This window comes from Deinococcus humi (assembly GCF_014201875.1).
Lineage (GTDB): Bacteria > Deinococcota > Deinococci > Deinococcales > Deinococcaceae > Deinococcus > Deinococcus humi.
This window is the reverse complement of sequence record NZ_JACHFL010000011.1, coordinates 1-57,671: the sequence shown is the minus strand read 5'-3', so window position 1 is coordinate 57,671 and position 57,671 is coordinate 1. Positions and strand designations below refer to the sequence as shown.

Here is a 57,671-nt window from a genome sequence, read left to right as displayed (position 1 = left end):
GTTGCATCACTCCTTCAGACCGCAGTTTCTCGAACAGGTCCTCCCGGCTCAGGTTGGCTTGCTCCAGTGCGGCCACGCTGAATACACCGTCGCGGACCAGCTCCACCGGCTGGCCTTCCATGAAGGTTTCCACCCGCTCGGAACGGACCACCAGCCCGGCCAGCACCCGTTGAAAGCCCACCACCAGCGCCAGTGCCAGCATGGCGTGCAGCAGCGGGACCTCGGGATAGAACAGCGGGTCGCCCGCTGCCGAACCCAGCGCGATGACAATCACCAGTTCCAGCGCGCTGAGCTGGGCCAGCCCGCGCTTGCCGGTCAACTGCAGCAGCAGCAGCAACCAGACGAAGATCACGGCGGTGCGGAAGACGATTTCCAGCAGGAACAGCGGCGGCGCGTCACCCAGCCAGATGCGCTGCCAGTCGAAAGGGATGATTTCCGGGCCGCTCAAAAAGAGTCGCCCAGCGTTAAAGTGTCATTCAGGTCCAGGGCCGCCTGCACGTGGTCTCGGATGGACAGGCCAAGCAAGGCCGTCTCGAACGCGGCCCGCCGCTGGCGGCGGACCTCCAGCAGCAGTTCCAATTGGTTCATGCCCCACTGTACGCGTGGCGCTGTCTGGGGCCATGGTGTGACAACGGATAAGAGAGTCGGATTGCGAGACTGGGGGGCTGAGGGTCACCATCGGATCTGTGGATCGGAGACAATCTAGGGGGGCGCATCGCGCAACTGGAGGCGAGATCCCAAGCCCTCCTGCGACGATGTGCTGAGTTCGCCTGGCGCGACCGCGAGGTTGAGGCCCGACGGGCACAGCGGAGGCAGTTCCTCCACCAGGTCTGATTCCTGGAACATCAGCCACCGTGGGAAGACGACGACGAGGGCACTGACGCCAATGACGGGGGTCCGGCTTAACATTCAGCTAGACCCTGACCGGCTGAGCGGTGGGGTGGCCCTCATTTCAGCCTGAACCTCCTGACAAGGCTAGCGGACGATGAGCACGTCGACCGGTGACGCATGGCTGACCATGTCGGAGACGCTCCCCGCCAGAGCGGCGCTCCAGGCGGTCTTGTGACGACGCCCGAGCAGGATCAGGTCGACGCCCACCTCGGCCGCCACTGCGAGGATGGCGTCGGCGGGCCGGAGGGCCCTCAGGAGATGTTCTTCCACCTGCAGGCCGCGCGTACGCAGGGCACTGGCGGTCTCACGCAGGTGCGATTCGAAGCGCTCGTGGTTCTCCTGGAGGGCCAGGCCGCCGCTGCCCCCGAAGGCCACTGTGACGTTCTCCAGACCCTGGTTGCCCTGTGGGATGACGGTCACGACATGCAGGGTGGCGCCGAAGTGTTCGGCGAGCGTGGCCGCGCGCTCGATGGCCACCAGCGAGTGAGGAGCGCCGCCGGTGGCGACCAGCAGGCGTTGGTAGAGAGCGGGCGCAGGCTCGGTCATCTGCTGATCTTGCGATCATAGGTATCGGAAAGCAACCGTGGGGCAAATCAGGCGTTCAAGGTCCCCGGTTGGAATTCCATCTGCATGGCATCACAACTCTCCGACAGAACGTTGGGCAAAAGCGGTGCAGAAGCGAATGCTTGCTATGCCCAGACTCCCCGCTTTACACGGTTTTAACACGGTGGCCCCACGCTGAAGCCATGAAACGCTGTGCCCTGCTGCTGACCCTCAGCCTCACCCCCCTGGCCCACGCCCAGATGACCATGCCTGGCATGAACCACGGCACCCCCATGAACGGCAGCCTGGAGACCCTAAAGGGCAGGGCCTTTGACCGCGCCTTTCTCTCCATGATGATCGTTCACCACCAGGGCGCGGTGGACATGAGCAAAACGGTGCTGAACAACGTCAAGGACACCCAGGTCAAGCGCTGGACGGCAGACATCCTCAGCGTGCAGCAAAAAGAGATCGGCCAGATGAATACCTGGCTGAAGGCCCTCGGCGGCATGGACAAGAGCGCGCAGAACGGGATGATGAGCGAGATGACCGGCATGATCACCACGCTTAAGGCCAACAAGGACAGTGACCGTGGCCTGGTAGAGGGCATGCTGCCGCACCACGCCAGCGCCATTGACATGGCGAGCCTGGCCCTACAAAAGAGCAGCGACGCGCGCGTGCTGGGCCTGGCCCGCGACATCATCCGCACCCAGGCCAACGAGATGTACGTTTACCGCCAGTGGCTGATCAAACGAGGGTTGTGACCCAGGGATTGGGCGGAAGGCGGGCATGGCCCGCGTTCTGATCGTCGATGATGATCCGGCCATCCTGGAAATCCTGCACGCCTACCTGAGCGGCGCGGGGTACGAGGTCTTGCAGGCGGCCGGCGGTCATCAGGCCCGCGAGTTGCTGCCACGCGTCGATCTGGCGATCCTGGACTGGATGTTGCCAGGGATCAGTGGCCTGGACCTGGCCCGCGAGGCGAGGGCCCTGGGGCTTGAGCTGCCTCTTCTGATGTTGACTGCACGTGGTGAGGAGGAGGACAAGCTGCGTGGGCTGGATCTGGGCGTGGACGATTACGTGGTCAAGCCGTTCAGTCCACGTGAGGTGGTGGCCCGTGTCCGCGCCCTGCTCCGACGGGCAGGAGTCCGTCATGAAATTCGCAGCGGCGACCTGGAGCTGGACCTGCGAACCCGCCGCGCCACACTGTCGGGGCAGATCCTGGAGCTGTCCAAGCTGGAGTATGACCTGCTGGCCACTTTCGCGCAGCATCCCGGGCTGGTCTGGAGCCGCGAACGCCTGCTGGAGCGGGTCTGGGGTCATGACTTCCCCAGCACCACGCGGGTAGTAGACGTGCATGTCACAGGGCTGCGCCGCAAGTTGGGCGACGACGCCGACGCTCCCCGCTTCATCGAGACGGTGCGCGGGGTGGGCTACCGCTTCATGGAAGCCCAGGAAGGGGGTGAGGGCAGCTGAAACTCTACCCCCGGCTGTTCCTGTCTCACCTGCTGGTGATCTGCATCGCGCTGGGCGCGGTCCTTCTGATCAGTGAGGTGTTGGCTCCCGCCTTTATTCGCCACCACGTCGAGCAGATGATCACGCTGATCGGCCCCGACGGCGCTTCCCTGCGCCCGGATCTGGAGCGCGGCGTGCGGCGCACCCTGAACGCGGCCCTGCTGGCCTCGTTGCCATTAGCGCTGGTGGTGGCGGCCCTCACGGCGCTGTTCTCGGCGCGGCGGGTGGTGCGGTCCGTGGAACTGCTGCGGGACGGTAGCCACGCTATCGCCACAGGCGATTACAGGCGGAGGTTGCCGGAAGAAGGCCGGGATGAACTGACCGACGTGGCACGTCACTTCAACCGCATGGCCGCTGCGCTGCAACAGGTGGAACAGGGGCGGGTGGAACTGATCTCCAACGTGGCGCACGAACTGCGGACGCCCCTCTCGGCGCTGCGCGGGTACGCCGAGGCCATGAAAGACGGGGTGATGACCCCAGAGGCTGTTTCCGAGGCCATTCTGCGCGAGACGGCCGCGATGGAGAGGTTGGCCCAGGACCTGAGCGTGGTCTCACGGGTGGAGGCAGGAGCGGTGGAGTTGCATCCCAGCGACTTTGCTCCCGCCGCGTTGATCGCCGACGCTTTCGAGCGCTTCGCAGGCGTGTACGAGGAACGTGGCGTGGCACTGGTCCGGGCTGAGGCTGCAGATCTTCCATCCATCACGGCAGACTTCGAGCGGGCCGCGCAGATCCTCGCCAACCTGCTGAGCAACGCCCTGCGCCACACACCACGCGGGGGCCAGGTGACGCTGGGAGCGACCCATAGCGGCGGTGACGTGCTGTTCACGGTGGCGGATACCGGGAACGGCATCCCGGCCGAACATCTGGAGCGCATTTTCGAGCGCTTTTACCGTGTTGACCCGGCGCGCACACGGGGAGACGGCAGCGGGGTGGGGCTGACCATCGCGCGCGGTCTGGCGACCCGTATGGGCGGCAGCCTGGCGGTGTGTTCAAGTCCGCAAGGCAGCATCTTCACCCTGAAATTGCTGGCGGCCCATCCCCACTAGGGGCTGCCAGCCTTCCTCTTTATTTCTTGCTCTCCAGGTCGCGGACCAGCGCCTCCATCTCGGCAATCTCGCGGACCTGGGTCTCGATAATGCCGTCGGCCAGTTCACGCACGCGGGGATCCTTGATCCGGGCCCGCTTGCTGGTCAGGATGGCGATCGAGTGGTGCGGGATCATGGCTTTCATGTATGCCACGTCGCCCACCGTGGCCTGGGACCGAAGCAGCCACAGCGACCCCGCGAAGACAGCGATGGCCCCGAGCAGAATGCCAAGGTTGGCGCGGCTGTTCTTGTACATGTTCAGCATGTACCCGAGCATGATCACCGCCATCACGGCCCCCATGTAGATCGCCATGAACACGCGCGTCTCGCTGAAGTAGACGTGATCGAGCTGGTAGGTGTTCAGGTACATCAGGCCGTACATGATCACGGTGGAGGTGGCGATCATGGCCGCGAAGCGGCCATAGCTGCCCCCCATCTTGCCCATCGGCTTTTCGTCTGAGCCCTGAGCTGCCCCCTGGCGGTTCATGGATTTGTTCATCGTTGACTCCTTGGCAGGGAAAACCGCCTGCAGCGTAAGTCCTGTGGCAGACGGCGGCAAACTGCACAGGACTTTAGGCGTTCAGGCCATCGAGCATCTTCTGGCACGCCTGCTTGCAGCGGCGGCACGACTCGGCGCAGACAGCACAGTGCTTCATGTCCATTTTCTCGGCATGCTCCTGGCACTCGTCGCCGCAGGCTTTACAAGCCGCCAGGCAGGCCTGGAGCTGCGCGCGGATCACGGCCATCTCCGGCTGGGTCTGGCGGATCAGCACGCGCCCGGTGGTGGTGCAGATGTCGGCGCAGTCGAGGTTGAGCCGGATGCAGTGGGTCAGGTGTCCGGCGTGTTCGGTCTCGCCTAGGCAAGCGTCGGCGCACGAAGTGCAGACCTGCGCGCACTCGAAACAGGCGTCGATGCATTCGGTCAGGGCGTTCAGATCGAATGGGGACTGGCCGATCTGTGGATGAGTCTGCAGCATGTGGGTGATGGTCGAGCTGGCGTTCTGGGTCATGGAAAACCTCCGGGAAATAGGACGGAAATAGGTATACGCGGACGTTCGCTTCCCATCGTGCAAGGGGGCGTGTTAAGCCCGTGTAACGCGCCATCTTCCCTCAACATCGGCTTAAGACGGTACAAGGCTCCCACCGACCGGCGGGCGGGCGACCATGAACAGGCCCCCTCTCTTGCGAGGGGCCTGTTCATATCGTCTGGTTTAGGCGCCTGAGCCCTTGGGCTCCAGCCTGTCACGGAGCCGCATCAGGAGTTCCTCGCCGCTCTGGTAGCCGGGGCGCACGAAGACCATCGCCGCTGATGAGCGCTAGCACCGTGATCGTCACTGTGAACGCGCTGATGCTTAACCGCGTGCGTCTTCCTTCCACGCGCGCCTGAAGAGCACTGAAGGCGGGGCGGGCCTTCTGGAGGCCTCCCCCGCGCGTTATTCAGACGTCGGGCATGCTTTGCTCGCCTGTAGAGCGCAAAATTCGGTGGCTCACGCTTCGCCGGGTAACAAAGGGAAGGCCAGGATCATCTGGCGGCGAGGCCAGGAGCTGTTCGAGCCTGGAACTCTGACACTCGCCCTGGCTGCGCCCTCCACAGCAGAACAGGTCCATAGCACAAAGGAGCCAGGGCAGTCCATTCAACTGTTGCAGAAACGAACGTTTAAGCGGTGCTTCGAGACATGGGACGAAGTGCAGCTTCGAGCGTTGCGAAATCCTGTTGTCCAAGACCGTGAAGGGGCGATCCGTTTTTGCAACCTTGCGGGCCGGATTTTTGGCCCTTGTCCGATTCATTTCATGGGGCGTAAATAAGAAAGCGACCCAGACGCAGGAGGCACATGCAGGATCGTTACTGCTCCAAGCCCCAGCTCCTCTCCACCACAAGATCACGCTCCACCGTAGTGTCGCGGCCTTTACTTGACACCTTGATCTCTTTAATCGAAGAGGGAGGGCAAGGCCGCTGGTGCAGGCGCCTCTGGCCACGCGCCGATCTCGCGGAATTCCAATCCCCTGGCGCGCAATTCTTTCAAGGCCGGCGCCGTGATGGACGGCGCCGCCAGGATGCCCCGCACCGTATGAACACCGGACTTCTGCACCGTCGCAACGTAGCGTCCCAGCTGACTGACTGCATCCTGCGTGGCCCGGCCCCGCTTGAGTTCCACCACCACAGACCGCCCTTGCGCGTCACGCGCGTATAGGTCAATACCGCCAGAATCAATCAGTAACTCACGGTCCAGCACGGTCAGGCCGGGCTCGATCAGCTCTGGATGACGGGCCAGCGCGTCCTGCATCTGCTTCTCCGAGCCAGACAAGGTAAACGATGCTTCCTCGTACAAATCGAGCGCCAGCGCGAGATGAGGGTGCAAGAAGGTGACGCGCACAAGTTCTTCTGGACTCCGACGAGAAGCGTGCAGCACGCAGTGACCATGTTCAACACAAGCGGAGAGCTCATCTGTCCGGGGTTGCCAGTTCATGGGCTTGATGCCGGTGGGGGCATGGATCTGGAGGCTACCATCACGTTTGATCATGACGAGGTACGCGCCGACTTCGGCCGTGCTGGCGGCACGGCCGTGGTAGGTGACTTCAGCGAGTCCGGCAACCTGGATCAGGCAATCGCGGGTGCGCGTGTGGGTGGTGAGGAAGGTGCTCAGACTGCCTGCGTCCGGGGTGAGGAGTTGAGCGCGGATCATGTCCGCATGGTGTCATGGTGCAGCGTTCAGCGCCGCAGATACTGTTGGGACACGTAACCGATGCCCTGTGCCGCGCTCACCTTGCACCAGCCGGACGCGCAGAACTGCACGCGCACCCGCGTATCCTTGACCAGTGTCGCCACTTTCGTGGTCTCCGCTCCCGGTCCAGCCCGCAGATTGAGGTTAGTGGTGGTGTAGCGGATCGCGTCGTCCGTTGGCGGCGCGGCTGCCGGGATAGAGACTGGCCTGACCTGCTGGGTGGTGGGACACCCCGAGGTATAGCCCAGATCGCCGCAAACGTAAGAGCCGCTGTCGCTGGGGCAAGAATGCCAGCGGTGACACCCGCTGCGGTGGGCCTGGGCGGGAGCCAGGAAGAGAAAGAACACGGCCGTCGCGCCCAACGTCAATTGTCTTCTCATAGCGCAATCTCGCACGGGAGCTTGGCGTGCATGCGCTACTTTGCGGCATGACGGAAAAGCGTGGGGAGTTGGGCATCAGTTACGTCACCATCGACGGCATCGAAGGTCACCTCGCCCGCGTCGAGCTACCGGATGGCACCACCGAGGACTGGCAATTGGCCAGCCTACCCAAAGGGGTCAGAGAAGGCGACGTCATCCGCATCGACGTGCAGGGCGGCGACGTAGAGATGGAAATCGATCACCAGGAAACAGACCGACGCCACGCCCTGGGCCAGCGACAGCTCGATCAACTGAATGCCCAGGCACCCGAAGGAGATCTGGACCTGTGAGGCGCGTCCTCGTTCTAGCCGCGCTGCTGGGTGGGATGACGGTGGCCCAGCCCGCCCCTGCTGGGGTGCTGACCATCCGTTTCCTGGACGTCGGGCAGGGCGACGCCGTCTTGATCACCGCCCCTGAAGGACAGAGCCTGCTGTACGACGGTGGACGGTCTGAAAAACGAATGACCGAATTGTTGGGCCAGTACAGTGTCAAAAGTCTCGCGATCGTGGCGGCCAGTCACGGCGACGCAGACCACATCACTGGCCTGACCCCAGCCGTTCAGGAGTTCAAACCAAAGTTTTTCCTCAACAACGGCATCGCGGCGAACACCCAAACCTTCAGCAAATTGACGGCGGCGGTGGGGACCGCCGGCACCCAGGGCCTGCTGGCCAGTGACCGGGTGATCAATCTCGGCAGCGTGAAGGTGACCATCCTGCCCCCACCACCCGGGATGCCGAAGACCGATCAGAACCTCAACAGCGTCGGCCTGCTGATCGAGTACGGCACCTTCCGCGCCCTGATGACCGGAGATAGCGAGACCGCGGAAACAGCAGGCTGGCTGAAGAAGTACCCGGCCAGCAAACTCGGTCCCATCAACGTCTATAAATCCATTCATCACGGGGCCAGAAATGGCGACAACCCGGCCTGGCTCAAGGCAGTACGGCCCAGCAATGTGGTGATCGGCGTCGGTCCCAACAACTACGGGCATCCCACCTCGGAAGCGCTGGCGCTGTACAAGAGCGTGGGTGCCTCGATCTACCGCACCGATCTCAATGGCACGGTAACAGTCACCGTGCAACCCGGTGGGAAGTACGCCCTCGTGACGGAAAAGGGGACCGGGACGGTGCCTCAGACTCGGCCGACTCCACCGGCACCGTCCCCTGCTCGGCCGCCCAGTTCCGTGACGTATCCGAGCTGTGCGGCGGTGCGAGCCGCGGGCAAAGCACCGCTCCTGGCCGGGCAGCCGGGCTACAGCCGCAAACTAGACCGCGATGGCGACGGGCGGGCCTGCGAATGAGCCCGCTCGATCGGTTGCTCGGAGATTGGGATTAGGTGTTCACGATGCACCATTCCGGCGTCGCCGAACCGATCACTGGTCACCAGCGGTATGAACGGGTGCTCGGAGGTGCGTTCGTCCTCCAGCACTGGACCTATCACCACCCCACGTTCCTGTGGTACACAACGGCAGATATGGTCGTGCCTTCGCAGGATGCCCTGCGTTTCGCGCTGGCCTTGGCCGATCAGCGCGCACCGTATGAGCTGCATGTGTTTGAATGCGGCGCGCATGGCCTCTCCCTCGCCGATGAAACCAGCGCCGACGACCCTCGACTGATCAATCCAGAGGCACAAGTCTGGATCGACCTGGCCTTCAAGTGGCTCACCCAGCAGCAAAAGCATGTACAGCGCCGCTCAGAAGTGGCCCTGAGCGCCAGCAGGTGAATTCTATATTGCCTAACAGACGATGCCTCCCCTGGACCAATTCTGATGCCAGGAATCGACTAAGCCTCCATTTGGGCTTTGGTGTTGAGTCCTGAACGACAGTCACGGTCCACGAGGGACACCAGAGCGAGCCGCCGGGGAGCTGAGCGGAGTAAAGTTTTAAGATCGTGTCTTTGTGCCTGCAGCGGCAGTTCTAGCCCCTAATGTCCCAATCACGCACGGCAACTGGCGGCGCTCTGCCGCAGGCACGCCCCAGGGAGGGTCACTTGGATTTCCTACTCAACCACGAAGAACGCCAGCTTCAGCAACTTGCCCGCACATTTGCCGGACGCGAGATCATCCCACAGGCCTCGGAACTGGACCGGACCAAGACGTTTCCACAGGCCATCTACGATCAGGCTCTATCCCTGGGGCTGCTCAACCTGACGGTGCCGGAAGAGTACGGGGGCGCAGGACTGGGCTGTCTGGCCCTGACCCTGGTGACCGAGGAACTGTGCCGGGGCTGCGTGGGCGTCGGCGCGGCGCTGAGCATCAACTCGCTGGCCGCCGACGCCGTCATCCACCATGGCAGCGAGGAGCAAAAACAGTGGGTGCTGCCTCGTCTGGTGGCCGGCGAACTGGCGTCCTACGCCGCGACGGAACCGGGGGCGGGCAGCGATGTGGCCGGACTGCAGACCCGCGCGGTGCGTGACGGTGACGATTACGTGCTGTCGGGCAGCAAAACCTGGATCAGCAATGCCAACCTCGCCTCGTTCTTCGTGGTCTTTGCCCGGACCGGGGACGGGGGCAGCACCGGCCTGAGCGTCTTTATCGTCGAGCGCAGCACACCGGGCCTGAGCGTCGGGGAGCCGCTGGACAAGCTGGGGCAGCGCTGCGCGCCCACCTGCGAGATCTTCTTCGATAGTTGCCGCATTCCCGCCTCGCAGCGCATTGGGGAAGAAGGGCAGGGCTTCCGCATCGCGATGGACGCCTTCGATCACTCCCGCCCGATGGTGGCGGCCTTCGGGGTGGGCGTGCACGCCCGCTGCTTGGAAGAAAGTCTGGCGTATGCCCAGACACGCCAGACGATGGGCCAACCGATCATCCGTCATCAGCTGATCGCCGCCAAGCTGGCCGAGATGTCCACCTCGCTGGAGGCCGCTCGTCTGCTGGCCTACCGCGCCGCGTGGCTGATCGACCACGGTCAGCGCAACACCCTGGCTGCTTCGCAAGCCAAGCTGTTTGCCGCCGAGAGCGTGATGGCGGCGGCCACCGAGGCGGTGCAGATTTTCGGCGGTATGGGGTACTCGACGGAATATCCCGTGGAGAAACTGTTCCGGGACGCCAAGGTGCTGCAGATCTACGAAGGCACCAGCGAGATCCAGAAGCTCGTGATCGCCCGCGAGTTGCAACGGTAATTCAGCTTATCTGAACGGCAGCAGCAGGAGGGAAGTCATGAATCTCAAAGACAAGACAGTGCTGATCACGGGGGCGGCTTCCGGGCTAGGAGCGGGCGCGGCCCGTATGGTGGCCGAGGCGGGCGGGTTTCCGCTGATGCTCGATCTGAATGTGGAGGCGGGTGAAGCGCTTGCCAGGGAACTCGGCGGCCTGTTCGTGCGAGCGGACGTGGCAAGTGAAGTCGACGTGCAGGCGGCCATTCACACCGGACGCGAGCGCTTCGGCGAATTGCACGGGGCGGTAAGCTGCGCCGGCATTGCCCCGGCGGCCACCACGGCGGGCAAGCGCGGCCCACACCCGCTGGACGTGTTCGAGCGCACGGTGCGTGTGAACCTGATCGGCACCTTCAATGTAATTCGCCTCGCAGCTCAGGCCATGCTGGACAACGCGCCCGGCGATTCGGGCGAGCGAGGGGTAATCGTCAACACCGCGTCCGTCGCAGCTTACGACGGGCAGATCGGGCAGGCCGCCTACGCGGCCAGCAAGGGAGGCGTGGTGGGCATGACGCTGCCGATTGCCCGTGACCTAGCCCGCAGCGGCATCCGGGTGGTGACGGTGGCCCCCGGCATCTTCGAGACGCCCATGCTCCAGGGACTGCCGCAGGACGCCCAGGACTCGCTGGGTCAGCAGGTGCCCTTTCCCAGTCGCCTGGGACGGGCTGACGAGTACGCGGCGCTGGTCAGGCACATCTTTGAAAATCAGATGCTCAACGGCGAGACCATCCGGCTGGACGGCGCGATCCGGATGGCCCCGAGATGAGCGCCAACGTAGCAACTCTGCATGGACGGGAGCAGTCCATGTCTGCCCCTGGCAGCTTCCAGGACCAGAGCGTTCAGGGGAACAAGGAGCACCGATGAGAGAAGCTGTCATTCTGGAAGCCGTTCGCACCCCCTACGGCAGGCGGGGTGGAGCCTACCGCGAGGTGCGGCCCGACGCCCTGCTCGCCTTTACGCTGAAGGGGCTGCTGAACCGTGCGGGCCTGGACGCGGGCAAAATAGAGGACGTGATCACCGGAACGGTCACCCAGACGGGCGAACAGGGCGCGAACATCGGGCGGCTGGCGGCGCTGTTGGCCGGGTTTCCCGCCGAGGTGCCTGCCCTGAGCCTCAACCGCATGTGTGGCAGCGGACAGCAGGCCGTGCATTTCGCGTCGCAGGGGGTGGATGCCGGGGACCTGAACTACGCCATCGGCTGCGGCGTCGAGAGCATGACCCGCGTGCCGATGTTCAGCGACATCGGCGGCGGCTTCGAGCGCCTCAACCCCGACCTGCTGGGCGCAGTGGACCTGATTCACCAGGGTGAGAGTGCCGAGCGTATCGCCGACGCCTGGGGCTTGAGCCGCGACATGCTTGACGCCTTTGCCGCAGAAAGCCACCGTCGGGCCGCCGCGTCGCGCGGGCTGCACGCTGAACTGCTGCCTGCACCTGGACTGGACGCGGGCGGGAATACCATCACCGTGCAACACGACGAGGGCGTGCGTGGCGACATCGACCCGGCGAAGATGGCGGCCCTGAAGACTCCGTTCCGCGAAGCCGGGGTGGTCACGGCGGGCAACGCCAGCCAGATCAGCGACGGGGCCGCCGCCGTGCTGGTGGGGGACCGCGAGGTGGCCATAGCCGACGGCCTGCGCCCACGCGCCCGCTTCCGTGCCCGCGTGGCGGTGGGGGATGACCCCACCATGCAGCTCACGGGCGTTATCCCGGCCACCCGCAAGGCACTGGCCAAGGCGGGGCTGACCCTAGCCGACATCGACTGGATCGAGATCAACGAGGCTTTTGCCAGCGTGGCCCTGGCGTGGACCCAAGAACTGAAAGTCGATCCAGCCCGCGTCAATCCCTGGGGCGGCGCGGTGGCCCATGGCCACCCCCTGGGGGCCAGCGGCGCGGGATTGATGGCGAAGATGCTCAGCGGTCTGGAAGCCACGGGCGGCGCGGTGGGTCTGCAAACCATGTGCATCGGGCACGGCATGGCCACCGCCACCATCATCGAACGCCTCTGAAGCGCGTTTGCAGCAAGGAGGCCGAGAACTGCGCCTGATTCGTCGATTGCCCTCCATAACCAGTGTTTTGTGCTAATGATCTCGACGCACACCTCATCCAGGAACCCTCGGGAATCCCGTTGGGGTCCCGATGCCGCAACTCCTCAGCGAGCAGCGGTGTGAACTTGATGTCCCACTGGCGGAGGGTCTCGTGACTGACAACAATGCCACGCTGGTGCAGCAATTCTTGGACATCGCGCTCACTGAGGGGAAACCGGTGGTAGAGCCAGAGGGCGTGCCCAATGATGCTCAGGGGGAGGGCGATGGCCGCAGAGGCTTGCGATCATTCACGGAAAATCAGCCTATTGCGCTTAACTTGCCAGAACCCTTCGAACACCATAGTGGCCGCCACGTTCCCAGACGGGCGGCCACCATCGAAGTTGCGATTCCTGCTCCATGTGGCCGGTCAGGCAACCTTGGTCACCCGATCAGGCGAAAGCTTTACTGACCGATCCAGTCGATCGTCTGCGCCGCGTCGCGCAGGTTCTTGACCTCGCCGGTAGAGGCAGTCAGCTTCAAGGCGGCAGCGGTGCTGGCCGTGGCGTTCAGCAACAGCGTGACTGTGCCGTCCATGCCCGTCATCGTTTCGTACTTGACCGTTTCATCGGGGGCGATCGTCGCCGCAATGGCTGTCGCCGTGCCGTCCACCATGCTTGAAATTACGTAGACCGGGGCCTTGCCAGTGTTCTTGACCTCCCAGGTCACGGCCACGCCTGCCACCGGGTTGCCGTCCTTGTCGGTGGCGAGCACAGGAATCATGACCTCGCCCACATCGTCGCTGGCCACGGTGGGAGTGGCGCCCGCACTGACTGGAGACGTGATCTCCACGTCCTGGATCTCGACCCTGGCGACGGGGCCCGCCTGGACAGGGATAGCGGCCGCAGGCGCAGCAGGCGTGGTCTGGGCCACGACGCCAGGCGGCAGGGCAGGAATGCTGGCAACGGAAATCTGGGCGGTGGCGGTGGGCAGCATCAGGGCAGCGGTCAGCATCAGGTGGCGCATATGGAACTCCTTTGGACAGGGGGCGGAATGTGGACTTCAGGCGGGCAGGATGTACAGGCCGTTGCTGCGGAAATCCAGGTGGATGTCGCTGCCGTTGGGCAAAATGGTAGATTCAGAGGGTGGGGCGATCAGGACCGCGCCGGCGGACGTTTCAATGGTGTACTCGGTCATGGCCCCCAGGTACGCGCCGGAGGTAATGCGCCCGGCCAGCCCGGTCTCGCTGAACGAGATCGACTCGGGCCGCACCAGCACGCGCACGTTCCCCGTAGGGGCGCCGGGTTGCGTGTAGGGCAGAAAGACGTTGCCAAAGCCGAGCTTCTGGCCATCGTAGGTGCCCTGCAGCAGGTTGGCCTCGCCGATAAAGTCCGCAACAAACGCGTTGGCGGGGCGGCGGTACAGGTCTTCAGGGGTGCCGATCTGCTCGATCCTCCCCGCGCTCATGACCACCACCACGTCCGAGATCGCCAGCGCCTCGGCCTGATCGTGGGTCACGTACACAGCCGTGATCCCCAGTTGCTGCTGGATGGCGCGAATCTCGTTGCGCATCTGACGGCGCAGTTTGGCGTCCAGGTTGGACAGCGGCTCGTCGAAGAGCAGCACCTTGGGTTTCATCACCAGCGCCCGGGCCAGGGCAACACGCTGTTGCTGGCCGCCGGACAGCTGCGAGGGCGCGCGGCTGCCGTAGCCCCCCAGGCCCACCAGTTTCAGGGCGTCCTCGGCGGCCTGCGCAGCGTCGGGGCGGCGGGCCACCCGCAGGCCGTAGGCGACGTTCTCCAGCACGCTCAGGTGCGGAAACAAGGCGTAACTTTGGAAAACCATCGTCACATCGCGCTGCGCCGCCGAGAGCTGGGTCACGTCCTCGTGGTCGATCGATAGTTTGCCCTCGGTGATGGTTTCCAGCCCCGCGATCATCCGCAAGATGGTGGTCTTGCCGCAGCCCGAGGGCCCCAGCAGCGTGACCAGCGTGCCAGGTTCCACGGTCAGGTTGGCACTCTGAACAGCCGTGGTCTTGCCGAAGCGCTTGGTGACGCCTTCCAGTTTGACCGGGGCCGCATGGGGGTTGGGGACGGAGGCGGGGGGGCGGACTTGGGTGGCAGTCATGGGGTCCTCTCAGGAATGCGGTTCATACACTCACCTTCGCCTGCGATCCCATGCGGCCCACGGCCCAGGTCATCAGGGCGATGACCACGGCCAGCGTGAACACCAGCAGGGCCGACAGCGCCGCTGCGTCGCCCAGCTGTCCACGCTCCACCATGCTCAGCACTTCGCTGGTCACCACCTTGTGGTCTGGCGAGATCAGGAAGATGATCTGCGAGATGGCGGTCATGGCGCGCACGAAGGCAAAGATCAGCGCCGAGATCAAGGCGGGGCGAATCAGTGGCATCACCACCCGCCACAACGTGGTCAGGCTGCCCGCACGTAGCGTCGTGCTCGCCTCTTCCAGCGCCGGGTCGATCTGGCGCAGGTTGGCGACGGCCGACCGGATGCCCACCGGCATGTTGCGGAAGATAAAGGCGACGATCAGGATCAACATGGTGCCGGTCATGTACGCGAAGCCGCTATTGAGCGCCAGGATGTACCCGATGCCGATGACCGTCCCGGGCACCGCAAAGGACAGCAGCGAGCCGAGCTCAATAAAGCCGCGCCCGAAGAACTTCTGCCGCGTGATGAGGTAGGCGATCACCACGCTCAGGATCAGCACCGGCACGCTGCTGAGGGCGGCGATCTTCAGGGTGTTGAAGAAGACGCCCAGCGAGCCCACCGACAGGTTGCGGATGTGTTCGAAAGTGAAGGTGTTGTCAAACCCCCACAGCTTGACCAGGGCCCCGAAGAACATGCTGCCGTACACTGCGCCCACGAACAGCACCCAGACCATGAAAACCAGCAGCAAGATGCGCTCCAGCACAGGAGGCAGCGGCGTCACCGTGCCCTGCGCAGGCTTGCCGGTGATGGTGGTGAAGCTGGTGCGCCCCAGCCACGCCTGCTGTGCCAAGAACGCCGAGACACTCAGGGCCAGCAGCACCGTGCCGTACACCGACGCCTCGGCGGGGCTGAATTCCACCGCGAAATAGACCTCGGTGGACAGGAACGAGCCGCCCATCACGAACGGGTTGCCGAAGTCGGCCAGGCTCTCGATGATGGTCAGCAGGAAGGCGTTGGCGAGGCCAGGGCGCACCAGCGGCCAGATCACGGTCTTCAGGACATGCCAGCGGCCCGCGCCCAGGGTGACGGCGGCCTCTTCCAGCGTGCCGTTCAGGCTCTGCACCACGCCCACCAGCACCAGATAGGCAATGGGGGTGTAGGCCAGCGTCTGCGCGATGCCCACGCCCAGCGGCCCCAGCAACGCGTCGGTGTCCAGTCCGAGGATGTCCTTGGTGATCAGCCCCTGGCGACCCAGCAAAAAGATCAGCGCGAAGCCGATGACAAACGGCGGCGTGATGATCGGCAGCAGTGAGAAGACGCCCAGCAGACGACCGGCCGTGATGCGCTGGCGGGTCAGCCACCATGCCATCCCCACTCCAGCCAGCACGCCCACGCCCTTGAACAGCAGCCCCAGCCCAGCCGTTTGTGGGGTGCTGGCGGCCAGCGATCCAATCGCGTACCCGGCCAACGCCAGCGGCACGAACAGGTAGGGGCCGAACGGCGCGCGGCTGCGCGTGCCCAGCAGCGCGAAAGCGAGGGCCAATGCGGTGGCCGCCGTCGCCACGCTCACAGCCAGCAGCACGCTGTTGCGCAGCGCACCGAAGCCGAAATACAGCGCGGCGACGATCCCCACCCCCAGCGCCGCCAGCACGGTGTTGCGCACGGTGGCCCAGACCGGAAGCCGTCGCCACAGGGACGCCCCCAGCCCGGCCACCGCACCAGCAACGGTGGCCATCACTGCCAGCGTCGTTTCACTGCGGGCGGTGGTCTCATTCTCCAGCACGAAGAATGCCGGTGAACTCAGCACGCTGCGGAAGGCTTCCAGCGAGAAGCCCGTCTCGCCGAAGGCACTGCGCAGCACCCTGAATAGCGGGAACATCACGAACAGGATGAGAAAGAGGCCCACCCACAGCGTGGAACTGGCGATGAAACGGTCGGCTTTGATGATCCCCGTGTCTGACAGGGCCATGCCTGTGACCGACAGCAGGGCCAGCGCGGTGATCAGCGCCCCCAGATCGGCGGGCTCGTTCCTGAAGACGATGAAAAAGGCGGTGACCAGAAATCCGGCCAGCGCAGCGATCAGTGTGGGCAGGGCGCGGGCGGCGCGGCCCACGAAGCTCAGGCCCAGGGTGGCGACCAGGGCCAGCAGCGGCGCCCACAGCACCGGCAGGGTGCCCAGTAGCCCCAGGCCGCTGGGGCCGCCGGCCAGAAAGGCCCGGCCTTCACGCGCCCATGGCAGGAAAGCAAAGGCGAGCAGTCCCAGCAGCGGCCACAGCAGCAACGCCACCTGAACGCCGCCCCGGTTCCTGGCCGAGACGGGAGGATTTACCGCCGTGGTAATGGAAAGACCTCCTTGGTCCAGCGCGAGATGATGCGGGCGCGGGTGGCGCTCTCGCCCCACTTGCCGAAGTCGTAGTCGATCAGCTTGATCTTGTCCAGGTTGGGCGAGGCGGCGGCCACTGGGGTCTTGGCATTGGACTGGATCTGGAAGGATTCCACCGTCGCAGCCAGTTTCTGCGTCTCAGGCTTGAGCACGAAGTCGATGAACTGTTTGCCCGCCGCCGCGTTGGGGCCGTCCGTAACCAGGCTGACCCCGCCGATCTCGGTGCCCGTGCCCGCCTTGGGGGCCACCGCGCGCACCGGGAAGCCGCGCACGTTCTGGGCAACCGCGTCGTGCAGGAAGGTCACGCCCACGGCCACCTCGCCGCGCGCGGCCAGGAACGCCGCGCCGGAGCCGGGGCGGGTATAGCCGTTGCGCGGCACGTTGTTGTGAATCTTCTTCAAGAGGGCAAACGCCTGATCTTCACCGTAGATCTGGATCAGGGTGGTGATCATGGTGTAGGCGGTGCCGGAGGTGTTGGGGTTGGGCATGGCCACCAGCCCCTTGTACTTGGGGTCACCCAGATCAGGCCAGTCGGTGGGGGCGGGCAGGTTGCGTTTCTTGAGCACCGTGTCATTGACCGCGAAGCCCAGGGCCCCGGTGTACAGCGGAACGTAGGCGTCCTTGACCTGCTTGCGCAGGGACGGGTACAGCTCATTCCAGGCCTTGGGTTTGTAGAAGGTCAGCAGCTTTTCCTTGGTGCCTGCCTCGTGGACGTCGCCGGTGCCGCCGAACAGCACATCGAAACTGGGGTTGGCCTTCTCGGCGCGCAGGCGGGCCAGCGACTCGCCGGCCGACAGGCGCAGGAACTTGGCCTCACCGCCGGTTTCCTTCTTGTAGGCGTTGGCCACGACCTGGCACCAGTCAGCCTGGGCACCGCACACGAAGGTCAGGTTGCCCTGTGCGCCGGCGGTGGCCGCCGTGGCGAAAAGGGTCAGGGTCAGGATCTGTTTCATACGTCGCATGGAGTCTCCTTTGAACAGGGGCAGAACCAGAGAAAGGGGGAAAAACACCGGGCCGACGCTGCAACAGGGCAGGACAGACCGGAAGGACAGAATGTGGTTCAACGCCGAGTGTGCAGAACATGAGCAGCGAACTCAAGCTTTGGTGCATTGAGTTCACGCGCGGCGAAGCACCACAGTCGCGTGGGGCGGGGGAGTGGCCCCTACAATGCACCCATCATGGCCAGAGGCGAACCGATGGACGTCAGCAAAGGCGTCAGGCACGTCAAGCGGCGCGTCCTGTTGGTCGCCTGGCTGGGACTGGGAGGATGGACGCTGGTGGGAGCGGTTCTGGCGGGTCCAGGAGCGCCGGCGGCATTTGAGCCCAATCCGGTTCGGCCCCCTGAGCCGTCGCCTATCCGGGTCGATTTCTGGCACGTCTTTCCCGACGCCCCGCGCCGCCAGTGGATGCTGGACCGGGCCGCCGAATTTGGCCGCCTGCATCCCAGGATTCAGGTCCGGCCCGTGGCCCATGCCAATTACCCGCAGACTTTTCAGGCGCTGGCGACGGCCGCGCGCACCGGCCAGTCCCCCGCGCTAGTGCAGATCTCGGAGGCGGGCACCCAACTGGCGGTCGACAGCATGCTGTTCCGCCCCCTGCCAGCAGCGGCGGGGCGGCAGTTGCAGGACATGCTGCCCTCGGTGCTGAACTACTACCGGGTGGGCGGACAGCTGTATGGGCTGCCGTTTAACACCTCCTCCCCTGTGCTGTATGCCAACACGTCGCTGCTGCGCCAGGCCGGAATCACGGCGACCCGTTTGCCCGACACGCTCGAGGGGTTGATGCACACCTGCGCCACCCTGAAACGGGCGGCGAAACAGGTCGACTGCCTGACCTTCCCGGTGGACGCGTGGTATTTCGAGCAGTGGGCCGCGCAGCAGGGTGCTCTCTGGGTGGACGGCGGCAACGGACGTCAGCGCCGCGCCACCCAGGCCTTTCTGACCGGTGCGGCGGTAGAGCGGCCCCTGCGCTGGCTGGGGCAGATGAACCGCTCGGGCTTCTACGTCAACACCGGCAAGCGCGAGGATAACGCGGGCGTCACTCAGCTGTTCCTGTCGGGTCAGGTGGCCTTTCTGATGACCTCGTCCTCGCGCATCGGGCAGGTGCTGGGCGGCAGTGCGACGCGTGGATTCACGGTGCAGGTGGGCCAGATGCCGGTGCCCGTAGGCAGCCCGAGGCAGGGCGTGGTGGTCGGTGGCAGCAGCCTGTGGATTCCGCGTGAGGTCGCGCCCGAAACGGCGGCGGCGGCCCGAGCTTTCGCCCTGTACCTGACCAGCACGGCGAATCTGGCATCCTGGCACCGCCTCAGCGGCTACGATCCGCTGAGGCAGAGCAGCGTGGAGCAGTTGCGGGAGCAGGGCTGGCTTAGGGCGGGCGAGGCGCATACTGTGGCCGTCGAGCAGCTGCGACGGACGCGCCCCACGGCGGCCACGGCAGGTGCGCTGTTCGGCAGCTTCTATGAGGTGAGGGCGGTGCTTCATGCGGCCATCGAGCGGGTGCTGGTCGGCGCGGACGCGGCCGAGGCGCTGCGGGCGGCCAAGGCCAGGGCCGATCAGATCATTCGGGCCTACAATGCGCGGCTCTAGTCCGGCCCTGTTGCCCCCGTCTGACGCGGCCCGCCTGGCCCGGCTGTCCGTACCGCCGGCGCGCTGGCGCAGGCTGCGGATGTGGCAGCGCTTTTTCTTGAGTCAGGTGGCGGTCTTTACCTTGCTGATGCTGATTCTGGCGGTGGTGCAATACGCCTCGCTGACCTCGCACACGCGTCAGGAGTTCGGCGACCGCGCGCTGATGCTCTCGCGCACCATCGCCAGGACGCCCACGGTCAGAACCTACTTCACCCGCCCGGACGTGCCGCTGCGCATTGATCCCCTGTTGCGGCAGATCCAGGCGGAGATCGGCGCGGATTTCTTGGTGGTGGGCGGACGGCTGGGCATGCGCTACGCCCATCCCTTTCCGCCAGCGCTGTCACAGCGCATCAGCCAGGTGGGCGGGCTGGACGATGTGCTGGCCGACGGTGATCCGGTTGAGGTGGGTGTGCAGCAGTTCCGCGATTTCATCTGGGGAAAGGCGGAGATCCGGGACGCGGGGGGCCGGGTGATCGGTCTGGTGTCCACCGGCTTTCTGCTGCCCACCGTGCAGGCCGGCATCGCGCGGGTAATGTGGGGCCTGCTGCCGTGGTACGGCTTCGGCCTGCTGTTCGCACTGCTGAGCAGCCTGTACCTGAGTGGCCGGTTGCGCCGTGACCTGTTCGATCTGGAACCCGATCAGATTTCGGGACTGGTCTCCCAGCATCACGCGGTCCTGACGGGTCTGCACGACGGCGTGCTGGTGCTGGAAGGCGAGCGCGTGCTGCTCGCTAATCCGCGCGCCCTGGCCTACCTGCAGGCCGGACAGGTCACGGAGCTCCCGCCCCTGCCGCAGTTGTGGCCCGAGTTGCATGCCCTGCTGGGCAGTGCGGGCACGCCGTCGTTTCAGGAGCGGCCCAGTGTGTGGCGGCGGCAGCCGGTCTTGCTGACTTGCTCACCCCTCCCAGGCGATCAGCGGCTGATCCTGTTCCGCGAACGGGCCGAGGCGGTGCGGCTGGCCGAGGAGCTGACCCAGACCCGCCAGTACGTCGAGTTGCTGCGCTCGCAGACCCACGAGTTCACCAACCGCTTGCACACCATCGCGGGGCTGATGCAGATCGGCCGCCCCGAACTGGCTCTGCAGGTCATCCAGCGTGAGGCCGGGCAGGCGCAGCAGGTCAGCGACAGCGTGGCCGGGATCGCGCCGCCCCGGCTGGCCGCGCTGCTGGCCGGGAAGATCGCCCGCGCCCGTGAACTGGGGATTGACCTGCACGTCGATGCGGCGTCGGCGCTGGCCGACCACTGGCCGGAACCCGTGATTGACGCCGTCCTGCTGGCTGCTGGCAACCTGGCTGAAAATGCCTTCGACGCGTTGCAGGGCCAGCCCGAGCGCCGCATCACGGTCATGCTCGGCGAGGACGCCGAGGGCCTTCAGCTCGAGGTCCGGGACAGCGGCCCAGGCATGGATGTACAGCACTGGCAACGGCCGGGGTTTACCACCAAGGGGAGGGGACGCGGGCAGGGTCTGGCGTTGATCCGTCAGCACCTGCTGGGCCTGGGTGGCCAGCTGGATTACCTCAGAACCCCGGGCGAGAGTGTGTTCATCGTCAGCATCCCGGCAGCGCGGGGTGAAGCGTGACCGTCTTCTTGAGCCGCGTTGTGATCATCGAGGACGACGAACTGGTGCGGACCATCCACCGGACGCTGGTGGAGGATACCCCCGGCTTTCAGGTGGTCAGCGCGGTGGGCACGCTGGCCCAGGCCGAGCGGGACCTGCGGCAGCGGCAGGTTGATCTCCTGATGGTGGACATCTACCTGCCGGACGGCAATGGTCTGACCTGGGCCAGCCAGCTCCCGCGCACGCCGACCAGTCCGGACGTCATCATGGTGACGGCCGCCAATGATCTGCCGACCGTCCAGACGGCGGTTCGCAGCGGCGTCCTCGATTTCTTGATCAAGCCATTCGACCGCCAGCGTCTTCAGGCGGCCTTCCAACGACACATCCAGCGCCGCGCCGTGTCCAGCGCGGCGCACCTCACCCAGTCTGGAGTGGACCGCCTGCTGCGCCACGATCCGGTCACCCATCTGCCCAAGGGGATCGACGCCGCCACCCTGACCAAGGTGCAGCACCTGCTGGAGGCGAGCGCAGAGGCCTGGAGCGCCGAAGCGGCAGGTCAGCACCTGGGCGTGAGCCGCATCACGGCGTGGCGCTACCTCGAGTATCTGGTGGTCCTGTCCTTTGCGGTCGTTGATGTTCACTACCAGCCCACCGGCCGGCCGCTGAAGCTCTATCGACGGGCGCATGCACTGCCCTGAGACCGGCGATCGGCCCCTGTGCTGACCTTGCCGAGCCCTCCCGGAAACTGGCCCTGAGCATGCTGAAGACAGTGGGAGGCCGCCGCGATTGTCACAGCCAGCCCAACAAGCGTTCCTTTGGAGTGAAGCGCATTTCGCGGGCGGGACTGGATTTCATCGCCCCGCGGCGCTCGGCGGATCAGCAGGGTTGCAGCAACCAGGACCGACAGCAGGGCGGCGGTGACGATGTGGGCACCGCCATGGAGAGAAGGTGCTGGAGCGGTTGTGTCAATTTAACCGAACGTCATGTGGGTTCTGGCAACTTAAGTGCGAGCAGGCCACATCTCACTAGCGGCGGTCTGAAGTTCAGACCGCCATATCAACGGCGTGTCGCCAAGCCAGGTGGGCTTTCGACTGATTCAATCTTCGATTGCGCGCGGTGACAGTGGTTCGGGTGTGCTGGTGAAGATTCGAAACGCGGGCATCCAGGGCCAGAAATTCTTGTGTCTGTCGTGGTTTCTTGAAGCCCAGCCCATTTCGCTCCTGTTTCCGGGTCGGGCGGTGGGACTGTTCAATCAGATTGTTGCAGCGTGCAGATGAAATGACTTGGAAGTGCTCCACAGCGTGGAGCACCGGAAGCGCTCGAATGGCTGCCCTGTCACTCCACAGCTTGTCGATGTGAATGACGTCTGGGACGTCATATGTGATCAACAACTGTTCAAGAAAGCTCTGCGCCGCGTACGCATCCTGACGAGCTTGCAGGAGAACGTCCAGTACGGCACCGGATTCATTGACTGCCCGCCACAGCCAATGTTTCCTGCCACTGATTTCGACGAACACCTCGTCCAGGAACCACCGAGAATCCCGGCGTCCCCTCTCGGTGACGCAACTCTTGGGTGAGAAGCGGCGCGAACTTGATGTTCCACTGGCGAAGGGTTTCGTGGAGGAGTGGCGTCCTCATGGGCGTCCGTTCACGACGATGGCTGACGATGATGCCACGCTGATGCAGCAATTCTTGGACGTCTCGCTCACTGAGAGGAAATCGGTGGTAGAGCCAGAGGGCGTGCCCGATGATGCTGAGCGGAAACCGGTGTCGGTAAGGCTTGCGGTCAGTCACGGATGATCAGCCTACCGCTGTTAAGTTGCCAGAACCCTGTCAAGACACTCTCGACCCAGCGAAGGTTGCCCGGGGAGAAGCGGGAACCGCCAGGGTGCTGGCCCTGCTGGCCTTTGTACGGGGTGACCGACAGTTGGGCTTCCTATTGGATGGGTGGTCTGATGCCCTGGTGGACGACGGCAAAGCGCCGCTGGCTGCCCTCGAGCAGGACGAGGAACGGACCGGGACAAATACTGGCGGCCTCTTCGTGCAGGGCCGGCATCGTCAGTCTGCTGCGCTGGCCCAGCTGCCTAGCGGCAGTTCACTGAGCCGCCGCACGTTCAGCGTCACTGCCTGTCCCCGCACCGTTGCCTCCCCGTGCACGATCAACGCGCGGGCGTCGCGGAGCAGGACACGGTGGGCTTCCCACAGATCGGGAGAGATGATGGCCTGCACGCGGGCAGCGGCGTCCTCCAGCACGAAGAACGCAAAGCCTTTGGCTGTTGGAGGCCGCTGTTTCGTGACCACCACGCCCGCTGTCCACGCTTCCTGCCCGTGACGCAGCCCGCTCAGTGGCACGCAGCCCAGGTCACGCAACCGCGCCCGCCATGCGTCCAGCGGGTGCCGCCTCGATTCGGAGATGCCCTTGGTGTCCAGATCCAGGAACAGCCATTCGTCTGGCGAAAGGACGGACAACTGGGGCGGTTCGGTCCGGGGAAGGAGCAAACCACGTGTTCCAGGCTTGCGGGCGTTGGCGACCGTGTGCAGGACGTAGTACGCCTCGCGCCTGTTCTTCTGCGCGTCCACGCCATCGAACGCGCCCGCTTTCGCCAGGGTGTCCAGAGCGTCGCGTTTCACCTCTACCCGGTCATAGAAGTCCTCGACGCCCTTGTACTTCCCACCCGTCAGGCGTTCCTGCACGATCTGCCGCGCCGCTGTTTCACTCACGCCCTCCACCACGGTCAGGGGGAGCCGGACGGTCTGTTCGTTCTCGGCTCTGTACGACACACCTGAGCGATTGATGCACACGCCGCGCAGGGAAACGCCCCAGCGCCGGGCCTCGTGACTGACCGTTGCTGGAGGCCACAGGCCGGGCGCTTCGGTCAGAAAGCCCGCGAGGTAGGCCGCTGGGTGGTGCTGGCGCATCCAAGCGCTGGCATAGGCGTGCTGGGCGAAGGCATGAGCGTGGCTCTCGGCGAAGCCGTAGCCCTTGAAGGCCGCGCAGATGGAAAAGATTTTCTCCGCTTCCCAGGGAAACGCACCAGTGGTCAGAGCCGCTCCAGCAGTGAAGCTGTTCCTAAGTTGCTCCAGCTCGCTCTCGTCCTCGGTCTTGCTGAGTCTGGATCTGAATTTGTCCGCATCGGGCCAGCTATACCCCGCGTAATGGACCGCGATCCGCAGAATCTGCTCCTGAAACATCAGCGTGCCGTGCGTGGGGGCCAGGATGGTGCGCAGCGGTTCAGGCAGGTCTGGCACGGGTTCCTCACCCCTAGCCCGCCTGACGTAGGGGTGAACGGTGCCAGACTGGATCGGTCCCGGCCTGACGAGGGCGATCTGATGCGCGAGCTGGGTCATGTTCTTGGGTTGCAAGCGGGCCGTCATCTGCACCTGGGCGGGAGATTCGATTTGGAAGATGGCCAGGGTGTCCCCGCTGGCGATCCGCTCCCACACGGCGGGATCATCGGGCAAATCGCCGTATTCCACCCACTCCCCAGTCAAGCGCATCACCTCTTCTCGCGCACGTTCTAAAGCGGCCAGCATTCGCAGGCCCAGCAGATCCAGCTTGATCAGCCCCAGACGTTCGACATCGTCCTTGTCGAAGGTCAGCATCCGGATGCCGCCGCTGGAACGGGTCAGGGGCGAGTAGTGCGTTAACGGACTGGCGCTCAGCACCACGCCGCCGGAGTGCGGGGCCAGATGCCTGACGAATCCCGGCTCGATGTTCTCCAGCAGGGACAGCAAGTCGTCTTTGACGGGAGCCTCGCCCAGCACTTCGGCGAACACCACTTCCGCCTCCCTGGCGCGGTGAGGGCGGAGATGGCGGTAATCGCGGCCCAGGGCGCGGCTCAGGCGGTCTCGCAGGTCCGGGGGCAGGCCCAGGGCGCGGCCCAGGTCCTGCACGGCGCTGGGCAGGCGGTAGGTGATCTTGTTGGCCACCATCGCCTCTCCAGTGCCCTCGCCGCCCCAGCGGGCCTCCACCCAGCTCAAGACCTGATCTCTACGACTGGAAGCAATGTCGATGTCCACATCCGGCATAGAGACGCGCCCGGTATGGAGAAAGCGCTCGAACAGCAGGTTGTGCTTGATAGGGTCCGAAAGAGTAATGCCCAGCAGGTAACACAGCACACTGCCCGCTGCCGATCCCCTTCCAGCGGCGAGAATGCCGTGTTCCCGGCAGTAATCGGTCACTTCCGCTGCCGTCAAGAAGAAGCCCGCCATGTCCAGGGTCTGCACCGTGGCCAGTTCTTGCTGCAAACGGGTCTGGGCGGCTGGTCTGGTGTCCGGCAGATAGCGCAGGGGTAAAGCGGCAAAGGCGCGCTCCTCCAACGCCTCCTGCGGGGTCTGAAACACCCGCATTTTCGGTTCTGGAGCGTGCAGCCGTTCGGGACGCAAATCGAGGGCGCATTCCTCGGCCAGCTTCTGAGCATTCAAGAGCGCGTCTGGAAAGGGCAGCAAGCTGCCCCACTCTTCCGGTGTGCTGACGTGACGAGCGTCGTTACGGGGGCGCTCGGCGTGGGGAACCTCGACATCGATGCCCAGCCGGGCACAGGTCAGGGCGTCCAGCAGTGGATATTCGGTTTGCGCTCCCATGTTGATCTCGGGCGCGGCCACCACAGGCAGTTCCAGGTCGCGTGCCAGCCCACGCAGGTACTCCAGACGGCGGCGTTCGTTCGGCGCTGCGCCGTGGAACAGCTGCACGTACAAATCGAATGGGAAGGACTGACGCAGCGTTCGCAAATAGGCCGCTGCCCGCGCCATCTCTTTGCGCTCCCCCAGCACGGTGGGGAAGCCCTGCCGCCCCCCAGTGAAACAGATTAGATGATCGCCGCGGCGGGCCACCTCCTGCAGGCGTTCCACGGGCAGACCCTGTGGGGTGCTCAGGTGAATTCCGGTGATCAGTTCGCAGAGCAGCGCGTAACCCGCGCGATCCTTCGCCAGCAGTACCAGCGGGAACAGCTCGTGGGCTTCCCTTGACTTAGGTGGGGCAGGGAACAGCATGGGCAGGGTTACACCGATCACGGCATTGATTCCTGCCTCGCCCGCTGCCTCGCACATTTCCACGGCTCCCGCCACGCTGCACCAGTCGGTCAAGCCCACCGCGCTGTACCCGCGCTCCTTCGCCAGTCGGACCAGTCTGCGGGGGCTGACGGTGCTGCGGCCTTCCGAGAAGGAGCTCTGGCAGGTCAGAAGTGCTGGCAGAGGGCGATTCATCCTCAATCCTGAATCCGGGCCAGCCACCAGCCACCGCTGTCCTCGTGATGCAGTTCGGCCACCAGCTCGCCTGCCTGCACCAGATAGCAGTCCCGTGGAGCCTCACCTCGCCACCACCGTCCACCGTAACGCCACTGGTCCAGCACCCCTTGAATGGCATAGGCCCGTCCCTGCCACAGCAGTCGTCCCAATGCGCCTGCAGGCGTCAGGTGGACTTCCACAGACTGCTGCACCGCTTTCACAGCTGGGCACCCTCAAAGAAGGCCAGCGTGCGCTCCACCGCCTTCTGGTGGGCCTGCGTGCGAGTGAATGCGGGTTTCCAGCTCTGGCGCGGCGTCATCGGCGTGCAGCGCACCGTGCCCGTCAGCCAGTCCACCCACTGATAGCAGGCGTCGGTAGCGTAGGCATAGGGGTCCAGCCACTGCACCTTGACGAGTGCCTCGGGAAAGCGGTCCAGGACGTCTTTCGTGACTTCCAGCTCGGCCAGGGACGCCCATAGGCCCACCATCCGTCCTGGCTGCTGGAGACCGGACAGCTGGATCACCAGGGTCTCCACGCCCAGCGGGAGGGCATCGGTGTCACTCAGGGCGAGGCTGGCAATCCGGAGCAGGCCCGCGGGACCAGGGGAGCCTTTGACCTTGCGGGTGGCTGAAAGCTGGCCTCCCAACGTCTGGGCATGGACCGTCAGGTAGGCAGCGGCCCGGCCGCGCAGCTCGGCCAGGATCGGGGGCAGCAGCTCGCCCAGCACGACTTCGGCTTCAGCAGGTTCGTGCAGTGGTGCGTCCAGGTCCATGCGTGCCTCGATCACGCGGCCTGGCACGTACTTCTGAATAACTTTCGTGCGTTCGCCTCTCAGAAAACGGTTGACCCGCCGGCCCACGTCCACGCCGAGAAAAGCTTCTCGCTGCGCCGCGCTCCACTTCATCAGGTCCGCCAGGCCGCGCACACCGAGAAAGGCCAGCCGCTCAATGTGCGCCGGGGTCAGCCCGATCACTTCCAGATGGGCAGCGGGGGTCAACGCTAAAAAAGCTTTCTCTGCACTGCCGCTGTCGACGTCGCGGACCTCGCCGGGCCGGGCACGCAGGGCGGCGAGCTGGGCCACCTCCAGACTCTCGGCCAAGCCGACTGGGGCATGCAGAGCAGCGCCCAGTTCACGGGCGGCTGAAGCACTGATTTTCAGGAAGACGGTTCCTGGGACTCGTCCTTCCACTCGGTCCGAGTACCGGGCATAGAGCGTTTCAAGCACTTCAGCCCAGGCGGCAATTGCTGCTGGGGCAGTGATCATCTCTGCATGCAACTCCGGACAGCGGCTCAGTGCTGCGATCTCGCGCATCCCTGTTTGTACGCCGGCTTCTCTCGCCTCTGGGCTGGCGTATAGCACCCGTCTTGATTCGTTCAGGACCGCGACGGGCACACCAGGGTGCTGGCGGCCCAGCAGAACCAGTGGCCAGGGTGAGAGCGTCACGCAGGCCAGCGGCATCCTTCTAGACCCAACGGGCGCTGACCCGGGGCACGCCTACACCCACCCGGCCCACCATCTTGCCCTGGACCTGCACCTGTTCCGCTGGATAACTCATGCGCGGGATGTCCGGATTCTCCGACATCAGCACGATCTGATCGTGGAAGTGGTACAGCCGCTTTAAAGTGGCGGTCCCTTCGCCGGGCACCAGCACGACGGCCACCTCGCCGTCGTGAACCTCGGTGGTGGGCCGCACGATCACGTAGTCGCCGTCAAGAACACCGACGCCAGTCATGCTCTCACCGCGCACCCGCAGCAAGAAATCGCCGTTGCGCATGTCCAGCAGACTTTCCAGGCTGGGGGTGTAATCGTCGGGGGCCTGGTCCGCCAGTGCCGGAGGCCCCGCAGCAATCGAGCCGTAGATGGGTAAACCGTGGCCCAAGGCCACCTTGGCCCGGTCCGTGGCTACCAGGGGCGCGTAGCGCTCCGCACTCGGTTCCAGGTAGCCCAGACCTCGCAGGATGCCCGCCTGAAAACTCACCGCCTGCTTGGTCACGCCCACTTGCGCGGCGACAGCGCCCAGGGTGGCGTTGACCCCCAGTTGAAGGACGGCGTTCAGGATGGCGGTGCGGGTGCGGGTCAGGTCTGGGGGCATGGGATTTCACCTCGATTCTTGACCGGGATCAAGAAGATGGTGACAGCTTGCACCATCCCCTTGTCTCGTGTCAAGATAGCCATGAGGTGAACCACGGATGAGCGATGCAGAAGCCACGGGTTACACGCGCCAGATCGAGATTCGTCTGGTCTTTCCGGAGAAGATTCGTTACGAGCAGGGCAAGCCCGTGAAAGAGCCGGGACCGGACCCGGAGCGAGTGATCGCGGCGCTGCGCCCAGAGGTGGAGCAGGGGATCCAGCACAGGTACGGCGAAGAGACGGAAGTGGTGTTCCGGGTGGCGCAGTCTCCCAGCATCCGAGTCACAGGACAATTTGGGGAAAAGGCAGGGGTAACGGGCGCGTTTGTTCAGGAGATTCTGGACGGCGTCTTTGAGCATCTGGTGGTGGAGTAGGGCAGCGTCGCACCCTACGGCTTTCCGTCTCGCTCCAGGGAGAGAACCGATGAAATTTCTGCTCACTTCTGCCGGGATTAAGAATCCCAGCCTCCTCACGGCCCTGGTGGACCTCCTGGGCAAGCCGATCTCTGAAGCCAGCGCCCTGTGTATTCCCACGGCGATCTACCCCTTCCCCGGTGGGCCGGGCATGGCCCACAGGTTCATCAGCGGACTCACCAGCAGTCCCATGTGCGAACTGGGGTGGAAGTCGCTGGGCGTCCTGGAACTAACCGCTCTCCCCAGCATCGACAAGGCGTACTGGACGGCTGCAGTGCAGGAGGCCGACGCCCTGCTGGTGTATGGCGGTGACATCCATTACCTGTGTCGCTGGATGCGGGAATCTGGGCTGGCCGATCTCCTGCCGTCACTCCGTGAGACCGTCTACGTGGGCATTAGTGCGGGCAGCATGGTCACGGCCCCGGTGTTCGGCGAGACGTACGATGACCCGAAGCGGCCCTTCGTTATCGATCAGGGCCTGGGGCTGGTGGACTTTGCCTTGCTGCCACACCTCGATCACGAGCGCCACCCGGAGAGTTCCACGGTCAACGTGGCAAGAATGGCGGCCGAGGTCCCTGTGCCCACCTACGGGATTGACGACCAGACCGCTATCAAAGTGCTCGATGGCACCGTCGAAGTGGTCTCCGAGGGCCGGTGGCGGCTCTTTGCGCCCGCGAGCTGAGACGGCAAATTGAGCGGTTGATCGATCTGACAGAGATTCGCATGGGGCCTCGTCATCTGTTCGAGCTTCAGGCCTCGAATTTTTGCGTCCAAAATACACATTTGATTTCAGGGGGAAACCGATGAGCCACAATGGAGTGAAGCGTCTTTATCTGATGCAAGTTGGGATCATGCCGGACTACCAGATTCCGATCGTTTGCGCTCTGGTCCAGACGGAGGACGGCAAAAATATCCTGATTGATAGTGGCCTCCCAGAAGCCATCCCTGAAGAAGCCTCGGACTTCGAGAATGGGCAGGACGTCATTGAGCAGCTGGCGAGCATTGGCCTGGCACCGGAAGACATCGATACCGTCATTTCGACGCATTACGACATCGACCATGCCGGAAGACACGCCGCGTTCACCAGGGCGCAGTACGTGGTTCAACGTGTTCACCACGAGGACGCGGCGAGCAATCCACGTTTCGCGGCCCTTCGGGCGCAATGGGATCAGCCGATGGAGCGCATTCGGCTGGTGGATGGGGATACGGAACTGCTCCCCGGGCTGACACTGATTGAGACAAGCGGCCATGTGCCGGGCCATCAATCGGTGCTCGTTCGGCTGCCCAGAACAGGGACGGTGTTACTGACAATCGACGCGGTCCCCTTTGCTGCAGGCTTTACCCGTAACGGACAGGAGGACGCAAGCAACCCGGACGCCGAAGCAACCCGTGCCAGCACCCTCAAGTTGCTGGATCTCGCGGAACGCGAGCAGATCGGGCTGGTCATTTTTGGGCATGACCAGGCGCAGTGGACCGGGCTGAACAAGCTGCCGCAGTTTTACGAGTGAGGAGGAAAGCAGCTTTCCCTCCCAGCTAGAGTCACACTGGGCTCCATTACACGATTGGGAACACGGAAGGAATCAAAGGGGCTGCGGCTCGGTAACGAGCAATGCGAAGTTGTGGTGTAATCGATAAGAATCACCTTCAACACGTCATCGGGTGGACGCGGGTCTAGGGGACTGGGGACCGTCTCCCGACGGATCCCGAAGGTCCTGGCGAGACAGTGTTCACAGCGTCGCACAGGGCGAAGTTGTCCTTGGACGCGGCCATGGCGATCTGTCTCTCCTGAGGGTGTTGCCTTCACTCGGTGGGGGCATGAGCGTGTCGGCTCGATGACTCAAGGGGAATCGTAGGGTCCTCTCTTTTTGCCTTGCTCAAGCTGGCGCGGAGGCGGAGGAGTGGGGTTGGAGACCGCCCTCTTATCTGCGTAGTGCAGAAAACACATGGTGCAGCTGAATGTAACTGTTCCCCAAAGTTAAGTCGGTGTGGATGACGTCCGGCACGTCGCCCCTCCCCGAGTCGTCGTCGGAAGAATGATCTGGCGGCCTCGGTGTCACGGTGTTTCTGCAAGAAGACGTCCAGCACCGCGCCGTGTTCATCCACGGCCCGCCAGAGCCAGTGCCCTACCCCGCCGACGTCCACCCACATTTCGTCAAGGTGCCACCCCGAACCCCGGCGTCCCCTCCCGGTGCCGGAGCCCTTGAGCGAAGCGGTCACTGAACTTCATGCACCACGTGCGTACGGACTTTCGGGTCACGGCCACACCCCGTTCCAACAGCAGGTCTTCGATGTCCCGGGAGCTGAGGGTGAAGCGGTGATAGAGCGTTTGCGGCATAGCCGATGACTGCAAGGGGAAACCGGGAGCCGGAAAGCTTCTGACCACTCAACCCGCGCCACCCTACCAAGACAACTTGCCACAACCGGATCACTGAAATCGGTGAATCCGGAATGCCTAGGGTGTGTGCTCATGGGTCATGCGCGACACTCAGAGCGTGCATGGCGACCTTGACCTGATCCTCCCTGCCGAGGCAGCAGAACGCTTTCGGTTCCCACCAGACATTCGCCACTGGGGTTCAGAAACATTCGTGATTCCCAGTGAAGCATTTGGGATCGATCCCGCCTTCACCTTTCGGCAGGCGCCAGACATCCCCCCTTTCTTTCTTCCCTGGCTTCAGGACGTGACCGCGTGCGGTCAGCCGATACCCCTGTGTCATCTCAGCGCTCTTGAACTCCTCAATAGGCATGGTCCTCTGAACGAAGAGAACAGGGCCTGGGTAGCCTTACGGCATTTCCTGGAGGCCGTTCTCCCGCAGAGTCCGGCTTGGTGCTTCATTCTGTCGCACGCCAGCGAAGGCCCCTATGAGTTGGAGTCTGGCGATCTGTCCCTGGTGCTGCACAAGATTCAGAGGTATGGCGAGGAAGGGACCGGTCAGAGCTTCGTCGTTCGCTTCCCGCCTCCACCCTTCTGATCTTTCCCTGCAGAGTGCCATGAGCACATGCCCTAAGTCTTGAGCTGGGCTTTGAGCTTGACCACGAAGTCTTGCATTTCAAACGTTGCGGCCGCCCGCGTCGCTTCGTGGGCGAGACGCGCGGCCTGCATTTCCCCAGAACGGCACCGCTCCTGCAGCAGCTTCAGTTCATCAGTAGAAAGGGGCTTTTTGAGGAGGAGCAGCAAGGTGGCCCCCACCTCCTTCCACTGGTCTTTAGGGGCGAGCGCCAGCTGCTCAGCCAGACGGGTCTCGTACTGTTCATGGGCCTCGTTCTCGCTTTGAAGAATGCGGACTTTTTGGGCCTCCCGCGATTTCTCGGGATTGTGTGAATCAGGAAGAGTGCTGGGCAACTCGTACTTCTCGGAGTCGGCAATGATGTCAGCGATGAAGCCAGGTGGATTTCGAATGATTTTGCCCTGAGCTTTGACATGGTCGTAATACCTGACGGCCGCCTCGACGCGCTGCGGAAATTCCGTGGCGAGCTGAACCGCCCGTGGACCGCCAATACGGTACTCGCGTAGCAGACGGACCAGCGCAGGATCAGGTTCATTCTCCTGTCTGAAGACGTAGTCCAGGCGCTGATTCTGGCCCCGACCCACCACCTGAATATCTGTGAGGTAACCCGCAGCCGCGAGTTCCTCATGGGCTGTGTCCAGGGCGCGCATCACCTTGCTGGCCCGCTCCTCGCGGATGCCGCACGCCTCTCGCCAGTCCATCAAGGGCACACTCAGGGTGCGCAGCATGGTGCCGTCATCTGCATAGCGGTGGGCCTCGGCCAGACGATAGAGGGCGCGGGAATGGGGCTGTTCCAGATGGGTCAGCACTTCACGCCTCAAGGCGTGGGTAAAGCCAGCACGGATACTGGACGCGAGCTGATTCGAGAGCCGCACACTCAGCCGGGCGTCGGGCAGGAGTTCTGGCAGGTCACTGGTTTCCATGTCCCAGTACCGAAGTTCCTCAAAGAGCCTGAACGCCGCGTTGAAGCGGACTGGGCGGCCCGTCGGATCAACCCACCCCTCGCGAACGATGAACCCGGCGGCCCAGATGCGGAGAAGTCCTTCACGGATTCGCCGGAAAGCGCGGCCATTTTTAGTCATCATGGCCGCTTCGCGTAGAGCGTTGGGCGTCGTGTGGATCCAGTTGTCCTCTGGACTGCCTTGCGCAACAAAGAGTTGCTCGAGGCCGAGCATGATGTCGGTGTCGGCCCCGTGTGGGCGTCCCCGGGTTCCCTCACCATGGACTTCTACGGTGCGGCCACCCACCTGAAAATGACTGTGCCAGGTGGGCTCGGCAGAGAGCCGCGTCTGGATGCTGAAGAATCCCAGACGGTCCAGATTGCGCTCAGTGAGGAGTGGAAGGAGTTGGGGGGGCTTTTTTCGGTACATGTAGTTGTTTTTCCTGTTTAAGAATAAAAGAAAACAACAACAGAGAACTGGGCGTTTGCTGTCTCAGACGGTATTTTACGCCGGAAACGGCCCAAAGGTGTCCCAAATTCTGGATTCAACGGCCCAAAGGTGTCCCAAATTCTGGGTTCAACGGCCCAAAAGTATCCCAGATTGATCTGACGGAGGGGGAGGAGCGACAAACATGCTCCAGGTCGTGCAGAATCCTCAGATGGCCCAAAGGTGTCCCAAAACAACGGCCCAAAGGTGTCCCATCAACGGCCCAAAAGTATCCCAATGAGAAATACTGTCTGGCACGACGTTTCTAGATTTCGGCCCAAAAGTATCCCACAACTTTGGAAGGGCCGACGGCGGACGGAACTCTAGAACCACATATGAACGGCCCAAAAGTATCCCGCTTTTCGGTCAAAGGAGCATAGAGGTCGTCGACTGCCCTTTCTGTCAGATCGGGGGAGAGGTCCAGGATGTGATGCGATTCGTTTGCGCTGGTGATTCGCGTCATCTCTTCCGGCGTATTGCCGGAAGAGATGACGCGAATCACCTTATTTTTGGTTCTGAGGGCGAGGGCGGTCAGGTACAAATCTGTCTTCTGCTGCCCATCCACGCGTCACCCTTTGTGGCGGTTGACTAATGTCTGACTTAGACGAGGATTTTGAGCTTTGCTTATGCAAGCTGCATAAGCAAAGGAAAGAGCAAACTGTTGACCTGCACGTAAAAAAGAACAATTATGGCATCGGTTCGCGAAACATATCCTTTTAAGCAACATGCTTCTCGCCCGCATAAAACAGCGTGCTAGCGCACACTGAGGCATGATATTTGCTTGTGCATCGTGCGTAAGTAAGGGGTGGCCCGTTCAGGAGGGTGCGATCAACTGCTCAACCAGACCGATCTGCCCCTGCCGAACGGCGTCCCATGGTGTCGGCATGTTCGGCCGCCGTCCCCGGAGCGCCCAAGGTGCCCCCAGCATTGCCGCTGCCCCTGCCGGAGTGCGGCGGTCAATCAGCATCGATAGATCGTTGAGACGACTTACGAACGATGTCACTTCAACCCTATGTGCCAGCGCCGCATGCCGGAGTTCGAGCGAATCGAGATTCAGGGCACGTGCGAGTTGACGCGTACTGATCTCTCCCTCATCCTCTACGTTCCCACGGAGCAAGAGCGGGCGATACCACCCTAAGGGTTGCTGACTCACTACCTTCACCACAATGCCGGGGACTGACTTTCGGCCTTCGGGGCGCTGAAGAACCCATTCCAGCCACCTGTCACTGGGATCCAGCCGCACTGGTACGGCCAGCCGATTAAGGTGCTGCTCAACGAAACCTGCTATATCTGCCCAACACCATAACCCGTCGTCAAACGAGAGCCACAAATGGTCCGTATCGTCGATCAAAGCGTCCCTGATACTCGGGCCGGTTGTTACGGAAAGACGAGGCACATCTGGCATAAAGGTTCCTATTAAGCACCTTCAGCATACAGTTTTTTTCTCGCCCTAGCGCATTAATGCTAAATTCAACCCAATGAGACAGGCAAGTGCACTCCGGCGCCTGACACAGCAGTCAAATATCATTGCCGAACGTCTCCGACTGGCCCGCCGGTTGCATGATCCACCCCTCACTCTGGAAGCAACCAGTCAGCGGATTAAGGCCGTGAGCGGTTATTCAATCACCAAACACATGCTGATCAAAATCGAGAACAACCAACGTTCCGTCTATGACTACGAAGTCAGGGCTTTTGCTGAGGCGCTGGGTGTCGATGTCCGTTTTCTGTTGGGCATAACAGATCAGCCTGTGCCAGACTGAGGGATTCAGCCGATCTTCCCCGAGTCTCTCAGCTGACGCTCGAGCCGTTCTATCTCTTCCAGATCCCGCGTTGCAAGCTGGGCACGGAGTTCCCGGACATGCTCCTCCAGAACAAAGACCCGCATTGCGAGATCACGCTTTGACTTCGATAGCAGGCGGTGGAAGGCCTGCCTTGTATGACGGCGCGGCCGCAGATCTGAGATCAGTACGCAACTGAAATCCAGATGCTGCTCTACTTTGGATGGTTTTCCCAATGCAGCGCTCACTATCTCTGCAACTTCTGGATTTCGTCGAAAAGTTGTTGGATGTATTCCGATTCCGCCAGGATCCAAAAGGCGTGTTTCCAGGTGAATAGCCTGAACACTTGGTTTCTTGCCTTGCTTCACTAAGCTTGCCAACGCATCTGTCACCAGATTGATTGAACGCTCCCGACGTCGTTTCCAGGACTCTTCCAATGCCTCTGTGCCCATCAGACGCCTGCCCGCAGGGCTGTCATGATCCTGGCTTCCTGTTGGTCAAGCTCTGCTTCTGTCTGCTCAAGCCATTGTTGAAAGTCCATCTGCTCTATTTCAGCTACCGCGTCAGCCAGATGTCTTTCCAGCCGCCCAGCTTCCTTCCAGCCCGACTTGACTGCCTGGGCGTGCTGAGGCTTCAGAGTTTCAATGTATAACTCTGTCTCGGATCGCCGGGTGTGGTCTGGTTGCTTGAGCGCACACCCTGCACATCCCCGGGCAAGGTGGCACTCCCCAGGATAGGTACAGCGCCCGCCCAGGACGTACGATGGCCCTTGAGATTCGGAGCTCGACTGGGCTCTGGCATCGTCCTGCATCCACAAGTGTCCCTGAGTAGCAATGGAGGCGATCGTGTTAAATTCTTGCGTGCGGGTTGGCCGTGCGTAGTACCTCGTTATATCTACGTTTTTGTGGTTTAAAAGAATCTGGATATCCTTATCGTGAACCCCATTCATAGCGGCAAAATTAGCAAGTCCATGACGGAAATCATGGGTTTTTGGTAGAATTGCTCTCTCTTCTCCCCTACTACTCAAAACGGGCGTTCCATGATAAATGAAGGCCAGACATTTATTGAGTGTTTGAGAGGATAGCGCCTTCTGTCGTATCTGAAAGATGTATCTGCCTTCAGGAAGACCAAGCATAACACCATCATGGGCCATGATTTTTGAGGCGATGTCACCTGTGTATTGCCGATGTTGCCCAATTGCCTCAATAATCCTTAGCGCTTCTGCCGTGATGATTTTCGGCACAATAACTGAGGGTCTGCCTGACGTCCCTTTATGACCTTTCGGTAGGCAATTCATGACAACAACCTCATAACCGCGATGAAACTTTACTTCCAGGCAGTCGCTATCGAGGCGGAGTTGCAATTGTTCGTGCGCTCGGGCACCCCCGTAACGGCTCATACGGATTGACAGAGTCGCAAACAACACGGCGCTATACACAGGATTGATGGCGAAGACACAGCCTGCTGGCTTTTTCCTTGCCGCCAGCTCGGCGTTTCTTTCACGGAAGTATGTACCCAGCGTTGCACCATTTCCTAGAACACCATGCTGCAATCCTGCAAAACTTCGAAGTGGATAGCCCCATTGCTGCTCGAAGAGCATTGCACCTTCTGGTATTAGTCGGCTCTTAAGAATATCCTCGCACCACATGCCTTGCGCTGCACCAGTGAGTGATGTTGCCCCACGGTATTCACAGAAGAACTGCTCATCATCATATGTGAAACTGCTGCAAATTCCAGTGGTATGCATATGATAGAGCCGTTTGGTCCAAATGATGCAATGCCATGTTTCTTACAACCCAGGAATGTAGACGTCAAGTGGTATCTCTTGATTGACAACTTTCGGGTTCAGTTCAAGAATTGCTTCTCGGTAAGCAAGAGTCAGTGCCCGTATGGCAGCGTACCGGAGGTCGGCCAGTTGGTGCAGCGTAATCCAATTGTCTGCGATCCGTCCCCGTTGCTCACGGAGTCTCGCCCTCATCTCGGCAGAATGCGTACCACTACCTGTCTGGAAGACGGGCCTACGCGAAAGAAGTGGTATAAAATAGTGCTCTAGTTCTTTCACTTCCTTCGGGTACCGATTCTGAAGCTGAGATTGCGACTGCACCGCTGATTGGTAAGCTCTTGCTAATATTCTCAGCTTCGAAGAGTTGAAAGTGCTATCTTCTAGAAGCGAGATGATTTGTGCGGGATTAAGGACTTGTGGCTTATTTGTATCGCTCCTTAACTCAATAAGCTTGAAGATTTCAATCATACTCAAAATAATTGAATAGATAGAATTAGGTCTATGATGACGATTTATCAATAAGCTTAGTGCGACATATTCAAGATGAAGGCTATAAATAGTTTGGTTTGATGGTTTTCTTACTAATTCTAAAATTTTAGTGATGAATTTTCCTTCTTTCGAATCATCTTGCTCTGGTATTAGAGATCTGAGCATCTTCCATCCTTCCTTGACAGGCGGAAGTTGCTCGAGCATTAGCTCGCTTGGTACTTGAGAATCGATTTCTTCGAATGAAATTTTAGGAAAGAATTCTTCAAAATTGGGAAAAATATCTTTGAAGCCTCTATATTTCCTGAGAGATTCCGCTATTGTATATATAGAATCTAGGTGATCTTTAGTAAACGGATATGGTGGATATATGCCATAAGTCCCATTATCAAAAAAATAATACTCATAAGAAAGAAAATCATGCACTCGTTCTAGATTGTTTTCAATATAACTTTCTTTATGTCCTTGCTTCAAGGCCCAGAAAGTGTAAGCAGTTAAGTGCGGATACCAAGGAACCTGATCCATTCGCCTCATTTCACAAAGGAATCTTGTGAGAGCTGGACCAGGAATGGGAATTGGAGGGGCTCCAGTTAGAATTTTTTCTAAATTTTTCAGCGTCTTATCAGCTCTGATGTCTTTGCGAACATGAGCTAATGATGGTAATCGTCTTGAATCTGCTACCCAGCTAGATTCATAGCCTATCTTGAATTCAGATAGGAAAATCTTTTCGTGATTTGGAAGATCTTCAAAAATTTTTTTGCTAAAGTCTAAAATACGATGGAATCGTTCGATATTATACATTAAACCGTCAAGATTACTCTTAGGATCTCTGGCCCGAATGACGCTAAGTTTAACATGATAGAAAGTGTTGAGATTTTGTTTCCCCTTCGCTGCTCTTATTGCTTCTTCTAGGATATAGGCTGCCGATTCAAGGTCGCCCCAACGTAAATATAAAGGATAGTCAGAAGTAGCCGTCAATGAATAATGTGAACATACGAATAGAAAAGCCAATTCATTTGGTGCCCTGCTAGAAGATATAATTCTGGTTGCCGTTTTTATGCTCGAAATGCTAAACTCCGGAGATTTAAGGAATTTTACAAATTCTCCTGGGTAAATTTTAAACCCTGGACTTAGCTTATTAGGGTTTCTATCTATAAGATTTTGCCAAATGTCGTTCGGACTTCTTAAAGTCAAGAAGATCCCTCCTTTTGAAGAGCCAACAGGCGCCGGGTCATCTCTCCACTTTTCGGTGGCGGCACAGTAGGTGGTTGGAGCAACGGAAAGATGTTCTGTGTTAGGAGTTCTTGCAGTTGAGTCGTGATATCCATCACCCGTTCATATGTCCGGTGTTCATCAAGCGTTCGGTCGTAGACGGCTAGCATGTCCTCCGGGTATGCCCAGCCCATATACAGCCCCAGCGCCTCACGGTTCTTGCGGTACTGCGGAGCATCTCGCTCAAACAGCAGTTCAACCGCCTGCAGGTACATTGAGACAAACCAATGCCTAGCCTGGTGTGGCCGGACCTGAAGACCTGCCGTCGCCATGCGCGGACGCCAGGCCCCTTTCCGGTGTGCATTGGCGGTATAATCGCGTCCACCTCTTGTCAGGAAGACCGGAACCCTAGCAGATGGGCGGCCACTGGCACTAAGAAAAAGACGGTAGTGCTCTGGCGTGTAGTCCTCAATGCCCAACGCCCGTGCCCAAGCCTCGTATGCCTCCGTCAACGGATCCTGGAGGCGTCGCTCCGTCATAAAGTACCTGCGCAACAGACTTCCTGTTTCAGATCCGACGTGGACCGGCTTGATTGCGCTGCCATGCTTGCCCTTACTCGGCAACTTGAAGCTCGGTCCAAAGGCAGGACGTTTTTCGCCCACTGAGTAATCCCAGCCGCGGAACGTCAGCGAACAGATCTCACTGATTCTCGGCCCGCCTTCGAACAGGCAGCGGACAATGACTTGGTCCCGGAGCGGTGCCTCCGCAAATGCAGCCCTGACCTGCTCGTACAGGTCAGCGGCGTCCATCAGGAATTTTGGGGTCCAGTACCCGCCCTTGAACACGAAATACCGGTCAGGGTTACTGAGCTTAGGGCGAGGCAAGGTCAACCCACTCCAACTGGGCGGCAGTGGTGCTGGAAGACCATCGCCGGACTCCGCTGACGTAATGGTCAGGCGGAACGGCTCATCCTCATATTCGTACAGGCCAAGATGGCGCGCCGCTGTGTACACAGCCCGCAGACTTTCAATGACCAGGCGCAGATTGGGTGGGCCAACCTGGTCTGGATCTGGCTCCGCCCTCCAGTGGTCAGAGCGCTCCGTCAGTCGTGCTCCATGGGCTGCCAGATACTGACGGCCAGCCTGCCGCAAAGGCTGTGGCGGTGAGTTCCAGCACAGGCCGATAGACATTAGGTAATCCTCGAAATGCAGGGCGTGCCGGACATACTGCTTGGCACTGGCTGGCTTGATGAAACGCGTCAGACGCCGGTAGATCAGAGTCATGTCGCTGTGCAGTTCGCCGCTGCCCCGATAGACCAGCATTCCACCGTCGGCCAGCATGTGCAGGCGTGGGCGACTGGAAAACACAATTTCAGTTGCAGGCATCATCATCATCCGCTATGGTACCTATTAAGCACCAAGAAGGAGGAGAATGAAGCGTCGAGCGGATTGATCTGTACATCGCCAGGCGTGAGTGGCTCACTGTCTTGAGGACCGTTCAGGGGGGTGAAAGCATCATTCTGACCAGTCATGACCAGCCGATCGCGATGCTGGCTCCAGTCACTTTGCCGAAGTTCAGCCCGCGCCTGGCTCCTATCGTCGGAGATATAGACACCGCGCGACACGTGACCCTGCTGGCCGAGCGTTACGGTCGCCCGCTGCTCGTCCGCCAGCTTGGGATTTCGCCAGAACGGTTGACTCACCTCGAGTCCAGTGGTCTGGCCGATGAACGGCTGTTCGACCAGTTGACATTCTTGGATGAACTGGGAGGGATTTTGTTCGCTCAGCATCCGAAACGTCTCGTTCGCCGCTGGTTACTCACTGTGCATCCATCTCTTGGCGGCAAGGCACCAATCAGTGCACTGCAGGAGCAGCCCAGACTCAGCGAGGAAAGCAAAAAAATGCTGCTGCAATTGGCCCACGACTTTGCCGACGCCCGATTGGGACATTTCTGAATTTGAATCGATTGGAAGATTCATTAGCACCTCCATTCAGCTTGGCGGACTTTATCATAAGTATCAGGCAACCATTCTTCTGTCAACCGTGCCATAAGGTGAGGCGTGGATGACGACCCATCACCAACCAAACAGATCGACTACGCTGACCTTGTCCTGCGCTATCTCGATACACAGATGGATGCCAAAGCCGCAGAAACCCAGCGGGCCTACCGTGCAGATCTGATGGCCTTCGGCACCTGGATGGATGAGCAGGGACACCAGGAGACCCCGGAGGCAGCTGAGCAATATCTCTCGAACTGGCAGGCGGAGACCTGGAAGGCGTCCACGCGGGCCAGAAAGAGAACAGTCGTCAGGAAGTTCTATGAATGGGCTGCGAAACAGGGCTACCGGGGAACTGCGTTCGTCACCCACCTGTCGTCGACGCAAGCGCCCAGGCTAAAGCCCTTGTCTCCAGCCATCGAAACGGGCTATCAGGCCGTCATTCAGTCCATCCCCGATGACCGAATTCGAGACCATCTGCTCTTCCGGCTACTCGGCGAGGGCGGTCTCCGGTTGGGCGAAATTCAGGGACTGAAGGTGTCAGATCTTTCCAGGGAAATGGGTCAGGTTACGCTGAGGGTCGGGACGAGGAAACGCAAGGTTTCGCTGAATACTGATCTCTCTACCCTTCTGCTTCAATATCTGGAGACAGCCCAAATTACTGAGGGGCCGCTCTTCGTCGCCCGTTGGAATGGCGGCGGCAGCGCGTTACGCCAGAGTTGGATCTATGTGCTGTGGTCCAGCTATGCCAAGCCTCTAGGCGTGCAGATCTCGCCGGGTCAGCTTTATCAGCTCAAGTTGATTCGGGCCGCCCAATCAGGGCAACTGTCTGACCTCAAACATCTTTCCCCTCGAAGCAGACGGCGGATCAAGCAGCGCACCAAATTAGAATAATTCCATCTGTGGGCAAACTTAGACGATGAAGTCATCTTGTGTAAAGTAATGAAGTTAAATTTTAAACATCGTCTTTATAGTTCTTAAAATCTTCTGTAAATATTTTAATGAGTCTAAGCTGTCTGTGATGCTGAGCTATTTAAATAGTAAGAGACACGCAGTGTATGGGATCTATAGACCGGCCATCGAAATGGCTTTGAGGAAAATTTATGAGCACAAAACAACACCAAAATGATTCAGCTTCCTGGTGGGAAGAACCTGGCCAGCTGGCAGACCTCGTTGATAAGCGGCTTCAGCAGGTGTATGCCCTGGCTAAGGGCGCTGGCGTCAGGCGGACATCGCTACAAACGGTGCTGATGCGGCTTCATACTGAAGGAGACCAGCATTGGGCGCCGGACAGTTCCGAAGCGCGGGTACAGCGCGCCATCGACGAACTGCGGCTTCCTCCAGTAGCGATACTCGTGAACAGCTGGGTCCACTATCTGGAGTTGACGGATGGGGAACTTCAGGCCCTCCGCGAGGGAGTTCGTGAGGGTGTAGTGCTGGCCCTTCTTGACCTGCAGGTGGGACCAGTGCGTGAGGCACTCTTGCATCAAGCCAAAGTGGAGGGGTGGATGGTACGTGATATGAGGCGGGCGGTCCTCAGAGCGCCCAACACTGCGAAATCACGCCAGTTCCTGAGAGAGTGTCTGTTGGAATAGAGGACGCCTGACACGGACTTGATGCCCTGTTGGTATGGAAGAACTACCTCTGTCGGCCCACAGGTACACGTCTAAACCTCCTCGTCGTTCGCGGATCCGCTCATTTCCATCCTGGCCCAGCTCACCACTGTCCCTTGGCTGACCCATTGGCAGAGTCCACGCTGTCCACGGAGGGGCGCAGTCGCAGAGGGAGCTGCAGCCAATGAAGTCCTGGTCGCGCTGGCTGGACAAGATCAGTTGATTGTCCGGATCGCTCCTGGTAGTGGTACTTCCGCCACACGGACTGAGAGAGTCCAGCAATTGCACGGTCTGGGTGTAGGTCAAGATTGAGCGCGAACAGGCTGATAAGGCGGAAGCCGAGGTCGAGAAGTTGAAACAGGCCCTGGAAGGCCTCGGCAAATGACCACAGACCGCGAGTACATCCTCCGCTCCAGCTGTGGAGGCCTTCATTGAAGCGGCCTTCCAGAAGGCCTTCGGCCCAGAAACGGCCGCCCTGCCGCCGGTCACCGACGCGGATTTCGCGCCATCACAGGCCGAGAAGTACGGCAGCCCTAACGGACAGCACAGGCGATCTGTCGTCATCCTGAACACGTCCGACTGACATGTCGCTTGCACGCCCTCTCGGCAGACAGATCAGCCAAACCCAAGCCCCCACCCCGGCCATTGCGGCTGCGGGTGGGGGCTTTTTTCGTTTAGTCCTGCACCCTGGCCACCCACAAGCCGCTGATCTCCTGCGGCGGATCCGTCTCGTCAAAGCGGTGAACCTCCACCACAAGCGTGCCGCACTCCAGAACCCAGCAATCGCGGGACGGCTCACCGAGCCACCAGCGGCCCCCGGCCCGGAACGCATCGTGCTCGCGCGTCACCCGATAGACCCGGTTGCGCCAGTGCAGCACGCTAGGTCTCCCGTATTCATCGAGATCTACACCACACCGTTCCTAGACTGCTCGCATGACTCACGCTACCCGCTCCGAATGTCCTGTGACCGATGACGCGACGCTCTACCAGCTGACAACGCATTGAAGCAGGTCTCGGGAGATCTGAAAGACCGCGAGTTCTTAAATTTCCGTACTCACAGGGACGGTGAGCGCCGTTGTGATCGGAGTATAAATATCAATCTCCGCTTCTGGAGCGCGCAGTGTCACGATCAATGAATAGCGGGCATCCCGGTCCCAATAGTCTGGCACGCCTCCACGTTTCTCCCGCCACCAGCCGCTGACGGGATAGATCAAGATGGATTCACAGCCTTGAAGTGTTGCGATATCTCCTCGCCAGCGATCCGAATGAAGTGAGCCGGAGGTTCTGAGCTTAGGTCCAAATTCCCACAGTTCGTTTCCAGCATCGCGAATGCCAGCACCTTCATCTGGCCGGCTTTCATGCTGAATCCTGGCTTTGAAGCTCTCTTCGTCTTCCAATGGTCCCTTTACGGCGAACCTCAAACCGTGGGAGGCGTACCGGAAGCGCTGGATAAAGCCTCTCTCACTTGGATTTGGCTCGATAAAGTAGGACAGCGTAACTCGCAATTCCAGGTCAATTCCTTCCAGGGCAGTTAAATCGAGGCTCGCCCAGGGGAAACGATGGATATTCATTTGGTTGGTTTTGACCCTTCCGCCTTCATTTTTGAATGGGCGGAGAGAATCTTGTATCACCAAAGTTAAGTCATTGCTTGCGCTTTTCAGCGCCCGTTCAATATTCGGCACTCCATAGCCGTACCGCCGCAACAGCAAGCGGTTTCCCTGAAAGGATGTCGACGTCCGATGGCCTTTCATGGCATCAGTCCAGTCTGCTGAATGAACGAGCATGCCCCGAACTGTTTCTGGCCAATACGTGGGTTGGGCTGCCGCTAAACGTGCGGCCATCTGCGAGGCCAAGGCAGCAGCGGCGCTCGTGTCTCCGAAATGCCGGAACTGGGCGGCCCCGAGGTCATAGTCCGTCGTGAGCAACCGGACATCTGTGTGAGTGTGAGGCTCGGGGGTAGATGCATCGGCAATCATATTGCCGCCCTCAAAGACCACCTCAGGTTTCAGCGGCCACTGATCGTGCCAGAGCAACGAAGTACTACTTGTTGGCGAGAGATCGCCGAACGGTGCAACAAGTGCCCAGCTTGCGAACGTAGGATCAATCATATTCGTTCGCTCGGTGAATGCACCGACCGTCAAGGCATTCCAGGCTTGGGCAGGGCTATGAACCTCAGATGTATCGGCGAAATCGAGATAGTTACCCAGAACATCGGCAGTCGAGGGCTGTGAATTGCCTGCACTCACCACAATCAAGCGTTTGGCCTCCTCCTCGACTGCGACGCCACTCGCGAGCTGATCTACCGCAGAAGACCAAGCAGTTGGCCGACCACCTTTGGCATCATCTTTTGCTGTCACGGCCAGGCAAGTCACGCGCCAGCGTCCTGGATTGATACTCTCCATCAAACGAACGGCATTCTGAGTAATGCGGCCATAGAGCTTGGGATCATTACGCCCAGCTGGCGGGAGAATTTTGACCGACTCAAGCACATGCGTGTACTGCTTCGGTGTGGTTGATTTCAGAAATGCTTCCAGATCACCGTGCAGGGCGAGACCGGCCATAGCGGTCCCGTGCCCATCAAATCTCCTCATGTCGTTAGGGCCCCAGGTCGATTGCAATGCCTGCCAGTCAGTGGCAGCGAGATAAGGGGCAATCAGCGCGTGACTCCGATTTACGCCACTATCCAGGATCAGCACCGAGCTCTGGACATCAGCTTCTGGAGGAAGTAAGCGGGCCGCTGCTTCGTCACTCCACTCGACCTGCTCATCGTTGCGCATCTCGATGAATACGCTGGGTGTATCCAGCGCCAGTCGGACTTCGGCCATGATGAGAGAATTGAGAAAGATGCGACTCAGAACATCTAGGCTGCTTCGGACGAGCAGAATCTCCCGATCCGGGAAAGTCAGGCTGGTGTCGGAGACTTCCAGCTGGCTCTGGCGGGCGAGATTCAAGAACTCTTCACGCGTACCCGCCCGAATCCAGGTCTCCCACCAGATCGGGGTGTGGGGTTCGGGCAATCTTCGGGGGTCACCCACAAAAATTGAACGCAGGGCAGCGTGGCGGATGCCCTCAATATTAGTGACAAGCGCAGCGTTCATTGGATTCCCATATCGGTTGTTCCTGTTCCGATAGTCGGTGATCTTTTTCGTCAATTTGGGAACTGAGGCGTCTGGGACAGCTACGGTAGCGCGAACTACGCCCGTCTTATCGTCCTGGTGGACGGCCGCCAAGTTCATGCCGACTTGGGTAGAATCCAAGCGGTCTAGCAGCTCTTTGGCGGCGTTCTTGGAAGCGAATTCAAAATCTAGATAAACGCCTTGAACCCCTAGTTGCAGAGCTTGATCGCGCTGATTCACGGAAGCTGCCACAGCGGCTGCCAGGGCAACTCCCAATCGGGCAGCATGCTGTGCTCGGTCTCGCTCAATCGGCTGAGGCCCGCCACCACCTCTACGTGAATAAGGGAGGGCTTCGCCTACCCTTTCAAGGTAGATGTGAGGACGGTCGCGGGGAGTATCTGGCATGCGGTTTCAGGGGCATTCTAACGACCCCGCCGCTCACTGTTGTGCCAGCTTGCGCTCCGCGATTGCCTCTAGCAGATCTTTCGACGAAATTTTAGGCCGGTTGCTGAGCACCGCACTCTTGGCCGCTTCGTCAGCGGCACGTGTGATCTCTGCGTGGCTAAGGCCTGCAGCTGCTTGAATCGCCGGGCTCCAGGCAAAACGAGGGGGCGAGAAGCGTGCAAGTCGCACCTTGAGGATGCGAGCGATCACCGCTTCGTCCGGCAAGCCATATTCCAGAACATCATCGAAGCGGCGGAACAATGCGGGGTCGAGCAATTCAGGATGGTTGGTGGCCGCCATGATCAGACTGGTGGACTCGTCCTTCTCTAGCAGTTGCAGAAATGAGTTGAGAACGCGGCGAATCTCACCGACATCGTTGCCCGCACTCCGTCTTGCTCCAATGGCGTCGAACTCGTCAAAAAAGTACACCCCGCGCATGGTGGCCATCGCCTCGAAAACGGTGCGCAGTTTAGAGGCGGTCTCCCCCATGAACTTTGTAATGACCCCTTCCAGTAGCAGAGTCATCAAGGGCAAGCCAAGTTCTCCCGCCAGCGCATGTGCGGTCATGGTCTTTCCACTCCCTGGAGGCCCGATCATCAGGATCTTGCGGCGCGGAGAGAGACCATGAGACCGCAATTGATCCTGCTGGGCGTATTCATGAACGATACGGGCCAAACGACGTTCTGCAGAGTCCTCGACCACCAGGTCTTTGAGGCGCTGGCGGGGATGAGACACTGAAAGCAGTGAGGCCAATTCGCCCTTGGGTGGAGTGGGACGAAAGGCGATCGGCGATGGCGTCTCGGGCCTGGGGAGGCCATCTTGGGCCCGAGCTTGATCGATCAATTTCCGCAACTCTTGAGCAACATTGGCATGGCCAGCTCTCGCCTCACGAGCCGCGACCTGAAGCGCGACGGACAGAAACTGTTCGTCGTCTCCAGAGAGGTGGCTCTTGATTAATGCGAGAACATGGTTGGCCGTACTCATGATGCCTCCGGGGCTAGGGTTAAGCGGATTGACCGTGGTGCCAGCATAACGGTCTTGATCAAAGTTCATGTCCCGGAGGAGTGAAGGAGCCTTTGAGTTCTGGCACAGCCTAACCTTGTCTTTCTGACTAAGCGTGCACATTTCAATCGCAACGCACTAGGTCTCAGCTAGGCTACGAGATCAATGGTGTCAGGAGCACTGGAGACGATTTGATTCGTTCGGGTTTGAGGTGTGCCCAGAGTGTCGTAGCGAGATGTCAGGGTGGAGAGGCTTGTCTGTTGTTGAAAAGATGGCTCACCCTCCTACTATCCTTGGCCCATGCGCCCCGCTGACCTCACTCCTGCCGAGATTGCCGATCAGCTTGCCCGCATGTATGCAGCCGATCAGGGCGAGTCAGATGACCGGCCCAGTGCTGAGGAGCGCACGACCCTCGCCGACTACCTGGGCTGCCACGAGGAAGCCAGAGTGGCCGCCTGGGCCGCATGGTCTGAGGAGCTGAACCCCACAGATTGGGACGCCACCGAGTACTGGCTGGACGTGGACCTCATCGAGCCTTGCCCAGAACACCAGCGGTGACCCTCCCCACTGAGTTGAGGGGGACAGTGGACCATGGGTAGCTTCGACTACATCGCGGAACTGCGTGCAGGCCTGCTGGCAGACCGCATCACCTGGGAGGTCGTGCTGGACCGGATTCACGGCAGTACGCCGTGGCAGAAGGAAACGACGCGCGGTGCTCATCGAGACATCCTGTGGGCACTGTGGCAGCACGGAAGGGCCGATGGTGTTGCAGCACACCTGGCATCCGGACCTCTTCTCGGAAACGTGCGAGCAAATCAAGCGCGAGCTGCTGACCACCACGGATCTGCTTGAACGCTTTCCCTACCCGTTACTGCCCCCCGCCTTCGATCCATCCACGGCACCCGCCCAGCCGTCGACGCCACGGAACAGCTGTCCCAGGTGTGGCAGCATCAACGTCAAACAGCGCAAGGACGGCTCCTGGGCCTGCCATTACCACTCGTACGGGAGACGGTGCGGGCGTGTCTTTGAGCAGCCTGTCGTGATTCAGTATCAGAAGTTCGACAGCGAGGCGCGCTGGCTGTCGCATCTGGAGAGCAAGTACCGCTGGGCGCACACCCAGCGCCTCCACGCTTGGAACGAACAGATCCTGGGCGAGTGCCGCCAGGTCATCCTGAAGCGGGCGGCGCTGATCGCGCTGGACCAGCACGAACGGTACGTCAGCCTGCAGGCCGAGGACGTGGTGACCCGGTGCAAACGGTGTGCCTTCAAGGAAGACAAGGGCTTCCTGCGCAGCTACCAGGCGGGCTTGATGCAGGAACGCGTGAGGAAGGCAAGGGGCGGCTCATGATCAAGTGTCTAACTTCGGGGCGGCCGCTTCCTCAATCGCCAGATCGCTGACTACTGCAAGGTACGTTGGCTCAAAGTGCGGCCCGTTCTTTCAACGTGCTCCCTAAACTGAGCGCATGAGCATGCTGCATGATCCCGACGATCTGATCCTACAAGTCCGTGCTCCTGATATCCGGAGATACGTGGATGAGAGCGTGCGGGCATTGCGTGCAGGAGCGCTGCGGGCTGCCGTACTCAGCTTATGGGTGGCCGTTAACTCTGACATCATCGGGAAGATTCGGGAGCTGGCGGCCAGCGGTGACAGCCAGGCGAGCGCGGAAATTGCGCAACTCGAGACCTGGATTCAGGCAAATGACCTCCGAAGTCTTCAAACCTTTGAAACAGAGGTGCTAAAACTCGCCCGCGACACATATGAGTTTCTAACCCCCATCGAGGCCGATGAATTGGAGCGGCTCCGGCAGGACCGTCACCGGTGTGCGCATCCGGCATTGACGCCTGACGGCTCCCTGTATGATCCCTCGCCCGAACAGATTCGGGCGCACCTGGTCGCCGCCACACGAGCGCTCTTTGCCCACCCGCCTGTCCAAGGGCGCAGTGCGCTAGCTCGCCTCAAGGCTGAGGTACAGGGGCAAGCCTTTCCAGCGCAGGGTGATCAGGTGGCCGCCTACCTCGGCCCGAAGTACATCGACCGTGGCAAAGATGTCCTGGTCCGTCAGATTGTAAATCTATACCTGCAGCAAGCGCTGGCACCCACCCCGGACGTGCCCCGCGAGCGGGCACTTCACATCTTGATGGCGGTCAAAGCCAGGCGCTTTGACGTGTATCGGGCGGCAATGACCGAAGCGTGGCCCAGGCGCGTGTCTAACGCAGACGACACTGTGCTGCCTTCGGCACTCCAGCTGCTTGATCTGGATGCCGATTTGTGGAACCTGCTTCCTGAACACGAGCAGCTCAGATTAACGACATTCCTCCAACAGGCCTCGGCCAACCAGGCTGAGTCGCTGTTGACTGCTTTGCGGATACCAACGCTTCATGGCACTGCCCGGACCAGCCTAGCGGCTCTGCCTGCCGATGAATTGCAGCCCATTATGCTGGCCCATCCGCAACAGGATCTGGCCTTGCTCGCGATAGAGCGTCTGGAAACCGTCGATACCTTTAAGGCGGGAGTGCACTTTCTGGAGGTTATCGTGGCATCGCGAGAGTTCCTTTCCGAAAATGATCTGCGGCGGGTTCTAACCGCCGCTCGGACCAACGATCAGATTTACGATGCGTCACATAGAACTCCGTTTTTCTTGTCAATCCTCCTCCATTTCACGGCCACCACCCACCCAGGCTTGGCACCTGACTGGGTGGCTTTCATCGAAGAACATCCCTATTTCTTATTCGCTGGGCTTAAAAAAACTCTTAAGAAGCTTCGGTGGCTGCCGACAGAGGAACCGGAGGCAGTGGAGAACCAATGAATGCACTTCACGCGGCTGAGTTCTTTCGCCAACTCCCCTGAGGGGGTAGGAAAGGCCCTCACATGGGGGCAACGGCCAGCATGCCGGTTGCCGGCTGCTCAGGGCAGCCGCACGGGCCTGAGGCGGCGCATCCAGCCACACGTCGAGATCATTGCTGAGCAGGGCCGGCATCCGGTTATGCACCTCCACCAGATCCAGTGTCGGTGGCCGGGTCACGATCGTGCAACTTTCCAGCGGACTGTCCGGCGTCATGGTCCGGTTTCATAATCCAGCCACCAGCAACGGCTTGTCGTCCTTCCGGGCGATCCTGACCCTGGACTTGACCCCCGCACGAACTGGCCACTCCCAGAAGCCCGCCAGCGGGATCACGCAGCGCTGGGTCTGGAAAGCGGCTCGGAACATCGGCTTGTCCTTCAGGCTCTCCACCCGGGCATTGAACGTCGCGTACCGTTTGGCCTCCTCCAGTGACATGCGCGCAGGCACCAGACCCCACCGTCCATAGGTGGCCTCGAAGCCTCCAACGGCGCGTCGCACGAAGCGGAGCTGGTCTGTCGGACGCACCTCGTCGCGGCTGTGCTCCGGCTCCCAGCCCAGTGGCCCGAACAGCTCGCTCAACGTTCCCCAGGCCGGAGGGCCGAAGCGGTCATCAGCGTGTCCGCATATCAGCCCACACCCTCCAGCTCCAGCCACGCCAGATTGAAGAAGGCGGCCTTGATGCGCGGGGCCAGGTCACGTCGGGCGAGGCGCAGCTCGGATCGGTCCCACAGCCCGCAGTAGTGGGCCAGCGGGGAGCGCAGGGGGCGCGCTCTCCATCTTCAACACCAGCCGGCCACCGTAGTTCTCGCACAGGCAGCGGCGCAGGTCTGTGACGTCCTCCGGTACCGCCTCCCAGTCGGCGGGCACCACCAGAAGCGGCAGGGGCCGGGGGAGGTCCATGGCGGGATGCTAGGGCCGAAGGGAACACGCCGCTGTGACCGATTGCCCAGCGGGAGCGATTGAGCGCAATAAGCGCTGCTTCTTAATTGGCGGGAAATTCCCTGACAATGCGATTTTCATACGTGTTTTTGCTAAAATCGATTTTTTGGTAATTAATAAGATCTGTACTACTCCATTGTTTAGTCCATATCTCGACAATTCCATTCAGGTCCAAATCCAGGCCCAAGTACTTTCCATTGTAGAGAACTGGAGTAAGAGGACCATTGTTGACTTTATAACCAGACACCTGTGACGAGATCATTGAGTTCACTGCTTCGTCAGGTAGCACTACCTTCTGGTCCAACTTCACTACCCCATCGTAAGAGAAATCTAGACTGCCCACGCTAATGCCCTGCTTGGTTTCAGGATACTGATAGCCATAATCAAAGGCGATATAGAATTTTGGAAATACTTTCTGCATCTCTTTTCTATTATCAAAAGAGATATTCCAAATTCCGTTTTTGATAGAGACAGAAATCCCAGGACATTTGACAAGGTAATCATCTGGCATAAGACCCTGGACGAGTTTCAACTGGGGATTATTCGGGAAACTTGCATATGTTTTCCAAGTCATTATCACTCTATTTAATGTGTTATCAACTTTAAATGTTCCACAATCTATGTTACTAGAGTCTAGATTAATAGAATGGGCAGGATTAGCAAGGATTAAGAATGTAGCCAGTATAATTTTTTTCACCGTATCTCCTAAATGGCTTTACGTCTTGCTCGATAGATGGGCTCATTTTACTGAATAGTTACCCCTGGTCCACCGCCTTTTTCAGCGCCTCGGGCCTCCGCCCCATCCACTTGTTGATCTCGGCCTGTTCCTGGTCGTTCAGCCGTTGCAGCCACGTCACCCTACCCAGCATGCGCCCCAGCTGGGCCACCTCGCGTTCGTTGAGGGCCGTGCGCGTGGGCCGGTCTCGCAGCGTCGCCAGCCGGTCCCTGAGTTCGCGGTGCGTGGCTCCGCCAACGGGGCAGTTCCAGCAGCTCTGCCTGGTGCTCGGCGGGTGCTCCCGCCACCCAGGATGTATGGTAGCCCCGCGTCGATCGCCTGCAGTACCAACTAAGGCCAGAACAGAATGCGGAGCTTGTTTGTGACAAAGCTGGTCCACTCGCTCAGGGCCAGCCGCGCGAATAGGGCTTTGAACAATGGTACGTTCTCTAACTGACATTATAGGGCAGAGAAAGTCGCACTCTCCATCCTTACCATCCTCCTTTCCAAGCTTGTGCCAGAGCGAAGGCATGGGAAAAATAGGGGAGTGGATGGTCCATGTCTATTAACGCCAGTCAAAGTGATTAGATAAAAGAAGCTCGTCCCGGACAATTCAAACCTGAGCTAGCCTCGCCATTGCAGAGGAACCCAACTGTTTAGCACCAGCCACCAAACTCTCCAACAGCCCCTGGCTGGGGTTAACGCCTCGGATTGGTGCCGATTACGGTGGAGGAGAGTGAACACCTGCACACGCTGATGGACAGCGTTGAAAGATCAACTCCATCTATCATTGACGTCACTTCGCCAATTCAGCGCAGCGACAGCCAGGCGGCCAGTACATTAGGGGAGACAGGCTTCGCTCATCCCCATTCTTGATCGAATTGGCTCTCCAGAAACCTAGAGAAATTCAAGGCAGGGGATCTGATTCGCCCGGGCAATTGCGAGCTCGGCAAGTCGAAAGCGTTTCGACGCGTTCGTCGTCGTTCCATACATCGTTGAATAGGCGATCTCCGTGATGTGTTGTAAAAGCGGAGCAAAATTGGTGGCTCCCGATTTGTCAATAACCGCTTGCACTTCTGCAGGCACCACATCAACGAGTCCGACTCCGACAAGTTCCGGAGTCTGCTGATCCTAAACCCCGAGGTCAGTGGCTCTCGCCAGCGCGAAACCGTGGGCGAGGAATGCGTCTCGGCATCCTTAACGCCAAAAACTTGTCACAACCCTTCTGGCCTCACCTTCGCTGAAGCGTCAGATACTGCGGCTTTCCTTTATCCAAACACGCGCGAGGAAACTCTTCGATCTCTATTACGTAATCAAAAAAGAGAGATCTGCCTCAGGGAGGACACCTTTTGGAAATCATGGATGCACTTAAAGAAATAGGGATTACTGGTCGGCTTATCCTCATTCCCCTCCTGGTGTACGGCGCGTGGAATGTCGGCCTTCGCCTGTTCTCCGACTCGAGCAGTTGGACCACACCCTTTGAAGCGCGCCGACGCAACCGCGTCAAAATCCTGGATGAGCAGATTCATTCTGAACCAGACCCCGATCTCAAACGCGTCCTCGAAGAACAACGAGGCATGCTGGTGTTCCAAGAAGCTACCGGCATCGTGACCCTGCCAGCCCGTCGCCAGGAACTCATCAAGTTGCAGCAGCGTTGCGCGCACCGGTTCGGTTGGCAGGCCATTAAAAAGGCTCTCCCCCACCTGAAATTCACCGATAAAGGTCACCTCAAACGCGGCGTAAGCCTTTTCGCCCGAGGAGTTATGACTCTCTTCTTGGCGTCAAGTGTCGTCCTCCTTGCTCTGGCCCTGTATGTGGGCCTCTCTATGCAGGCACCAACGCCAGTTACTGCCGACACACGGCTGATCTACGCTCTCGCACAGTTTCTTACCGAGATGCTGCTGTTGGGTTTGGCCATGCTTACGGCGCAGCCAGCGATTCCTATTCTTCGGGCCATCCAGCTGCAACGCTGGATCCTCCCAACCACCCAGTCTGCTGTTGTCCATACTCCTGAAACGGAAGGAGCCGTCTAAGGTGCAAGCGGAGGGAGACGGAACTGTGGAGAAGACACATGGGCAGCTCCATGGATCTCGCCAGTAGGTGCAGACACCGCAGGAGCTAGTGTAGAGCCTCAGCCGGATTGCCACCACACATCCAAAGTACCGCTGGGAAACGATTCAAAGAAGGCGCCGCCCGCCTAGTGCAGCTGCTTGATGACACCGGATGGGAACGGCATTACTACCGCGTGCTGTAGCAGGCCACTAATGCGGAATTCTGGGGCTGCCCAGCCTACGCGCAACTTGCCGAGGCGCTGCAACGTACCCTCATCCCCAAAGCGGAACTGCACCTGACGCGGCCTGGCGCTTGGCGTATGCATCAGCTTCGGGAGTGCGGCTGGCTGGATGACGTGTATTACCGAAAGGTTGGAAGTAGATCCTGAAGCGGACTTTCTCGTGTATAGCCAACTGCCTCTGGTACATGCAGTTGGGCATGCTTCAGACCTGCGCCGTGAAGATGCTCACCCGACGGAGATGGAGCGTGGTAAGACGATGCCTCCTTATCCGCAATTCGACATTCGCCCGCCTTGTCGAGCGCGGGAAACATACGCTTTGCACTTCATCGCTCTCTTAACGTCAGCCAGAAAGCGAAATCACATAATGTTAGGAGTGTAATTGCCGCTGTTCAAATGGCATCCAGAAGGCTATGCAGTACAGGCCGCACGCGACCTGCAATTAAGTCGGTTCCTATCGGCGCGGTGGTGTTCTCTCCACTCAGCCGTTCGATTTCTGTGGCGCACCATTCTCTAAGCTCATCGGAAAGTACTCCGGCGCGTGCTAAGAGCCGCGGGATAGTGGCAATGGCTGACGGATTGCGATCGGTCGTCAACCATGTGGCCAACGCCGTGCCAAACGCCGGGTCCTGTCGCAAACGTCGGACCAACGGAGGCACAATGCTTTGAGAGGCAATCGCAGGTGCAGCTGCACAGCTCTTGAACGTAGCGTTCAGCGCCGTAATTAGTTGCTCTGGAGTAGAATGCAGGCCCGCCAGACGGAAATAGAGAGAGTAGGACAGGCTCTCTCTGTTCAATGTGTACCAGTCATAGGCTTCCTTGACGACAGGACTCTCCGGCCAACCTTCAACAATGGCCATTAGGACGTCCTCTTGAGGGGGCACGCTGCCGGTGGCTGTGGTGAGCCGTTCCAGCACAGAGATGTTCCCTCCAAAATATTTGCCCAGCAGCTGAGCTGCCGCAAGAGAGGTGTCTCGGCGGGGATTTTCCTCGCGGAGCACATCCAGGCATGCTTCCAACAAGAGCCCGCTTCCGGGAAGTACGCGTCCCAGGAAGCGCAATACGGCTGGTGAATGCCTGATTGTCCGATCACGCTCTATAACCTCTAGAAGGTCTTGCCCGGCCAGCGAAGACCCATCGGCATATGCTGCTAATGCTTCAAGGCCTACTTCACGAGCAAAGCCCCCTTCCCGACCCTCAGTGAGAGCTGGCCTCACGACGTCTCGGACGTCTTCCCAGTGCCGCGCGACCGTGGCCACAAAATTTCCAGGCGTTTCATAGTTATCAAGCAACAATGGGATCCAATCTAAAATTCTGCGGCCATGAACTTCGACGGTGAGTGCATCAATTGCTCTGAGAGTTAGCAGTCCAGCAATGCCCGTTCGCATGGCAACTCTGAGGGACACGCGATGCGCATGCATCTCCTGCATGAAGTACTCAATAGTCGGCGCGAGTTGGCGCCCTTCCGTCCGGGCACGATGGGCCAAACTAATGGAGCACTGCACACGCGTCTCTACGTCGCTTTCTTCGTGGTGTGCCTCCAGTAAGCTCAGCACTTCCTCAGGGTCTCCCAGGCGCTGCCGCAGCTTAGAAGCGATGGCGAAACGTAAGCCGGGGTCAAGTGGCATAGACTGGTCTCGCAGCGCCCGACGAATGGATTCTTCGTGACCTAAGTAATGAGCAATGGCACCTGCCGCCCATCCCGCTCCCTTCTCCAACAATTGCTCGGCATACCTCAGCACACGCGTTTCTTGAGGAAATAGACGGAATACGTAATCGGCTCCGTTAGACGACCTGTCGAGGTAGATCAAGGCGGCATCGAGAATGGACTGGCCATCTTCACCCACACCTACTTTGTAAAGTCCATTCAACACGAAATCGGGCCGTGCACACTTTGGGTCGCGCAGCAAGGCTATCAGCCGTTGACGTGCTGTGGCTGGATCGCGCAGGATATCGGGAATGAGGAACGCGATACTGGCAGCCACATCGTCCGGTCCAGTGGCAAGTTCCAGAAGCCGGGGGGCTATCTCAGGGTCATCCATGCCCCAACCCTCAAGAAGAGCCTCGGCCGGCCAGTGTCGGTAATCGTCGTTGAGATTCTCAAGTAGTTTTGTTTTGGAGAAGGCAGTTTGGCCGATCAGGGAAGCGAAGTGAAGGTCATGGTCTGTCAGATCGCCGCGTTTCAGACGTACTTCGATAGCCCGTACCAGAGCAGGGACGTCACGAAAACGGCGCAGCAATTGCGGCCACGCATCGTGCAGACTTAAGAACGGACTCTCCTTCTCCCGGATTTCTTCACTGACGGCGTCCTGCACTCGAAGATCGGAAGCGAAACCCTGGAACAGCACCTGCCAATTCAAATCCTTGTCCATCCCCGCCTGAGAAAGGCCAGACAGACAAGCGTCTCTTACTCGCAGATCGCCTGGCCATCCCTGGACCAATACTTCAACTACCAGATGGCGAAGGAAGTAAGAAATTTCGCTTCGATAACTGCGAAAGTGTAGAACCTCCTCCAGCTGTTCGTCACCGAGTCGCCCCTGCTTAGCTAAGCCAGCGTAGGCAATAAGGCGTTGATCTGGGTCAGGTGAGGTAGCGTGATAGTCAAGCATCTCTGAAAGGTCGAGGGCCTCGGGCCATCCCCGGACGAGTGCGTAAACAGCACCTGCCTGGGCGTCAAGCGACTGCGCCTGCATAGCGACGCGGGCAAGTTCATTGAACAGCGTAGGTTGCTGGCAGCCCAGAGCGGCGAGTGCTTTGGCAGCACTGATCCGTCTGGAGGCATCTTCTGCATGCAACCCGCGGAGGAGAAGTGAAACAGTTTCGTCCTCAATTGGCCATGTACCCATGGCCTCAAGTACGGCTGCAGGGTGGCGCAGACGCTCGGGGAACCACCGGCGAAGCCGCTCGTGCACCAGATCGCGCACCTTGGCAGATTGCAGACCATCGAGTGAATGACTCAGAAGCCGCTCGCGCTGCGGCGCCCATGTCTCATGCTCAATGGCCGTTAGGGTATCTCGAGCAATCTCCTGCGCGACTGCAGGTGGAACCGGAAATTCCCCGAACGCTGCCTCTGCCAACAGTTGAGCCAAATGTTGCCGTTGCGCAACGGTGCCCCCTGGAGCGCGCAGCCTATTAATGAATTCCCTTGCATCCTGCGTACGTCGTGTGAAGTGCAGCGCGCCCAGCAAGACCTCACGCCATTGAGGGTCGAGGCGGCGCGTCTGGACAACTTCCAACTGATCATTGATGCGTGAGAGATACCCCGCCGCCAGGAACTCCTGCAGCGACCGGTGGAAAAAACCTGCCTCGCGCGGAGAGCGCCCTACCAGCAAGCCTGTGTTGGTCTCCCCGACGTCCACGAGGCGTGCCCCAACCCTGCGGGCTTCAATCCTCTCAAGGCCCACGCCCACTTCACCATCCTGCAAATACGCAGCGACGACCTCGCTGGCGGTTTCAATGGGGATCATACCCTCGGGATACGCACAGTGCATTTCATAAGCAAGGCGCTCAAAGGCTTGTCGCATATCAGTGGATGAAAGAGTGTTGTCGTCGTCTGCCATTGCTGCCGCTCGCCGCCGCCGCCGGGGATGCGCCTCTAGGAGGTGCTTAACCACTTCCTCGTACACCCGGAATCGACTGCGTGGCAAGGCGACCTCAGCGCGGCGTAGGGCAATGAGCAGGCACAGCAGGAGCGGTACGGCTGCCAGTTGTGCAAGGTCTGGCGAGTCGTGCAGATCCTCGAAGAAGGTCTCTACCTCGGCCATGGTCCGTTGCGACACCACTTCATCAGCCAAGTCTTCGTTCGCATTTCGCAACTGGTGTGCAAACCAGGTGGTAGCCAGGCGGCGTTGTTGCAATTCGGAAAGATCGGCAATATGGCCGTCTGCCCAACCACTCAGCTTAGCCTTGAACAGCTTGTAGCCGTCCGGACGGCTGGAGAGTAGCACTGGCACGCCACGTTGCTGCACGAATACTCGCAACCGGTCGAGCGCGAGCTCACCGTAGTCCGAACGCACATACTCGTCTAGGCCGTCGACGACGAGTAGCAGACGTCTATCATCCAGAGCGCGGTCAATAAGCGGTGGGGTTGACTCGGTTTCGAGTCGCTAAGGTTAAGCAGCTGTAGCCTGGCACTCGGCTTCCAGGGGCGTCAAGTATCCCAGGCTCGAATGCCG

51 protein-coding genes and 4 pseudogenes (1 of these 55 running past the window's edge) are annotated in these 57,671 nt (G+C 60.4%); 24 read left to right on the top strand and 31 right to left on the bottom strand.

Annotated elements, in window-relative coordinates:
• From HNQ08_RS17780 to HNQ08_RS17770, 3 genes are all read right to left on the bottom strand, one after another.
• Positions 1–448, bottom strand: partial view of a DUF421 domain-containing protein gene (locus tag HNQ08_RS17780; protein WP_184135111.1) — the 5' portion only. Its footprint begins 290 nt before the window's first position; the window shows 448 of its 738 coding nt (coding positions 1–448); it begins with the start codon at positions 446–448; its stop codon lies off the left edge, out of view.
• Positions 445–588 carry a hypothetical protein gene (locus HNQ08_RS17775; protein ID WP_184135109.1) on the bottom strand — a complete coding sequence of 48 codons (144 nt, stop codon included), beginning with the start codon at positions 586–588 and terminating at the stop codon, positions 445–447. The genes HNQ08_RS17780 and HNQ08_RS17775 overlap by 4 nt, the downstream gene beginning before the upstream one ends.
• A 387-nt stretch (positions 589–975) precedes the next feature.
• Positions 976–1,437, bottom strand: coding sequence for a universal stress protein (locus HNQ08_RS17770; RefSeq protein WP_184135107.1), 462 nt, complete (start codon positions 1,435–1,437; stop codon positions 976–978).
• A gap of 200 nt (positions 1,438–1,637) precedes the next feature.
• Between HNQ08_RS17770 and HNQ08_RS17765 the strand changes: the two genes are divergently transcribed.
• From HNQ08_RS17765 to HNQ08_RS17755, 3 genes are read left to right on the top strand one after another with little or no spacing between them, the layout of a single operon-like run.
• Positions 1,638–2,195 (top strand): DUF305 domain-containing protein, encoded by a 558-nt coding sequence (locus HNQ08_RS17765; protein ID WP_184135104.1) that lies wholly within the window; start codon positions 1,638–1,640, stop codon positions 2,193–2,195.
• A gap of 25 nt (positions 2,196–2,220) precedes the next feature.
• Positions 2,221–2,907: a winged helix-turn-helix domain-containing protein gene (locus HNQ08_RS17760; RefSeq protein WP_184135101.1), complete on the top strand. Its 687-nt coding sequence runs from the start codon at positions 2,221–2,223 to the stop codon at positions 2,905–2,907.
• Positions 2,904–3,992 (top strand): sensor histidine kinase, encoded by a 1,089-nt coding sequence (locus HNQ08_RS17755; protein ID WP_184135320.1) that lies wholly within the window; start codon positions 2,904–2,906, stop codon positions 3,990–3,992. Before HNQ08_RS17760 ends, HNQ08_RS17755 begins: the two co-directional genes overlap by 4 nt.
• Positions 3,993–4,011: 19 nt before the next feature.
• On the opposite strand, the gene HNQ08_RS17750 is transcribed toward HNQ08_RS17755, so the two are convergent.
• The 4 genes from HNQ08_RS17750 to HNQ08_RS17735 form a co-directional block, all read right to left on the bottom strand.
• Positions 4,012–4,530 (bottom strand): DUF305 domain-containing protein, encoded by a 519-nt coding sequence (locus tag HNQ08_RS17750; protein ID WP_221284278.1) that lies wholly within the window; start codon positions 4,528–4,530, stop codon positions 4,012–4,014.
• 73 nt (positions 4,531–4,603) lie between these two features.
• Positions 4,604–5,041, bottom strand: a complete 438-nt coding sequence (locus HNQ08_RS17745) for a four-helix bundle copper-binding protein (RefSeq protein WP_184135099.1) — start codon at positions 5,039–5,041, stop codon at positions 4,604–4,606.
• Between the two features lie 918 nt (positions 5,042–5,959).
• Entirely contained in the window at positions 5,960–6,715 is a 756-nt protein-coding gene (gene nucS, locus HNQ08_RS17740) for an endonuclease NucS (protein ID WP_184135097.1), read from the bottom strand.
• A 26-nt stretch (positions 6,716–6,741) separates the two neighbouring features.
• Positions 6,742–7,134 (bottom strand): SH3 domain-containing protein, encoded by a 393-nt coding sequence (locus tag HNQ08_RS17735; protein ID WP_184135095.1) that lies wholly within the window; start codon positions 7,132–7,134, stop codon positions 6,742–6,744.
• Positions 7,135–7,181: 47 nt separating this feature from the next.
• Here HNQ08_RS17735 and HNQ08_RS17730 point away from each other — a divergent pair, with 47 nt between their 5' ends.
• The 6 genes from HNQ08_RS17730 (at position 7,182) to HNQ08_RS17705 (ending at position 12,328) form a co-directional block, all read left to right on the top strand.
• Positions 7,182–7,463: a DUF3006 domain-containing protein gene (locus HNQ08_RS17730; RefSeq protein ID WP_184135093.1), complete on the top strand. Its 282-nt coding sequence runs from the start codon at positions 7,182–7,184 to the stop codon at positions 7,461–7,463.
• Positions 7,460–8,470: an excalibur calcium-binding domain-containing protein gene (locus HNQ08_RS17725; protein WP_342355710.1), complete on the top strand. Its 1,011-nt coding sequence runs from the start codon at positions 7,460–7,462 to the stop codon at positions 8,468–8,470. The genes HNQ08_RS17730 and HNQ08_RS17725 overlap by 4 nt, the downstream gene beginning before the upstream one ends.
• 44 nt (positions 8,471–8,514) lie before the next feature.
• A complete protein-coding gene (locus HNQ08_RS17720) occupies positions 8,515–8,892 on the top strand; it encodes an alpha/beta hydrolase family protein (RefSeq protein WP_184135090.1) in 378 nt (125 codons plus the stop codon).
• 266 nt (positions 8,893–9,158) lie between these two features.
• Complete coding sequence (locus HNQ08_RS17715) at positions 9,159–10,289, top strand: acyl-CoA dehydrogenase family protein (RefSeq protein WP_184135087.1); 1,131 nt, start codon at positions 9,159–9,161, stop codon at positions 10,287–10,289.
• A 37-nt stretch (positions 10,290–10,326) separates the two neighbouring features.
• Positions 10,327–11,088 carry an SDR family NAD(P)-dependent oxidoreductase gene (locus HNQ08_RS17710; protein ID WP_184135083.1) on the top strand — a complete coding sequence of 254 codons (762 nt, stop codon included), beginning with the start codon at positions 10,327–10,329 and terminating at the stop codon, positions 11,086–11,088.
• 94 nt (positions 11,089–11,182) lie between these two features.
• Positions 11,183–12,328, top strand: coding sequence for a thiolase family protein (locus HNQ08_RS17705; protein WP_184135080.1), 1,146 nt, complete (start codon positions 11,183–11,185; stop codon positions 12,326–12,328).
• A 14-nt stretch (positions 12,329–12,342) separates the two neighbouring features.
• On the opposite strand, the pseudogene HNQ08_RS27525 reads toward HNQ08_RS17705, so the two are convergent.
• The 5 genes and pseudogenes from HNQ08_RS27525 to HNQ08_RS17685 form a co-directional block, all read right to left on the bottom strand.
• A pseudogene (locus HNQ08_RS27525) lies at positions 12,343–12,658 on the bottom strand (IS6 family transposase); the annotation flags it as partial.
• A gap of 150 nt (positions 12,659–12,808) precedes the next feature.
• Positions 12,809–13,369, bottom strand: coding sequence for a hypothetical protein (locus tag HNQ08_RS17700; protein WP_184135078.1), 561 nt, complete (start codon positions 13,367–13,369; stop codon positions 12,809–12,811).
• 36 nt (positions 13,370–13,405) lie between these two features.
• The gene (locus tag HNQ08_RS17695) at positions 13,406–14,470 is read right to left on the bottom strand and encodes an ABC transporter ATP-binding protein (protein ID WP_184135076.1); all 1,065 of its coding nucleotides are present in this window, start codon (positions 14,468–14,470) and stop codon (positions 13,406–13,408) included.
• A 22-nt stretch (positions 14,471–14,492) separates the two neighbouring features.
• The gene (locus HNQ08_RS17690) at positions 14,493–16,799 is read right to left on the bottom strand and encodes an iron ABC transporter permease (RefSeq protein ID WP_184135074.1); all 2,307 of its coding nucleotides are present in this window, start codon (positions 16,797–16,799) and stop codon (positions 14,493–14,495) included.
• A gap of 38 nt (positions 16,800–16,837) precedes the next feature.
• A complete protein-coding gene (locus tag HNQ08_RS17685; RefSeq protein ID WP_184135071.1) occupies positions 16,838–17,857 on the bottom strand; it encodes an ABC transporter substrate-binding protein in 1,020 nt (339 codons plus the stop codon).
• 216 nt (positions 17,858–18,073) lie between these two features.
• On the opposite strand from HNQ08_RS17685, the gene HNQ08_RS17680 reads away from it, so the two are divergent.
• The 3 genes from HNQ08_RS17680 to HNQ08_RS17670 are packed head-to-tail and all read left to right on the top strand — an operon-like array spanning position 18,074 to position 21,775.
• A complete protein-coding gene (locus HNQ08_RS17680; protein ID WP_184135068.1) occupies positions 18,074–19,480 on the top strand; it encodes an extracellular solute-binding protein in 1,407 nt (468 codons plus the stop codon).
• Positions 19,481–19,490: 10 nt separating this feature from the next.
• Positions 19,491–21,098 carry a sensor histidine kinase gene (locus HNQ08_RS17675; RefSeq protein ID WP_221284277.1) on the top strand — a complete coding sequence of 536 codons (1,608 nt, stop codon included), beginning with the start codon at positions 19,491–19,493 and terminating at the stop codon, positions 21,096–21,098.
• Positions 21,095–21,775 (top strand): response regulator, encoded by a 681-nt coding sequence (locus HNQ08_RS17670; protein WP_184135064.1) that lies wholly within the window; start codon positions 21,095–21,097, stop codon positions 21,773–21,775. Before HNQ08_RS17675 ends, HNQ08_RS17670 begins: the two co-directional genes overlap by 4 nt.
• A gap of 345 nt (positions 21,776–22,120) precedes the next feature.
• Here the strand turns inward: HNQ08_RS17670 and HNQ08_RS17665 are convergent.
• From HNQ08_RS17665 to HNQ08_RS17645, 5 genes and pseudogenes are all read right to left on the bottom strand, one after another.
• A pseudogene (locus HNQ08_RS17665) lies at positions 22,121–22,871 on the bottom strand (IS6 family transposase).
• Positions 22,872–23,135: 264 nt separating this feature from the next.
• Positions 23,136–26,282, bottom strand: a complete 3,147-nt coding sequence (gene dnaE, locus HNQ08_RS17660) for a DNA polymerase III subunit alpha (protein ID WP_221284276.1) — start codon at positions 26,280–26,282, stop codon at positions 23,136–23,138.
• Between the two features lie 2 nt (positions 26,283–26,284).
• On the bottom strand, positions 26,285–26,524 hold the full coding sequence (locus tag HNQ08_RS17655) for a DUF6504 family protein (RefSeq protein ID WP_184135059.1): 240 nt from the start codon (positions 26,522–26,524) through the stop codon (positions 26,285–26,287).
• Entirely contained in the window at positions 26,521–27,747 is a 1,227-nt protein-coding gene (locus HNQ08_RS17650) for a Y-family DNA polymerase (protein WP_229790219.1), read from the bottom strand. Before HNQ08_RS17650 ends, HNQ08_RS17655 begins: the two co-directional genes overlap by 4 nt.
• Positions 27,748–27,766: 19 nt before the next feature.
• Positions 27,767–28,396, bottom strand: a complete 630-nt coding sequence (locus tag HNQ08_RS17645; RefSeq protein WP_184135053.1) for a LexA family protein — start codon at positions 28,394–28,396, stop codon at positions 27,767–27,769.
• Between the two features lie 97 nt (positions 28,397–28,493).
• Here HNQ08_RS17645 and HNQ08_RS17640 point away from each other — a divergent pair, with 97 nt between their 5' ends.
• From HNQ08_RS17640 to HNQ08_RS17630, 3 genes are all read left to right on the top strand, one after another.
• Positions 28,494–28,808 carry a hypothetical protein gene (locus tag HNQ08_RS17640; RefSeq protein ID WP_184135051.1) on the top strand — a complete coding sequence of 105 codons (315 nt, stop codon included), beginning with the start codon at positions 28,494–28,496 and terminating at the stop codon, positions 28,806–28,808.
• A gap of 49 nt (positions 28,809–28,857) precedes the next feature.
• The gene (locus tag HNQ08_RS17635; protein ID WP_184135048.1) at positions 28,858–29,529 is read left to right on the top strand and encodes a Type 1 glutamine amidotransferase-like domain-containing protein; all 672 of its coding nucleotides are present in this window, start codon (positions 28,858–28,860) and stop codon (positions 29,527–29,529) included.
• A 121-nt stretch (positions 29,530–29,650) separates the two neighbouring features.
• Positions 29,651–30,355 (top strand): N-acyl homoserine lactonase family protein, encoded by a 705-nt coding sequence (locus HNQ08_RS17630; RefSeq protein ID WP_184135046.1) that lies wholly within the window; start codon positions 29,651–29,653, stop codon positions 30,353–30,355.
• 471 nt (positions 30,356–30,826) lie between these two features.
• Here the strand turns inward: HNQ08_RS17630 and HNQ08_RS17625 are convergent.
• The 3 genes and pseudogenes from HNQ08_RS17625 to HNQ08_RS17615 all read right to left on the bottom strand — a co-directional run.
• Positions 30,827–31,234, bottom strand: a pseudogene (locus HNQ08_RS17625) (IS6 family transposase); the annotation flags it as partial.
• 614 nt (positions 31,235–31,848) lie between these two features.
• Positions 31,849–33,222 carry a replication initiator protein A gene (locus HNQ08_RS17620; RefSeq protein ID WP_184135044.1) on the bottom strand — a complete coding sequence of 458 codons (1,374 nt, stop codon included), beginning with the start codon at positions 33,220–33,222 and terminating at the stop codon, positions 31,849–31,851.
• A 322-nt stretch (positions 33,223–33,544) separates the two neighbouring features.
• Entirely contained in the window at positions 33,545–33,844 is a 300-nt protein-coding gene (locus HNQ08_RS17615) for a hypothetical protein (protein WP_189366272.1), read from the bottom strand.
• 913 nt (positions 33,845–34,757) lie between these two features.
• On the opposite strand from HNQ08_RS17615, the gene HNQ08_RS27520 reads away from it, so the two are divergent.
• A complete protein-coding gene (locus HNQ08_RS27520) occupies positions 34,758–35,039 on the top strand; it encodes a helix-turn-helix domain-containing protein (RefSeq protein ID WP_229790218.1) in 282 nt (93 codons plus the stop codon).
• Positions 35,040–35,044: 5 nt separating this feature from the next.
• Here HNQ08_RS27520 and HNQ08_RS17605 read toward each other — a convergent pair whose 3' ends face one another.
• Genes HNQ08_RS17605 through HNQ08_RS17590 form a run of 4 tightly spaced genes read right to left on the bottom strand, consistent with a single transcriptional unit; the run spans position 35,045 to position 39,932 of the window.
• Entirely contained in the window at positions 35,045–35,449 is a 405-nt protein-coding gene (locus HNQ08_RS17605) for a hypothetical protein (RefSeq protein ID WP_184135039.1), read from the bottom strand.
• Between the two features lie 59 nt (positions 35,450–35,508).
• Positions 35,509–36,804, bottom strand: coding sequence for a site-specific integrase (locus HNQ08_RS17600; protein ID WP_184135036.1), 1,296 nt, complete (start codon positions 36,802–36,804; stop codon positions 35,509–35,511).
• A gap of 42 nt (positions 36,805–36,846) precedes the next feature.
• The gene (locus HNQ08_RS17595) at positions 36,847–38,520 is read right to left on the bottom strand and encodes a hypothetical protein (RefSeq protein WP_184135033.1); all 1,674 of its coding nucleotides are present in this window, start codon (positions 38,518–38,520) and stop codon (positions 36,847–36,849) included.
• Positions 38,517–39,932, bottom strand: a complete 1,416-nt coding sequence (locus HNQ08_RS17590; protein WP_184135031.1) for a site-specific integrase — start codon at positions 39,930–39,932, stop codon at positions 38,517–38,519. Before HNQ08_RS17590 ends, HNQ08_RS17595 begins: the two co-directional genes overlap by 4 nt.
• 230 nt (positions 39,933–40,162) lie before the next feature.
• On the opposite strand from HNQ08_RS17590, the gene HNQ08_RS17585 reads away from it, so the two are divergent.
• The 4 genes from HNQ08_RS17585 (at position 40,163) to HNQ08_RS17570 (ending at position 42,730) form a co-directional block, all read left to right on the top strand.
• Complete coding sequence (locus tag HNQ08_RS17585) at positions 40,163–40,492, top strand: hypothetical protein (protein WP_184135029.1); 330 nt, start codon at positions 40,163–40,165, stop codon at positions 40,490–40,492.
• A 105-nt stretch (positions 40,493–40,597) separates the two neighbouring features.
• Positions 40,598–41,428 (top strand): tyrosine-type recombinase/integrase, encoded by an 831-nt coding sequence (locus tag HNQ08_RS17580; RefSeq protein WP_184135026.1) that lies wholly within the window; start codon positions 40,598–40,600, stop codon positions 41,426–41,428.
• Positions 41,429–41,637: 209 nt separating this feature from the next.
• A complete protein-coding gene (locus HNQ08_RS17575; protein WP_184135023.1) occupies positions 41,638–42,129 on the top strand; it encodes a hypothetical protein in 492 nt (163 codons plus the stop codon).
• Between the two features lie 436 nt (positions 42,130–42,565).
• A complete protein-coding gene (locus HNQ08_RS17570; protein WP_184135021.1) occupies positions 42,566–42,730 on the top strand; it encodes a hypothetical protein in 165 nt (54 codons plus the stop codon).
• 91 nt (positions 42,731–42,821) lie between these two features.
• Here HNQ08_RS17570 and HNQ08_RS17565 read toward each other — a convergent pair whose 3' ends face one another.
• The 3 genes from HNQ08_RS17565 to HNQ08_RS17555 all read right to left on the bottom strand — a co-directional run bounded on the left by HNQ08_RS17565 (position 42,822) and on the right by HNQ08_RS17555 (position 46,760).
• Complete coding sequence (locus HNQ08_RS17565; RefSeq protein ID WP_229790217.1) at positions 42,822–43,025, bottom strand: hypothetical protein; 204 nt, start codon at positions 43,023–43,025, stop codon at positions 42,822–42,824.
• A gap of 162 nt (positions 43,026–43,187) precedes the next feature.
• Entirely contained in the window at positions 43,188–45,539 is a 2,352-nt protein-coding gene (locus HNQ08_RS17560; RefSeq protein WP_184135018.1) for a S8 family peptidase, read from the bottom strand.
• Positions 45,540–45,701: 162 nt separating this feature from the next.
• Entirely contained in the window at positions 45,702–46,760 is a 1,059-nt protein-coding gene (locus HNQ08_RS17555; RefSeq protein ID WP_221284275.1) for an AAA family ATPase, read from the bottom strand.
• A gap of 249 nt (positions 46,761–47,009) precedes the next feature.
• On the opposite strand from HNQ08_RS17555, the gene HNQ08_RS17550 reads away from it, so the two are divergent.
• From HNQ08_RS17550 to HNQ08_RS17540, 3 genes are all read left to right on the top strand, one after another.
• Positions 47,010–47,267 carry a hypothetical protein gene (locus tag HNQ08_RS17550; protein WP_184135016.1) on the top strand — a complete coding sequence of 86 codons (258 nt, stop codon included), beginning with the start codon at positions 47,010–47,012 and terminating at the stop codon, positions 47,265–47,267.
• 205 nt (positions 47,268–47,472) lie between these two features.
• Positions 47,473–48,057: a hypothetical protein gene (locus tag HNQ08_RS17545; protein WP_184135013.1), complete on the top strand. Its 585-nt coding sequence runs from the start codon at positions 47,473–47,475 to the stop codon at positions 48,055–48,057.
• Positions 48,058–48,172: 115 nt separating this feature from the next.
• On the top strand, positions 48,173–49,516 hold the full coding sequence (locus HNQ08_RS17540) for a hypothetical protein (protein ID WP_184135011.1): 1,344 nt from the start codon (positions 48,173–48,175) through the stop codon (positions 49,514–49,516).
• Here the strand turns inward: HNQ08_RS17540 and HNQ08_RS27515 are convergent.
• The 3 genes and pseudogenes from HNQ08_RS27515 to HNQ08_RS17520 form a co-directional block, all read right to left on the bottom strand.
• A pseudogene (locus HNQ08_RS27515) lies at positions 49,436–50,077 on the bottom strand (SOS response-associated peptidase). The gene HNQ08_RS17540 and the pseudogene HNQ08_RS27515 sit on opposite strands and share 81 nt — an antisense overlap.
• Positions 50,078–50,245: 168 nt before the next feature.
• Positions 50,246–50,452, bottom strand: coding sequence for a hypothetical protein (locus HNQ08_RS17525; RefSeq protein ID WP_184135002.1), 207 nt, complete (start codon positions 50,450–50,452; stop codon positions 50,246–50,248).
• An 82-nt stretch (positions 50,453–50,534) separates the two neighbouring features.
• Complete coding sequence (locus HNQ08_RS17520) at positions 50,535–51,188, bottom strand: hypothetical protein (RefSeq protein ID WP_184135000.1); 654 nt, start codon at positions 51,186–51,188, stop codon at positions 50,535–50,537.
• Positions 51,189–52,555: 1,367 nt separating this feature from the next.
• Between HNQ08_RS17520 and HNQ08_RS17515 the strand changes: the two genes are divergently transcribed.
• Entirely contained in the window at positions 52,556–53,239 is a 684-nt protein-coding gene (locus tag HNQ08_RS17515) for a hypothetical protein (protein WP_184134998.1), read from the top strand.
• A gap of 649 nt (positions 53,240–53,888) precedes the next feature.
• On the opposite strand, the gene HNQ08_RS17510 is transcribed toward HNQ08_RS17515, so the two are convergent.
• Positions 53,889–57,512: an NACHT domain-containing protein gene (locus tag HNQ08_RS17510; protein ID WP_184134996.1), complete on the bottom strand. Its 3,624-nt coding sequence runs from the start codon at positions 57,510–57,512 to the stop codon at positions 53,889–53,891.
• Positions 57,513–57,671: the final 159 nt, after the last annotated feature.

Excerpts from the sequence above, each read along its gene's own strand:
- HNQ08_RS17775 (WP_184135109.1), bottom strand. The coding sequence starts at position 588 with ATGAACCAATTGGAACTGCTGCTGGAGGTCCGCCGCCAGCGGCGGGCC.
- HNQ08_RS17770 (WP_184135107.1), bottom strand. The coding sequence starts at position 1,437 with ATGACCGAGCCTGCGCCCGCTCTCTACCAACGCCTGCTGGTCGCCACC.
- HNQ08_RS17765 (WP_184135104.1), top strand. The coding sequence starts at position 1,638 with ATGAAACGCTGTGCCCTGCTGCTGACCCTCAGCCTCACCCCCCTGGCC.
- HNQ08_RS17760 (WP_184135101.1), top strand. The coding sequence starts at position 2,221 with ATGGCCCGCGTTCTGATCGTCGATGATGATCCGGCCATCCTGGAAATC.
- HNQ08_RS17750 (WP_221284278.1), bottom strand. The coding sequence starts at position 4,530 with ATGAACAAATCCATGAACCGCCAGGGGGCAGCTCAGGGCTCAGACGAA.
- HNQ08_RS17745 (WP_184135099.1), bottom strand. The coding sequence starts at position 5,041 with ATGACCCAGAACGCCAGCTCGACCATCACCCACATGCTGCAGACTCAT.
- nucS (WP_184135097.1), bottom strand. The coding sequence starts at position 6,715 with ATGATCCGCGCTCAACTCCTCACCCCGGACGCAGGCAGTCTGAGCACC.
- HNQ08_RS17735 (WP_184135095.1), bottom strand. The coding sequence starts at position 7,134 with ATGAGAAGACAATTGACGTTGGGCGCGACGGCCGTGTTCTTTCTCTTC.
- HNQ08_RS17730 (WP_184135093.1), top strand. The coding sequence starts at position 7,182 with ATGACGGAAAAGCGTGGGGAGTTGGGCATCAGTTACGTCACCATCGAC.
- HNQ08_RS17720 (WP_184135090.1), top strand. The coding sequence starts at position 8,515 with ATGCACCATTCCGGCGTCGCCGAACCGATCACTGGTCACCAGCGGTAT.
- HNQ08_RS17710 (WP_184135083.1), top strand. The coding sequence starts at position 10,327 with ATGAATCTCAAAGACAAGACAGTGCTGATCACGGGGGCGGCTTCCGGG.
- HNQ08_RS17705 (WP_184135080.1), top strand. The coding sequence starts at position 11,183 with ATGAGAGAAGCTGTCATTCTGGAAGCCGTTCGCACCCCCTACGGCAGG.
- HNQ08_RS17700 (WP_184135078.1), bottom strand. The coding sequence starts at position 13,369 with ATGCGCCACCTGATGCTGACCGCTGCCCTGATGCTGCCCACCGCCACC.
- HNQ08_RS17695 (WP_184135076.1), bottom strand. The coding sequence starts at position 14,470 with ATGACTGCCACCCAAGTCCGCCCCCCCGCCTCCGTCCCCAACCCCCAT.
- HNQ08_RS17685 (WP_184135071.1), bottom strand. The coding sequence starts at position 17,857 with ATGCGACGTATGAAACAGATCCTGACCCTGACCCTTTTCGCCACGGCG.
- HNQ08_RS17680 (WP_184135068.1), top strand. The coding sequence starts at position 18,074 with ATGGCCAGAGGCGAACCGATGGACGTCAGCAAAGGCGTCAGGCACGTC.
- dnaE (WP_221284276.1), bottom strand. The coding sequence starts at position 26,282 with ATGAATCGCCCTCTGCCAGCACTTCTGACCTGCCAGAGCTCCTTCTCG.
- HNQ08_RS17645 (WP_184135053.1), bottom strand. The coding sequence starts at position 28,396 with ATGCCCCCAGACCTGACCCGCACCCGCACCGCCATCCTGAACGCCGTC.
- HNQ08_RS17640 (WP_184135051.1), top strand. The coding sequence starts at position 28,494 with ATGAGCGATGCAGAAGCCACGGGTTACACGCGCCAGATCGAGATTCGT.
- HNQ08_RS17635 (WP_184135048.1), top strand. The coding sequence starts at position 28,858 with ATGAAATTTCTGCTCACTTCTGCCGGGATTAAGAATCCCAGCCTCCTC.
- HNQ08_RS17630 (WP_184135046.1), top strand. The coding sequence starts at position 29,651 with ATGAGCCACAATGGAGTGAAGCGTCTTTATCTGATGCAAGTTGGGATC.
- HNQ08_RS17620 (WP_184135044.1), bottom strand. The coding sequence starts at position 33,222 with ATGTACCGAAAAAAGCCCCCCCAACTCCTTCCACTCCTCACTGAGCGC.
- HNQ08_RS27520 (WP_229790218.1), top strand. The coding sequence starts at position 34,758 with ATGAGACAGGCAAGTGCACTCCGGCGCCTGACACAGCAGTCAAATATC.
- HNQ08_RS17600 (WP_184135036.1), bottom strand. The coding sequence starts at position 36,804 with ATGCATACCACTGGAATTTGCAGCAGTTTCACATATGATGATGAGCAG.
- HNQ08_RS17590 (WP_184135031.1), bottom strand. The coding sequence starts at position 39,932 with ATGATGATGATGCCTGCAACTGAAATTGTGTTTTCCAGTCGCCCACGC.
- HNQ08_RS17575 (WP_184135023.1), top strand. The coding sequence starts at position 41,638 with ATGAGCACAAAACAACACCAAAATGATTCAGCTTCCTGGTGGGAAGAA.
- HNQ08_RS17555 (WP_221284275.1), bottom strand. The coding sequence starts at position 46,760 with ATGAACTTTGATCAAGACCGTTATGCTGGCACCACGGTCAATCCGCTT.
- HNQ08_RS17550 (WP_184135016.1), top strand. The coding sequence starts at position 47,010 with ATGCGCCCCGCTGACCTCACTCCTGCCGAGATTGCCGATCAGCTTGCC.
- HNQ08_RS17540 (WP_184135011.1), top strand. The coding sequence starts at position 48,173 with ATGAGCATGCTGCATGATCCCGACGATCTGATCCTACAAGTCCGTGCT.
- HNQ08_RS17525 (WP_184135002.1), bottom strand. The coding sequence starts at position 50,452 with ATGGACCTCCCCCGGCCCCTGCCGCTTCTGGTGGTGCCCGCCGACTGG.